This window comes from Streptomyces sp. NPDC091287 (assembly GCF_044768525.1).
In the GTDB taxonomy this organism is placed as follows: Bacteria; Actinomycetota; Actinomycetes; order Streptomycetales; family Streptomycetaceae; genus Streptomyces.
On record NZ_JBIVUV010000013.1, the window covers coordinates 168,263 to 224,899 of the forward strand.

Genomic DNA, 56,637 nt, shown 5'->3' on the forward strand with positions numbered 1-56,637 from the left:
GATACCGAGGGCTTCTGGTGGGACGTCGAGAAGGACGTCTTCGCCGGCCTCGGGCACCGGCTGGAGGAGTCCTGGCGGGATGTGGTCGTCGGCGGTCCGATGACCCGCAGCGCCGGCTACCTCATCGACGCCACCGGCGCCGACATCCGGCTGGACGAGCTGACCGTGCTGCTCAACGACGGATTCGAGAAGCGCATCGCCCACGGTGTGCCGCTGATGCCGGGCGCCGAGCGGCTGCTCGCCGAACTGGCCGCGTACGAGGTGCCCACCGCGCTCGTCTCCGCCTCCCACCGCCGGATCATCGACCGGGTGCTGGAATCGGTGGGCCGCCACCACTTCGCGCTCACCGTCGCCGGGGACGAGGTCGCCCGGACCAAGCCCGACCCCGAGCCCTACCTCACCGCGGCCGCGGGCTTCGGCGCCGATCCCTGGCGCTGCGCCGTCATCGAGGACACGGCGACCGGGGTGGCCGCCGCCGAGGCCGCCGGCTGCCGGGTCGTCGTCGTGCCGTCCGTCGCCCCGATCGCGCCCGCGGCCGGACGCGTGGTCGTCGGCTCCCTCGAAGAGGTGGACCTCGCCTTCCTGCGCAAGCTCATCACCCAAGCGGGCGGAACGGGCTGACCCGCACCGGGCGTGCACTCGCGCCGGTCACCCACTTGTGAACGAACAGCGGATTTTCTGGTCGTCCCCGTGTGCGTTCCGGCAACGTTTCGTGGATGTGGATCAGTTGCGGGGTGTATCTGTGAAGAGGCCCGACAGGTGACCTTCCTCACCTGTGGGCCTCCGGCGGGCCGCCGGGATCGGGTGAGCTGTCCGTAATGGTGAGCGTATGTCGCCCCAGCCGGTCGCCGGGGGAGCGGGAGCCGCCCGCGGGACGGTCGGCGGGGCCACCCGCGGCTACTAGCTTTGATTCCTCACCTGCCGGGATGAGGGAGAACGTCCAGATGAACCGCAAGACCCTGGTGCTGCCGGCCGTCGTCGGCCTGCTCGCCCCCGTGCTCGCCGCCTGCGGCAGCACGGACAGCGGCGCCGGTGGCAACGGAGCCATCGTCGTCGGCACCACGGACCAGCTCGTGGCCTCCAAGGAGAACCCCGCGCCGCTCGACCCGGCCATCGGCTACGAGGCGGGCGTCTGGAACGTCCTGCGGCAGACCGTGCAGACCTTGACCACGGTGCCGGGCGGAGGCGGCGAGCCGGTGCCCGAGGCCGCCCGCAGCTGCACCTTCACCGACACCGCGAACGAGAGCTACCGCTGCACCCTGCGGGCGGGCCTCACCTTCGCCGACGGGACGGCCGTCACCGCCGAGGACGTGAAGCACTCCATCCAGCGCGTCATCGACATCGACGCGGACAGCGGGCCGGTCGGACTGCTCGCCAACATCGACATGATCGAGACCAAGGGCGACGACCAGGTGATCTTCCACCTGAACACGCCCGACGCGACCTTCCCGTACAAGCTCGCCACTCCCGCCGCCGGCATCGTCCCGAAGGCGCAGTACCCGGCGAAGGAGGGGCGCACCGGCTTCCAGGTCAACGGCTCCGGTCCGTACACCATGAAGCCGCGGGTCGAGGACGGCCGGGTCGTCAAGATCGCCTTCACCAAGAACCCCTCGTACAAGGGCGAGCTCAAGGTCCTCAACGACAAGGTCGAGATGGACCTGTTCCCCGACGCCGAGGCCATGGGCAAGGCGCTCGACGAGGAGAAGATCCACATGATGACCCGGGCGATGTCGCCCCAGCAGGCCCGCGACATGCTCGTGGAGCCGGAGGAGGGCATCGAGCTCACCGAGCTGCCCGGCCTGGCCATCAGCTACGTCGGGTTCAACACCAAGGACCCCGTGGTCAGCAAGCCCGTCCGGCAGGCCATGGCGCAGATCGTCGACCGGGGCGCGATCGCGGGCAAGGTGTACGGCACCACCGCCGAACCGCTCTACTCGCTGATCCCGTCCAGCATCGCCGGGCACACCAACGCCTTCTTCAACAAGTACGGCGAGCCCAGCACCGCCAAGGCCCGGGCGATCCTCGACGACGCCGGGATCAAGACGCCGGTGAAGTTCACCCTGCACTACACCAGCGACCACTACGGCCCGGCCACCGCCAAGGAGTTCAAGGCGATCCAGCAGCAGCTGAACAGCTCGGGCCTCTTCGACGTCTCCGTCCAGGGCAAGGAGTGGTCGCAGTACCGCCCCGAGCAGAAGCGCGGCGACTACGCGGCCTACGGCATGGGCTGGTTCCCCGACTTCCCGGACCCGGACAACTACACCGCGCCCTTCCTGGACGAGAACAACTTCCTCAACTCGCCCTACCGGTCGCGCGAGGCGCAGAAGGTCCTCATCCCGGAGTCCCGCCGCGAGACCGACCGCACCGCCGCCGCCGCCACCTACGAGAAGCTCCAGGACATCGTCGCCACCGATGTGCCGGTGCTGCCGATCTGGCAGGGCAAGCAGTACGTGGCCTCCCGTGACGGGATCGCCGGGGTGGAGCGGTCCGTCAGCGCCACCTCCGAGCTACAGCTCTGGGAGCTCAACCGGCCCAACGTCTGAGACGTGACCGGAAAGCCGTCCGGCCCGTCCCCCCTCTTCCGATGAGGGGACGGGCCGGACGGCTTCGTCGTGTGCGTGTGTGCGGGGCCGCTACTGCGCGCCGGGACGCACCAGCCCGCTCTCGTACGCGTACACCGCGGCCTGCACCCGGTCCCGCAGGCCCAACTTCGTGAGCACATGGCCCACATGTGTCTTGACCGTCGTCTCGCTGACGAACAGATCCGCCGCGATCTCCGCGTTGGACAGACCCCGCGCCACCAGCTTCAGCACCTCGACCTCACGGTCCGTCAGCGTGTGCAGCGCGTCAGGCACCGGGTCCTCACCGGACGGCAGGTGATCGGCGTACTTGTCCAGCAGCCGGCGCGTGATGCTCGGCGCGAGCATCGCCTCGCCCGCCGCCACCACCCGGATCGCCTGGACCAGCTCCGCCGCCGGAGCGTCCTTCAGCAGGAACCCGCTCGCCCCGGCGCGCAGCGCCTCCACCACGTACTCGTCGAGATCGAAGGTGGTCAGCACCAGCACCTTCGCCGGGCCGTCCTTCCCGGGGCCGGTGATCTGACGCGTGGCCTCCACGCCGTCCATCCGCGGCATCCGGATGTCCATCAGCACCACATCGGGCTGCAGCGCCCGCACCTGATCGATGGCCTGCAGACCGTCACCGGCCTCACCGACCACCGCCAGATCGCCTTCGGCCTCCAGAATCATCCGGAAACCGGTGCGCAGCAGAGGCTGGTCATCGACCAGAAGGACGCGGATCGCCACAGGAACTCCTTAAGGGCCCTCAAGGGCCACGGCACGGCCGGCCTCGGCCTGGACCGGTCCCATTCTGCCCTGGCCATCCTCACCCGAATCCGCAGGGCGGACCGACAGCGGGTATACCGGGGGAGTCCCGCCGAATTCCGGACACACCGCCTGGTGGTCGCACCAGCCGCACAGCTTCGTCGGCCGGGGCCGCCAGTCACCGGTCTCCGTCGCCAGCGAGATCGCGTCCCACAGCGCCAGCAGCTTGCGCTCCACCCGCTCCAGGTCCGCCACCACCGGGTCGTACGTCAGCACGTCCCCGCTGCCCAGATAGACCAGCTGGAGGCGGCGCGGCACCACGCCCTTCAGCCGCCAGATCACCAGCGCGTAGAACGTCATCTGGAACAGCGGACCGTCGGAATACTCCGGCCGCGGCGCCTTCCCCGTCTTGTAGTCGACGATCCGGACCTCGCCGCTCGGGGCGACGTCCACCCGGTCGATCACCCCGCGCAGCCGCAGCCCCGACTCCAACTCCGTCTCGACGAACAGCTCACGCTCCGCCGGCTCCAGCCGCGTCGGGTCCTCCAGCGAGAACCACCGGTCCACCAACCGCTCCGCCTCACCCAGCCAGCGCGTCAGGCGCTCCCCCTCGGTGTCCCCGGCGAACAGCCCGGTCAGCTCCGGCTTCGACTCCAGCAGCCGGTCCCACTGGCCGGGAATCAGCGCCCGCGCCCGCGGCGCCGTCCGGTCGGCCGCCGGTGCGTCGAAGAGCCGCTCCAGCACCGCATGGACCAGCGTGCCGCGGGTAGCCGCCTCGCTGGGCTTCTCCGGCAGCTTGTCGATGACCCGGAAGCGGTAGAGCAAGGGACACTGCATGAAATCGCTCGCCCGCGACGGCGACAGGGACGAAGGCGGCTGGGGCGGCCGCGGCACGGAAGTCATGTCTGAAGACCCTACGGCCCGCCACTGACAGCGAGCGGCATACCATCGACGGCAGACCCTCGCACACTGCATGATCGTGGCAAACGCCACTCACCGAACCGAAGGGACCCCGTGGACGACAGCGGCGACAGCGGGCGGCCGCAGCCCGGCGCAGGGGGAACGGCCCCCGGCACCGATCCCGACAACGGCAAGCCGAAACGCCCCGCCGAGCCGGGCGGCGGCCTGCTCATGGGCCGGCCCTTCGGCGTGCCCGTCTACGTCGCCCCCAGCTGGTTCGTCGTCGCCGCGCTGATCACCTGGGTGTTCGGCGGCCAGCTCGACCGTGTGCTGCCCGAGCTGGGCGCCGCCCGCTACCTCGTCGCCCTGTTCTTCGCCATCGCCTTCTACGCCTCCGTGCTCGTCCACGAACTGGCCCACACGGTCGCCGCGCTGCGCTACAAGCTCCCGGTCCGCCGCATCCAGCTCCAGTTCTTCGGCGGCGTCTCGGAGATCGAGAAGGAGAGCGAGACACCCGGCCGCGAGTTCGTCCTGGCCTTCGTCGGACCGCTTCTGTCCCTGGTCCTCGGCGGCCTCTTCTACGGCGCGATGCAGTTCGTCGAGCCCGGCACGGTCCCCGGCGTCCTGGTCGCGGGCCTGATGATCTCCAACCTCATCGTGGCCGCCTTCAACCTGCTGCCCGGCCTGCCGCTGGACGGCGGCCGGATGCTCCGCGCCGTCGTCTGGAAGATCACCGGCAAGCCCATGAGCGGCACCATCGCCGCCGCCTGGGTCGGCCGCGGCCTCGCCGTCGTCGTCCTCGTCGGACTGCCGCTGCTCACCCACACCGGAGCACTCGGCGGCACCGCCCAGAACATCGGCGGCGTCGAGACCGTCATGGACGCGCTGCTCGCCGCGATCCTCGCGGGCATCATCTGGACCGGCGCCGGGAACAGCCTGCGCATGGCCCGCCTCCGCGAGCACCTGCCCGACCTCCGGGCCCGCACCCTGACCCGCCGCGCCGTTCCCGTCGAGTCCGCCACCCCGCTCTCCGAAGCGCTGCGCCGGGCCAACGAGGCGGGTGCCCGCGCCCTGGTCGTCGTCGACGGACAGGGCAACCCCAAGGGCGTCGTCCGCGAGGCCGCCATCGTCGGCGTCCCCGAACACCGCCGCCCCTGGGTCGCCGTCAGCGGCCTCGCCCAGGACCTCACCGACGGCCTGAAGGTCCCCGCGGAACTGGCCGGCGAAGCCCTCCTGGACCGGCTCAAGGCCACCCCCGCCACCGAATACCTGGTCGTCGAGGAGACCGGCGAGATCTACGGAGTCCTCTCCACCGCCGACGTGGAGCGCGCCTTCGTCAAGGCCATGGCCCGCCCCGGCACCTGACGGCCCTCCCGGGCGGTCGACGGCCGCGGCCCGGGCGGTCGGCGGCCGCGGCCCGGGCGGTCGGCGGCCCGGGAATCACCGGTAGGCTGGTCACATGTCTGAACCGACCGGTGCCGCCCGCCGACGTGGGCCCTTCAAGGTCGGGGACCAGGTACAGCTCACCGACCCCAAGGGCCGCCACTACACCTTCACGCTCGAAGCCGGAAAGAACTTCCACACCCACAAGGGTTCTTTCCCGCACGACGAGCTGATCGGTGCTCCCGAGGGCAGTGTTGTCCGCACCACGGGAAACGTCGCCTATCTCGCGCTGCGCCCCCTGCTCCCCGACTACGTCCTGTCCATGCCCCGCGGCGCCGCCGTGGTCTACCCCAAGGACGCCGGCCAGATCCTGGCCTTCGCCGACATCTTCCCCGGCGCCCGCGTCGTGGAGGCCGGGGTCGGATCCGGCTCGCTCAGCACCTTCCTGCTGCGCGCCATCGGTGAGCAGGGCATGCTGCACTCCTACGAGCGCCGCGAGGACTTCGCCGAGATCGCCCAGCAGAACGTCGAGCGCTACTTCGGCTCCCCGCACCCGGCCTGGCAGCTGACCGTCGGCGACCTCCAGGACAACCTCTCCGACACCGACGTCGACCGCGTCGTGCTGGACATGCTCGCCCCGTGGGAGTGCCTGGAGGCCGTCTCCAAGGCCTTGGTGCCCGGCGGCATCCTCTGCGCCTACGTCGCCACCACCACCCAGCTCTCGCGCACTGTCGAGTCCATCCGCGAGATCGGCTGCTTCGCCGAACCGCAGCCCTGGGAGTCGATGATTCGCAACTGGCACGTGGAGGGCCTCGCCGTCCGCCCCGACCACCGGATGATCGGCCACACCGGCTTCCTGGTCACCGCCCGCCGCCTCGCGGACGGCGTCGAGCCGCCGCTGCGCCGCCGCCGCCCGTCCAAGGGCGCCTACGGCGACGACTACGACGGACCCGGCAGCCAGAGCGGCTCCGCCGCCTCCCGCGGCTGATCTGTCCAACGCACCGGCGCCGCCGCGCAGTTCCCCGACCGACCGGGTAACCGCGCGGCGGCGCCTTTTCGTTGCCCCGCCGTTCCGCCCGGATGTGAGGTGTGGCACGATGCTGGCCACCCCTCAGGGTGTTCCCACCCCTCACCGGGCTTCCAGGAACCATCAGGAGACAGACCGCGTGCAGACCCCCGCGCTCCCGGACCTCGCCCACACCGCCGCCAAGCCGGTGCACTGGCTCGCCACGGCCGCGGCGATGGCCGGGGTCGTCGCGCTGGCCGGGCTGCTCCAGCCCCGTACGGCCACCGCGACCGCCACGGCCCCCGAGCAGCGGGCCACCACGCAGCACGGCGCCCCCGCGCCCGCTCCCGACCCGGCCGGCGTGGAGTTTCCGCTGGAGTGCGGCGGCGCCGGGACGACCGTCGCGAAGCAGGCCTCCGGAGACCTCGACGGCGACGGGCGGCCGGAAACCGTCGCCGTGGTGCACTGCGCGGCCGGATCGGGGACCCCGCCCGGCGGCATCTACGTCCTGACACGGAGCAGCGGGGCCGCACCCCGGGTCGTGGCGACCCTGGTGGACCCCGCTGACAGGAAGACCGTCGGGGACTTCGCCGTACGCGACGGCCTCGTCTCGGCGACCCTGCTCGGCTACTCCTCGCTCGACGTGCCCCGCTGCTGCCCCGACCAGGAGGAACAGGCCTCCTGGCGGTGGAAGGGGAAGGCGTTCGTCCGCACCTCCGGGGACCTCGCGCGCAGCGTCTGAGCGCGCACCGCGGGACTCGGCCGGCGCCGGGGCGCGAGCCCCCTGACCGGCTAGTCGGCGTCGGGTCCGTACACCTCGACGCTGTCCTTGACGCGCCGCACGTGGATGCAGTCCCCGGGGCACTCCTTGGCCGAATCGACGACGTCCTGGAGGAGCGGCAGCGGCACCGGCGTGGTCGCCCCCGGGCTCTGCAGGAGCTCGTCGTCGCCGCTCTTCACATAGGCCAGGCCGTCGATGTCCAGCTCGAAGACGTCGGGGGCGTACTGCACACAGATGCCGTCGCCCGTACAGAGGTCCTGGTCGATCCAGACCTCCAGGTCCTGCGTGTCACTGTCGCCCGGCGAGTCCTGCTGCACGGTCATGTGTCCTGCCGTTCCTGCGTATCTGAACCAATTGGAGCCAGCCCTGACGGGTGTTGAACAGTTCGACGATACAACCGGCGGCTTTCCGGTGCCGAAGGGTGGGTATTCCCTTGACGTGAGGGAGAGCGCAAGGGTGAAGATCGGACACGCCCCGCAGTCTTTGTGATCTAGGGGTTTCAATCACCACCCACCCAGGTAGGGTCAGGAAGCGTCCAGCTCCCCATGGAGGAGGTGAGGACCGTGGCAGCCCACGACGACGACATCAACCGCGGCATCCGGCCCGCGCGAGGGTCAGAGGACCCAGCCGGCCAGGTTGCCTATCTCGAGCAGGAAATCGCCGTCCTGCGACGTAAGCTCGCCGACTCTCCGCGTCACTCGAGGATTCTCGAAGAGCGGATCGTCGAGTTGCAGACGAACCTGGCAGGCGTGTCCGCACAGAACGAGCGGCTCGCCAACACGCTCCGTGAGGCGCGTGACCAGATCGTGGCCCTCAAGGAGGAGGTCGACCGGCTCGCGCAGCCGCCGGCCGGTTTCGGCGTCTTCCTTCAGGCCAACGAGGACGGCACCTGCGACATCTTCACCGGGGGCCGCAAGCTCCGGGTGAACGTCAGCCCCAGTGTCGAGCTCGAGGACCTCCGGCGTGGCCAGGAGGTCATGCTCAACGAAGCGCTCAACGTGGTCGAGGCCATGCAGTTCGAGCGCGCCGGGGACATCGTCACCCTCAAGGAGATCCTTGAGGACGGCGAGCGCGCCCTGGTGGTCGGGCACACCGACGAGGAGAGGGTGGTGCGGCTCGCCGAGCCGTTGCTGGACATCACCATCCGCTCCGGCGACGCCCTGCTCCTGGACTCCAGGTCGGGTTACGTCTACGAGGTGGTCCCCAAGAGCGAGGTCGAGGAGCTCGTCCTCGAAGAGGTCCCGGACATCGACTACGACAAGATCGGCGGCCTGGGCGACCAGATCGAGCTGATCCGCGACGCGGTCGAGCTTCCGTACCTGCACCCCGACCTCTTCAAGGAGCACGAGCTCCGCCCGCCGAAGGGCATCCTGCTCTACGGTCCGCCCGGCTGTGGCAAGACCCTCATCGCCAAGGCCGTCGCCAATTCGCTCGCCAAGAAGGTCGCCGAGGTCACCGGGCAGCCCACGGGGAAGAGCTACTTCCTCAATATCAAGGGCCCCGAGCTCCTCAACAAGTACGTCGGCGAGACCGAGCGGCACATCCGCCTGGTCTTCCAGCGTGCGAGGGAGAAGGCGAGCGAGGGCACCCCCGTCATCGTCTTCTTCGACGAGATGGAGTCCCTCTTCCGCACCCGCGGCAGCGGCGTCAGCTCGGACGTGGAGAACACCATCGTCCCGCAGCTGCTCGCCGAGATCGACGGTGTGGAGGGCCTGGAGAACGTCATCGTCATCGGCGCCTCCAACCGCGAGGACATGATCGACCCCGCCATCCTGCGACCCGGCCGTCTCGATGTGAAGATCAAGATCGAGCGTCCGGACGCCGAGGCGGCGAAGGACATCTTCGCGAAGTACCTGACCCCGGGGCTCCCGCTGCACGCGGACGATCTGGCCGAGCACACCGGCTCCCGGCCGGCCGCCGCCCACGCCATGATCCAGTCCGTCGTGGAGCGGATGTACACGGAGTCCGAGGAGAACCGCTTCCTCGAGGTCACCTACGCCAACGGCGACAAGGAAGTTCTGTACTTCAAGGACTTCAACTCCGGCGCGATGATTCAGAACATCGTCGACCGGGCAAAGAAAATGGCCATCAAGGCATTCCTGGAACAGGGCCAGAAGGGGCTGCGGGTCGCTCATCTCCTCCAGGCCTGCGTGGACGAGTTCAAGGAGAACGAGGACCTGCCGAACACGACCAACCCGGACGACTGGGCCAGGATTTCCGGCAAGAAGGGTGAGCGGATCGTCTTCATCCGCACACTCGTCACCGGAAAGCAGGGTGCGGACACCGGCCGTTCCATCGATACGGTGGCCAATACCGGCCAGTACCTGTAATACGCGGACCGGCTGCGGAAGCCCCCAGGGGCCTCCGCAGCCGGTTTCATTCCCCCGTTCCGGCCTTGCCGGAGCAATGTCGTAATTGATCTCCCCACCGGCGCAGAGGCGCTCTAGGCTCTGCGGTACCGCCGAGTCGCGCAGTGCGGTGACGGGCATCGCATACGCACCGGACTTAAGCAGCGGTACTTGAGCGTCGTTCCCGGAGGGGCCGACGCCGGGCAAGGAGGGCCGCATGACCGTACGGCGAGTAATGGGCATCGAGACGGAGTACGGGATCTCCGTCCCCGGCCACCCCAACGCCAATGCCATGCTCACCTCGTCCCAGATCGTCAACGCCTACGCGGCGGCGATGCACCGGGCGCGTCGCGCCCGCTGGGACTTCGAGGAGGAGAATCCGCTGCGTGACGCGCGAGGCTTCGACCTCGCCCGGGAGACCGCCGACTCCAGTCAGCTGACCGACGAGGACATCGGCCTGGCCAATGTCATCCTCACCAACGGCGCCCGGCTGTACGTCGACCACGCGCACCCCGAATACAGCTCTCCGGAGATCACCAATCCGCGCGACGCGGTGCTCTGGGACAAGGCCGGCGAACGGATCATGGCGGAGGCCGCGGAGCGGGCGGCCGCCATCCCGGGCGCACAGCCGATCCACCTCTACAAGAACAACACCGACAACAAGGGCGCCTCCTACGGCACGCACGAGAACTACCTCATGCAGCGGGAGACGCCGTTCTCGGACATCGTGCGCCATCTGACGCCGTTCTTCGTCTCCCGCCAGGTCGTCACGGGCGCGGGCCGGGTCGGCATCGGCCAGGACGGCAACGAGCACGGCTTCCAGATCAGTCAGCGCGCCGACTACTTCGAGGTCGAGGTCGGCCTGGAGACCACGCTCAAGCGCCCCATCATCAACACCCGGGACGAGCCGCACTCCGACGCCGAGAAGTACCGCCGGCTCCATGTGATCATCGGCGACGCCAACCTCTCGGAGATCTCCACCTATCTCAAGCTCGGCACCACGTCCCTGGTGCTGTCCATGATCGAGGACGCCTTCATCAACGTCGACCTCGCCGTCGACCAGCCCGTGCGCACCCTGCACCAGGTCTCCCACGACCCCGGCCTCCGGCAGCTGATCACGCTCCGCAGCGGCCGGACGCTCACCGCGGTCCAGCTCCAGATGGAGTACTTCGAACTGGCCCGCAAGTACGTCGACGAGCGGTACGGCGCGGACGCCGACGAGCAGACCAAGGACATCCTGACCCGGTGGGAGGACACCCTCAACCGGCTGGAGACCGATCCGATGAGCCTGGCGGGCGAGCTGGACTGGATCGCCAAGCGGGAGCTCATGGAGGGCTACCGCCGCCGCGACACGCTGGACTGGGACGCGCCCCGGCTGCATCTGGTGGATCTCCAGTACGCGGACGTACGGCCCGACAAGGGCCTCTACAACCGCCTGGCGGCCCGCGGGAAGATGAAGCGTCTCCTGGACGAGGACGAGGTCACCAGGGCCCGTACGAAGCCCCCGGAGGACACCAGGGCCTACTTCCGCGGGCGCTGCCTGGAGCAGTACGCCGACGACGTCGCGGCGGCCTCGTGGGATTCGGTGATCTTCGACCTGCCGGACCGCGACTCCCTCCAGCGGGTGCCCACCATGGAGCCGCTGCGCGGCACGAAGGAACACGTCAAGGACCTGCTGGACCGCTGCCGGACGGCGGAGGAGCTGGTCCGGGCGCTGTCGGGCGGCTGAAAGGCCTCCGGGCTGGGAATCAATCACCTGAGGCGCGGGCGTTGCATCAACTACCGGGTCAAATGTCGGACCCCGTGGGTAGGGTCTGATCAAGAGCTTCGATTGCTTCGAACCGAGCGGGGTGAGCTACATGGCGACCAAGGACACCGGCGGCGGACAGCAGAAGGCGACACGTTCCACCGAGGAGGTCGAGGAGCAGGCGCAGGACGCGCAGGCGTCCGAGGACCTCGCGGAGCGCCAGGAGAAGCTGAGCGACGACGTCGACTCGGTCCTGGACGAGATCGACGACGTCCTGGAAGAGAACGCCGAGGACTTCGTTCGGTCCTTCGTTCAAAAGGGTGGACAGTAGTTCATCAGTGTGAACGCCCGGATGTATTCCGGGTGTCTCACGCGGACATGCGCGCAGACAACGGGGGAGAAGGGGTGACGGCGTTCGCCACGGCGTGCGCCGTCACCCCGCCCGCCGATCCGGGGGCCGGTTCCCGGTCCCGCCGGATCGGTGCGGATAACCCCCTCCGAACATGTGGATCACTCCCGCCGGGCGGGTAGGGTCCGTGGCGTACGTACTTGCTTCAACTGCAATTCGGCCATCGGCAAGTTGGGGGATGATCCTGACTCTCTTGCGCAGGGCCATCGCATACCTGGAGGGAAACGCGTGGAAGCCAACACTCGTAGCACCGGGCGTCTACCAGCTGCCTTCCTGACGCCGGGTTCGTCCTCGTTCATGGACTTCCTGTCCGACCAGTCACCCGAGATGCTCCCGGGGAACCGGAGCCTGCCGCCGCTCCAGGGGGCCATCGAGGCGCCGCACGGGACGACCATCGTCTCGACGTCCTTCCCCGGTGGCGTGGTCCTGGCCGGCGACCGGCGCGCCACCATGGGCAACATGATCGCCTCGCGCGACATGCAGAAGGTCTTCCCGGCCGACGAGTACTCCGCGGTGGGCATCGCCGGTACCGCCGGACTGGCTGTGGAGATGGTCAAGCTGTTCCAGCTGGAGCTGGAGCACTTCGAGAAGGTCGAGGGCGCCCAGCTCTCCCTGGAGGGGAAGGCCAACCGCCTCTCCACCATGATCCGCAGCAATCTCGCCATGGCCATGCAGGGCCTCGCCGTGGTGCCCCTCTTCGCCGGCTACGACGTCGACCGCGAGAAGGGCCGCATCTTCTCCTACGACGTCACCGGCGGCCGTACCGAGGAGAGCGGCTACGCGGCCACCGGTTCCGGGTCGATCTTCGCCCGCAACGCGATGAAGAAGCTCTACCGCGAGGACCTGACGGAGGAGCAGGCCCTCACCCTGGTCGTGCAGGCGCTGTACGACGCAGCGGACGACGACTCGGCGACCGGCGGCCCCGACGTGGCTCGCCGCATCTACCCGATCGTCACCGTCATCACCGACGAAGGCTTCCGGAGGCTGACCGACCAGGAGTCCTCCGAGATCGCGCGCTCCATCCTGGAACGCCGACTCGAGCAGCCCGACGGCCCGCGCGCCGCGCTGCTCTGACCCCAGCCTCCCGACGCACTCGTCACTGACAGAAAGGGACGGATAGCCGGTGTCGACGCCGTTCTATGTCTCACCCCAGCAGGCCATGGCCGACCGGGCGGAATACGCTCGCAAGGGCATCGCCCGTGGTCGCAGCCTCGTTGTGCTGCAGTATGCCGACGGCATTGTGTTCGTCGGCGAGAACCCGTCCCGCGCACTGCACAAGTTCAGCGAGATCTATGACCGGATCGGCTTCGCGGCCGCCGGCAAGTACAACGAGTACGAGAACCTCCGCATCGGCGGCGTGCGCTACGCCGATCTGCGCGGATACACCTACGACCGGGACGATGTGACGGCCCGTGGGCTGGCCAACGTCTACGCCCAGACGCTCGGCACCATCTTCTCCAGCGCGGCCGAGAAGCCGTACGAGGTGGAGCTGGTGGTCGCCGAGGTCGGCAGCGCGGCCGAGGGCGACCAGATCTACCGGCTGCCGCACGACGGTTCGATCGTGGACGAGCACGGCTCGGTCGCGGTCGGCGGCAACTCCGAACAGATCAGCACCTTCCTCGACCAGCGCCACCGCGACGGCATGACCCTCGCCGAGGCGCTCAAGCTGGCCGTCCAGGCGCTCTCGCGGGAGCCGGGCGGCGGCGAGCGGGAGATCCCCGCGGAGCGCCTGGAGGTCGCGGTTCTGGACCGCACCCGCCCCCAGCAGCGCAAGTTCAAGCGGATCGTCGGCCGTCAGCTGGCCCGGCTGCTGGACACGGAGACCGCCGGCAGCACGCCGACGGACGCCCCGTCCGACACCGAGGACACCGACATCACGGACGGCACGGACAGCGCCGACAGCACTCCCGACTCCACGGAGGAGACGGACAAGTAGCGGACGAGCGGCGCCCCTCGGGGCGCGGTGCCCCCGGGCCCCGGCCCGGGGGCACCGTCACGTCCGGGCGGCGGGCGGCGGCGCCGTGGAGCCGCGTACGACGAGCCGGACCGGCAGACCGCCTCGCTCGACGGGGCGGCCGTCCAGCACCGCGAGCAGCGCCTCCATGCCCCGCTCCCCGACCTGCTCCGCCGGCAGCCGCACCGTGGTCAGCTCCGGCTCCAGCGCGGTGGCCAGGGCCAGGTCGTCGAATCCGGTGACCGACAGGTCGTCCGGCACCCGCAACCCGAGCCGGCGGGCCGCCTTGCAGGCCCCGGCGGCCAGAATGTCGTCGTCGCAGATGATCGCGGTGGGCCGGTCCCCGATGGCCGAAAGGGCCTGTTCGGCCGCCTCGCGCCCCGCCCCTACGTCCAGCGGGGCGCGCACCGTGCGCACCGTGGCGCCCCCCGCCGCTCCCAGCGCGTCGTGCAGCGCCCCGGCGCGTACCGCGAACGTCCAGGTGTCCACGGCGGACGCCAGATGCAGGAAGCGGCGGTGGCCGAGCCCCAGCAGATGGTCCGTCACCTGCCGCATCCCGTCGGCGATGTCGAGGTTCACATGGGCGGCGGGCCCGGTGTCCGAAGGGTCGCTGTCCAGCATCACCAGCGGCAGATCCGCCCCGTGCAGCGCGCCCAGCGCGTCGGCTGCCATCGAGGACGCGATGACCCCGTCGAGCGCGGCGCGGGCCGAGGCGAACGGGTCCCGGGCCGGGCCCGTGCCGTCGGGCGAGGGGTAGAGCACCACGCCGAAGCCGTGCTCGGCGGCGAGCTCCGCCGCCCCGGCGTACACCCGCGCGAAGAACTCGTTGGTGAGGGCGGGCACCACCAGCAGCGCGGTCCTGGTGCGGCCGAGCCGCAGACTGCGCGCCGCCAGATTGGGCCGGTAGCCGATCTCCGCCGCGGTGTCCCGGACCCGCTGGGCCGTGGTCTCCGACACCCTGCCCGGCCACTTCTCGCCGAGCACCAGGGAGACCGTCGCCTGGGAGACGCCAGCCGCACGGGCCACGTCGCGGCTGGTGGGCCGGGCGGGGACGGGCTGCTGCGCGCTGGTCACTCGTGCCTCCGTGCGGGATGTTTCCGTAACGCCGCGAGGTGGACCCGCGAACTGCGCACATGGTACGTATGAACCTCGACGTTATACGTAACACCTCGGGGGCGGCGCAGCCGGTCGGGGCGGAGAGGGGCGGACATGGCCGCGGGATATCTGGACATCCTCCGGGCGCGGCATGCCGCCCGGCTGCTGACGGGCACCCTGGTGGGGCGGCTGCCCAACGGCACCGCGCACATCGCGATCGTGCTGTTCACCCGGGCGGAGGGCGGCAGCTACACGCTGGCCGGCGTGCTCGCCGCCGCCTACGGACTGGCCACCGCCGTCGGGCAGCCGCTGCTCGGCCGGGCGGTCGACCTCTACGGGCAGCCCCGCGTCCAGCTCCCGGCCGCCGTGGTCTCCGCGCTCGGCATGTCGCTGCTGGCCGTCACCGGCCTCTCCTCGCTCCCGCTGGCCTACCTCGCCGTCATCGTCGCCGGAGTCGCCACACCGCCGCTGGAGGGCGGCCTGCGGGCCCTGTGGCCCAGCGTCCTCAAGGGCGAGGGCCAGGTGCACCGGGCCTACGCCATGGACGCCGTGGCGCAGGAGATCATGTTCACCGTCGGCCCGCTCCTGGTGACGGTGCTCGTCTCGCTCTGGTCGCCTGCCGCAGCGCTGCTCGTCATCAACGCCATCGGTGTCCTCGGCGCCCTCTCGGTCGTCCTGTCCGAGCCCTCGCGCACCTGGCGCTCCGCGCCCCGAGAGGCGCACTGGCTCGGCGCCCTGCGCTCGCCCGGACTTCTCGCCCTGCTCGGCGCGTTCTTCTTCGTCGGGCTCGCCCTCGGCTCCATCACGGTGGCCGGGGTGGCGTACGCGGACGACCACGGCCGGGAATCGGTGTACGGGTGGCTGATGGCCGCACTCGGGCTCGGCGCGCTGATCGGCGGCCTCGGCTACGGGGCGCGGCAGTGGGCCAGCGCCCCCGAGAAGCGGCTGCGGGTCATCGTCGGGCTGCTGGCACTGGGCTATCTGCCGTTGACGCTCACCCCCTCGGTGCCCGTCATGACCGCCCTCGCCGCCCTCGCCGGAGTGTTCCTCGCGCCGGCCATCGCCTGCTCCTTCATCGTGGTCGACCGACACGCCCCGCGCGGCACGGTGACCGAGGCGTTCTCCTGGCTCGTCACCACGTTCGGCGTGGGCGCGGCGGCCGGCACGGCAGTCGCGGGACCGGCCGTCGAACTCGGCTCGACCGCCTGGAGCTTCGCCGTCGCCGGGGCCGGGGGAGTGGCCGCCCTGGTGGTCCTCCTGGCCACCGGGAACGTCCTCGCGCCCCCCTCCCGTACGCCCGCCGTCGTGACGGGATCGGAAAATGATCGAAACGGAGCCGTCGAACCCGGTTTCAGCTCAGGCCATAAGGCGTAATGTTCAGTCATGGACCGCCGCATTTTCGGGCTGGAGAACGAGTACGGCGTCACGTGCACGTTCAGGGGACAGCGCCGACTGTCACCTGACGAAGTGGCGCGCTACCTCTTCCGCCGTGTTGTGTCATGGGGCCGCAGCAGCAATGTCTTTCTGCGGAACGGCGCCCGCCTCTACCTCGACGTGGGATCGCATCCGGAATATGCAACCCCCGAATGCGACAACGTGACCGAACTGGTCACGCACGACAAGGCGGGCGAGCGCATTCTCGAAGGCCTGCTCGTCGACGCCGAACGCCGCCTGCACGAGGAGGGAATCGCGGGCGACGTCTATCTCTTCAAGAACAACACCGACTCGGCGGGAAACTCCTACGGCTGCCACGAGAACTACCTCGTCGCCCGCCACGGAGAATTCTCGCGGCTCGCGGACATCCTCATTCCGTTCCTCGTCACCAGGCAGCTGATCTGCGGTGCGGGCAAGGTGCTCCAGACCCCGCGCGGCGCGGTCTACTGCGTCAGCCAGCGTGCCGAGCACATCTGGGAGGGCGTCAGCTCCGCGACCACCCGCTCCCGGCCGATCATCAACACCCGCGACGAACCCCACGCCGACGCCGAGCGGTACCGCCGCCTCCACGTCATCGTCGGTGACTCGAACATGTCCGAGACGACCATGCTGCTCAAGGTCGGCGCCACCGACCTGGTGCTCCGCATGATCGAGGCGGGCACGGTGATGCGCGACCTGACCCTGGAGAACCCGATCCGGGCCATCCGCGAGGTCAGCCACGACCTCACCGGGCAGCGCAAGGTGCGCCTGGCCAGCGGCCGGGAGGCCTCGGCCATCGAGGTCCAGCGGGAGTACTACGAGAAGGCCGTGGACTTCGTCGAGCGCCGGGGCATCCGCACCGGCACCGTCGATCAGGTCCTGGAGCTGTGGGGCCGCACCCTGGACGCGATCGAGGCCGAGGACCTCGACCGGATCGACACCGAGATCGACTGGGTCATGAAGTACAAGCTCATCGAGCGGTACCGGGCCAAGCACAACATGACCATGTCGAATCCGCGGGTCGCCCAGATAGACCTCGCCTACCACGACATCCACCGCCGCCGAGGCCTCTTCTACCTTCTGGAGCGCAAGGGGCAGACCGCCCGCATCTGCAACGACCTGAAGATCTTCGAGGGCAAGTCGGTGCCCCCGCAGACCACCCGGGCACGGCTGCGCGGCGACTTCATCCGCAGGGCCCAGGAGCAGCGGCGGGACTTCACCGTCGACTGGGTCCACCTCAAGCTCAACGACCAGGCGCAGCGCACCGTGTTGTGCAAGGACCCGTTCCGTTCCGTGGACGAACGGGTGGAGAAGCTGATCGCCGGCATGTGAGCCGACGTCACCGCGGCACGGCCCCGGCCCCCAGGAACCACCGGTCCTGGGGGCCGGGGCCGTCCGTGCGGGGTCCGGCCCCAACCGAATCAAAGGGCCTAGAGTGTTGCGGGACCGATTCACCGTGCCCCCTGAGATCTGAGGAACCAGTGCGCCGAATTGCCGGCCTTCTCGTCGCCCCCCTCCTGCTGCTGACAGCAGTGGCGTGCGGCAGCGACGACAAGGCCTCCGACTCCGCCTCGTCCAAGAACGGCGTCCCCGCGATCACCGCGGGCGCCAAGTTCGGCGAGAAGCCCACCCTCTCCAAGGGTGAGGGTGACCCGCCCAAGGAGCTGAAGACCGACGTCATCAGCGAGGGGGACGGCGCGAAGCTCAAGAACGGCGACGCGATCCAGGTCAACTACCTCGGCCAGGCATGGGACTCCACCAAGCCGTTCGACAACAGCTTCGACCGCAAGCAGCCCTTCGACCTCACGCTCGGCGCGGGCATGGTCATCCAGGGCTGGGACAAGGGCCTGGTCGGCCAGAAGGTCGGCAGCCGCGTCGAGCTGGTCATCCCGCCGGAGCTCGGCTACGGCGAGCAGGGCCAGGGCGACATCAAGCCCAACGCCACGCTCGTGTTCGTCGTCGACATCCTGAAGGCCACCCAGATCCCGGCCTCCGCCAAGGGCACCGAGGTCGCCCAGGACAACATCGACCTGCCCAAGGTCGGCGTCAAGGCCGACGGCAAGGCCCCGACGGTCACCATCCCCAAGGGCGACCCGCCGAAGAAGCTCGTCTCCAACTACGTCCTGGAGTCCGACGGCGAGGTCGTCAAGGAGTCCGACAGTGTCGTCGTGAACTACGTCGGCATGATCTGGAAGGGCGCCAAGGAGTTCGACAACACGTACACCACGGGCAAGACCCAGACCTTCCCGCTGTCCCAGGTCACCCTCAAGGGCCTGAAGAACGGCCTGATCGACAAGAAGGTCGGCAGCCGGGTGCTGCTCGTCATCCCGCCGGACCAGGCCTTCGGAGACCAGAAGCAGCAGGCCATCCCGAAGAACTCCACCCTGGTCTTCGCCGTGGACATCCTCGCCAAGGTGTAAGACTGTCCCGGTTGTCCAGTTCATCATTTAGAGGAGCAGTTTCAGTGAGCATCGAGAAGCCCGAGGTCGACTTCCCGGGTGGCGAGCCGCCGGCCGACCTGCAGATCAAGGACATCTGGGAGGGCGACGGCGCGGTGGCCCAGGCCGGCCAGACCGTCTCCGTCCACTACGTGGGCGTGGCCTTCTCCACCGGCGAGGAGTTCGACGCCTCCTGGAACCGCGGCACCCCGCTTCAGTTCCAGCTCGGTGCCGGTCAGGTCATCTCCGGCTGGGACCAGGGCGTGCAGGGCATGAGGGTCGGCGGTCGCCGCGAGCTGATCATCCCCGCGCACCTCGCCTACGGCGAGCGCGGCGCCGGTGGCGGCAAGATCGCCCCGGGCGAGACGCTGATCTTCGTCTGCGACCTTGTAGCGGTCTGATCCGTTCCGGTTGCGCGCATGAGGGCCCCCGCCACACGGCGGGGGCCCTCATCGCTCTCCGGCGGGTTCCGTCACCGCTCTCCGGTCGGCGGCCCGCCTTTTGGTCCCCACACCCCGGGGCGGTACGGTCGACGGTCGTAGAGCAACAAGAGAAAGGGCGTCGATGGCGATTGCCAAGGCCGAGCGGTTGATGAACCTCGCGCTGTGCCTGCTGGGGACCCGGCGCCCACTCAGCAAGCGCGAACTCCGCGGATCCATCGAGGCCTACCTCGAAGCGGGCTCCGACGACTCCTTCAACCGGATGTTCGAGCGCGACAAGGACGATCTGCGTGAGCTCGGCCTCGTCATCGAGACCGTCGAGAACCTCGACGGCGACACCGGATACCTGGCCCGCCGCGACAGCAACCGGCTGCCCCCCATCACCCTGGACGCCGAGGAGGCCGCGGCCCTGGGCCTCGCCGCCAAGGTCTGGCAGCAGGCCCGCCTCGCCGGAGCCGCCAGCGGAGCCCTTCAGAAGCTGCGGGCCGCCGGAATGCCGGAGGCCGAGGACGCCTACGAGGTCCACAGCGCCCTCGAACCCCGCATCCCCGTCCACGAGGCCGCCTTCGAGCCCCTGATGCTGGCCTGCCGCGACCGGCGCCCCGTCATCTTCGACTACCGCAAGGCCAACTCCGCCCGTCCCGAGCAGCGCCAGGTCGAACCCTGGACCCTCGAATGCTGGCGCGGCCACTGGTATCTGGCGGGCTGGGACCGCGAGCGCGGCGCCGAACGCGTCTTCCGGCTCTCCCGCATCACCGGCAAGGTCCGCTCCCGCGCCGGGGCCTTCAGCGCCGAGGTGCCCGACGTCGTCACCGTCCGCGAGACCGTCGAGAGCTGGGCCGGCGAGACCGCGACCCGTACCGCCCGGATCAGGCTGCGCGCCGGAGCCGGCTACCCGCTGCGGTCACGGGCGATAGCCGTGAGAGAACGCGGCGACGGCTGGGACGAGCTGGAGATCCCGTACGGGCACGGACTCGACGCCTGGCTCGTGGAGTTCGGCCCGGACGTCGTCGTGGAGGAACCCGCCGATCTGCGGGCCGATGTGGTGGACCGGCTCCGTGCCGTGGCCAAGGACTAGGGGCAGGGAAACGATGGCCACGAACGCGATCGACCAGACCCGCCGCATGCTGTCCCTGGTGACGTATCTCCGCGAGCGCCCCGGCGCCCACGTCCAGGACGTGGCACGGGCCTTCGGGATCACCGAGGACGAGCTGATCTCGGACCTCGACGTCCTGCCCATGTGCGGCACCAGCTTCCGCGGCGGCGACCTCCTCGACATCGACACCGACGGCGACCGGATCTGGTGGCACAACCCGGACGACGTCGCCGAGCCGCTCCGCCTCGCCGCCGACGAGGCCACCGCGCTGCTCGTCGCGGCCCGCGCCGTCGCCACGCTGCCCGGCCTGCGCGAGAGCGACCGGCTCGCCCTCGTCCGCGCCACCGCCAAGCTGGAGACGGCCGCCGGCGAGTCGGGCGCGGCCAGCTCCCGCCTCTCGGTGACCTTCGAGGCGGAGGGTGGCGTCTTCGCCGACGTCGACCGGGCCATCTCCGAGCGCCGCCGCCTCTGGCTGCGCTACTACTCGCCCGCCCGCGACGAACTCACCGAGCGCGAGGTCGACCCGATCCGGCTCTTCGCCATCGGCCACACCTATATGGAGGGCTGGTGCCGGCTCTCCGAGGCCCGCCGGACCTTCCGGCTGGACCGGGTCGCCGAGATCCGCCTTCTCGACGCCCCCGCCGCCCCGCCCGAGCTGGAGCTGCGCGACCTGTCCGCGGGGCTCGTCCAGCCCGCAGCCGAGGACCCGGAAGTCGTCATCGAGGTCGGCACCGGCGGCCGCTGGGTCGCCGAGTACTACCCGCACGACTCCGCCGAGGAACTCCCCGACGGCGGCCTGCGGATCACCCTGCGCACCCCGGACCCGGCCTCCCTGCGCCGGCTGGCCCTGCGCCTCGGCGGCGACGGCCGCATCGTCACCCCGCCGGAACTCGCGGACAGCGCCCGCGAGGCCGCCCGCGAGGCACTCGCCGCCTACGAGGACGCGGTCTGAGACCCGAGGAGGGGAGACAACGATGAACCGGACGCCCCTGTTCCCGGCCACCACCACCGGGATCCGCCCGGCGCCCCTGCCCGGCGCCGGACCCGTCCCGGTGCCCGTACCCGCCGCCGTACGCTTCCGGGCCGCCTGCCCCGACTGCCGCGGGCGCTTCGAGCTGGCGGCCGCGGCACTGCGCCTCGCGATCGGCGCCACCAGCCGCACCACCTTCTACACCTTCACCTGCCCCGAGTGCGGCGCCTCGGTCCGCAAGCCCGCCGGGGAGCGCATCATCGAACTGCTCACCGGCGGCGGCGTACGGACACTGCGCCTGCACACCGCCCTGTAGCGACCAGGCCGCCGCGCCCGTTGGAAGCACCATAGGAAGTCCTGTAGGAAGCCCTGTACGAAGCCCCGTAGGAAGAGGCACCGCCGTATGTTCTGGCCCATGCTCGCCATCGCCCTGGGATTCCTGGGCATCGCCGTGCTCGGCGTGCTCGGCGTCAAGGTCTTCGTCGAGGCCCAGCGTCTCGGCCGGCAGGTCACGGTCACCACGGAGCGGATCAACCGGGCGTCCGAGGACCTCGAACGGGCGGCCACCCGCCTCGCGACCACCGGCGAAGGCCTGCGATAACGGCCTCTGAGGCCTGATGCTCGACCGCACCGGGGGGTACGCTGCATGGGTCGGCCCAGGCAGGGAGGTGCGGGTCGCAAGCAGGAGTACGCACGGGCATTGCCTCGCGTTTACCCCTGCGGGTTACGATCGCTGCCAAGCGCAACGATCGGACGTATGCCCGGTCGAACGGGTAGCGAGCCCACCCTCCAGCCGCCTCAGTGAGAAGGAAGTCGCACATGATCGGCAATCTGAAGCCCCTCGAGATCGTTCTGATCATCGCTGTCATCCTGCTGCTCTTCGGTGCCAAGAAGCTTCCCGACATGGCGCGCTCGCTCGGCAAGTCGGCCCGCATCCTCAAGAGCGAGGCCAAGGCCATGAAGAAGGACGACGCGCCGACCGCGGCGCCCACGACGGAGACCGTCGAGGACCCGACGCCCCCGCAGTCCACCACCGCGCGCACCATCCAGGCCGCTCCGGGAGACGTCACCAGCTCCCGCCCGGTCAGCGAGGCCAAGCCCACCACCCAGAGCTGACAGCTGACGCGCTCCGCCGACAGCCGCCGCACGAGACGAGGGAAGTGGGTTGCTCAAGTCTGCCCGCAAGCAGGAGAAGGACGACGAGGGGCGGATGCCTCTCCTCGATCACCTGCGTGAGCTGCGTAACCGGCTGCTGAAGGCCGTGCTGGCGATCGTCGTGGTGATGATCGTGGCCGCGTTCTACCAGAAGGAGATCTACGAGTTCCTTCTGGCTCCCATCCAGGAGTCCGTCGGCTGCCAGAACGGCGTGGTCATCACCGTCGACGGCAAGTCCTGTGCACTGCTGAAGACCGACACCCTGATCGGGCCGTTCACCAACGCGCTCAAGGTCGCTCTGATGTCCGGTGTGCTGCTGGCGACCCCGGTCTGGCTCTACCAGCTGTGGGCCTTCGTCGCCCCCGGGCTGCACAAGGGCGAGAAGCGCTATGCCTACGCGTTCGCCGTCGTCGGCGCACCGCTCTTCCTCGCCGGCGGCTACCTGGCGTACGCGATCCTGCCGCAGACCGCCGAGATCATGCTCGGCTTCAGCCCCGACGACGTGCAGAACCAGATCGGGCTTGACAGCTATCTGGATCTCCTGGTCCGGATGGTGATCGTCTTCGGTCTCGCCTTCGAGCTGCCGCTGCTGCTCATCGCCCTGAACATGACGGGCATCGTCACCGGCAAGCGGATGCTCTCCTGGTGGCGCGGCATGGTCGTCGGTCTGACCGCGTTCGCCGCCATCGCGACCCCCGGCGGCGAGCCCATCTCGATGCTTCTGCTGGCCGGTCCCCTCGCGTTGCTGTACTTCATCGCCGTCGGCTTCTCCCTGCTGAACGACAAGCGGCGCAACCGCAAGAACCCCGACGCCGAGCTCAGCGACGACGAGGCATCGGATCTCGATCTGACGCCCGAGCCCGTCGGCAGCATCGAGAACGTCTCCGGCTCCCGTCCCGCACTTCCGGGGCAGGCGTCCGGCGAGGCGGACGCTCCCGGATCACGCCGGCTGAACGGTTACGACGACATCACCTGACCTTGTAGGGTCCGGAAGGGTGACCAGCGAGATCACCCTCTTCGTCAATCCCACCGCAGGACGCGGCCGGGGCGCGCACGCCGCGCAGCCGGCCGCTTCCGCGTTGCGGGACGCCGGATTCTCCGTCCGTACGGTGCTGGGCGAGGATGCCGACGACGCCCTGCGCCGGGCTCGCCTCGCCGTCGCGGCGGGGACCGGGGCACTGATAGCCGTGGGCGGGGACGGGCTGATGTCCCTCGCCCTCCAGGCCGTCGCCGGGACCGCCACCCCGCTCGGCGTCGTCGCCGTCGGCACCGGCAACGACTTCGCCCGGGCGCTGGGGCTGCCGATACGTGACCCGGCCGCCGCCGGACGGCTCGCCGCGCGGGCGCTCAAGGAAAGCGGTCACCGCGATATCGACCTCGGGCGGGTCGGGGACCGCTGGTTCGGCTCGGTCCTCGCCTCCGGATTCGACTCCCGGGTCAACGACCGGGGCAACCGGATGCGCTTCGTCGGCGGCCGGTTCAAGTACGACCTCGCGATCCTCTCCGAACTGGCCGCCTTCCGGCCGATCCCGTACCGGATCCGGCTCGACGGGGGAGAGGCCACCGAGATCGAGGCCACCCTCATCGCGGTGGGCAACGGAACCACATACGGCGGGGGCATGCGGATCTGCGCCGACGCCGAGATGGACGACGGGCTCTTCGACGTGACCGTGGTGGGACGGTGCAGCCGCACCACGCTCCTCAAGGTCTTCCCGAAGGTCTACCGGGGCACGCACCTGGGCCACCCCGCCGTCACCGTGCACCGGGTCTCCTCGATCGAGCTGGCGGCGGCCGGGGTCACGGCGTACGCGGACGGTGAACCGCTGGGCGCGCTGCCGCTCACCGCCACCTGCGTACCGGGTGCCGTGCGGGTGCTCACCGGGCGCTGAGCAGGCGCCGACCCGGCCCCGGGCGAGGGAACGGCCAAGGGCATTTAAAGATCGCGCTGAGTGTCAGAGGTGGCGGGTAGGCTCGTAGCCAAGATGACAGAGGACCTCTCACCAGCTGAGCGATACCAGGCTTCTCGGGACCGTGCGGCCGAGATGGCGACGGCCCTCGGGCCCTTCCGCGAGATGTACGAGTTCGGTCTGGACCCGTTCCAGATCGAGGCCTGCCAGGCCCTGGAGGCGGGCAAGGGGGTGCTGGTCGCGGCCCCCACCGGGTCGGGCAAGACGATCGTCGGCGAGTTCGCCGTGCATCTGGCCCTGGAGCAGGGCCGCAAGTGCTTCTACACCACACCGATCAAGGCGCTCTCCAACCAGAAGTTCGCCGATCTGGTCAAGCGCTACGGCGCCGACAAGGTCGGCCTGCTGACCGGTGACAACAGCGTCAACTCCGAGGCGCCGGTGGTCGTGATGACCACCGAAGTTCTGCGGAACATGCTGTACGCGGGCTCCCAGTCGCTGTCCGGCCTCGGCTATGTGGTCATGGACGAGGTGCACTACCTCTCCGACCGCTTCCGGGGCGCGGTGTGGGAGGAAGTGATCATTCACCTCCCCGAGTCGGTGACGCTGGTCTCCCTGTCGGCGACCGTCTCCAACGCGGAGGAGTTCGGCGACTGGCTGGACACCGTGCGCGGCGACACCGAGGTGATCGTCTCCGAGCACCGCCCGGTGCCGCTCTGGCAGCACGTGATGGCCGGACGCAAGATGTACGACCTCTTCGAGGAGGCGACCGACCACGGCGGCCGGGGCGCCGGACGGCGTGAGGTCAACCCCGACCTGGTCCGTCTCGCCCGGCAGGAGAGCCAGAACGTCTACAACCCCCGTGACCGCCGCCGGGGCAAGATGGTGCGCGAGGCCGACCGTGAGCGCGAGAGGCGTCAGCGCGGCCGGATCTGGACTCCCGGCCGGCCCGAGGTCATCGACCGGCTGGACAACGAGGGCCTGCTCCCCGCCATAACCTTCATCTTCAGCCGGGCCGGATGCGAGGCCGCCGTCCAGCAGTGCCTGTACGCCGGTCTGCGGCTCAATGACGAGGACAAGCGCCGTCTGGTCCGGGAGATCGTCGAGGAGCGGACCGCGTCCATCCCCGGCGAGGACCTGCACGTCCTGGGCTACTACGAGTGGCTCGAAGGCCTGGAGCGGGGCATCGCCGCGCACCACGCGGGCATGCTTCCGACCTTCAAGGAAGTCGTCGAGGAGCTGTTCGTCCGCGGTCTGGTGAAGGCCGTCTTCGCCACCGAGACGCTGGCGCTCGGCATCAACATGCCCGCGCGTTCCGTGGTGCTGGAGAAGCTCGTCAAGTGGAACGGCGAGCAGCACGCCGACATCACTCCCGGCGAGTACACCCAGCTCACCGGCCGGGCCGGACGCCGCGGCATCGACGTCGAGGGCCACGCGGTGGTCCTGTGGCAGCGTGGCATGGACCCGACGGCGCTGGCCGGCCTCGCGGGCACCCGTACGTATCCGCTGCGCTCCAGCTTCCGCCCCTCGTACAACATGGCGGTCAACCTGGTGCAGCAGTTCGGGCGGCACCGCTCGCGGGAGCTGCTGGAAACCTCGTTCGCCCAGTTCCAGGCGGACAAGTCCGTCGTGGGGATCTCGCGCCAGGTGCAGCGGAACGAGGAGGGCCTGGAGGGCTACCAGGAGGGCATGACCTGCCACCTCGGCGACTTCGAGGAGTACGCGCGCCTGCGGCGCGACCTCAAGGACCGCGAGACGGAGCTGGCCAAGCAGGGCGCGGCGCAACGGCGGGCGGCGGCGGCCTCCTCGCTGGAGAAGCTGAAGGCCGGGGACGTCATCCATGTGCCGACGGGGAAGTTCGCGGGGCTCGCCCTCGTGCTGGACCCGGGGCTTCCTGCCGGGCGGGCCAACGGGCACCGCGGGTTCGACCACCACGACGGGCCGCGCCCGCTCGTGCTGACCGCCGAGCGGCAGGTCAAGCGGCTGGCCTCGATGGACTTCCCGGTGCCGGTGGAGGTGCTGGACCGGATGCGGGTCCCGAAGTCGTTCAACCCGCGCGCGCCGCAGTCCCGGCGCGATCTGGCCTCCGCGCTGCGGACCAAGGCCGGGCACATCGTGCCCGACCGGCACCGCAAGGGGCGGGCGCCGGCCGCCGACGACCGCGAGATCGCCCGGCTGCGGACCGAGCTGCGCGCCCACCCGTGCCACGGGTGCGACGAGCGGGAGGACCACGCCCGGTGGGCCGAGCGCTACCACCGGTTGCAGCGGGACACCCGACAGCTGGAGAAGCGGATCGAGGGGCGGACGAACACGATCGCCCGGACCTTCGACCGGATCGTCGCGCTCCTGACCGAGCTGGACTACCTCCGGGGCAACGAGGTCACCGCGAACGGGCGGCGGCTGGCCCGGCTGTACGGGGAGCTGGATCTGCTCGCCAGCGAATGCCTGCGGGAGGGTGTGTGGGAGGGGCTCAACCCCGCCGAACTCGCCGCGTGCGTCTCGGCGCTGGTGTACGAGGCGCGGCAGGCCGATGACGCGGTCGCGCCGAAGCTGCCGTCCGGTCCCGCCAAGGTCGCCATGGGCGAGATGGTGCGGATCTGGGGGCGGCTGGACGCCCTGGAGGAGGACTTCAAGATCAACCAGACGGAAGGGGTCGGGCAGCGCGAGCCCGATCTCGGCTTCGCCTGGGCGGTCTACATGTGGGCCTCCGGCCGGACGCTGGACGAGGTGCTGCGCGAGGCGGAGATGCCGGCGGGGGACTTCGTACGGTGGTGCAAGCAGGTGATCGATGTGCTGGGGCAGGTGGCCGCGGCGGCTCCTCGGGATGCGGGGGAGGGGGCGAGTTCTGTGGCGAAGAATGCGCGTAAGGCGGTGGATGCGGTGTTGCGGGGGGTGGTGGCGTACAGCTCTGTCGGCTGACGCCGGTGCTGGGCGCTGGGCGCTGATGGGGGGTGGGGCAGGGGGTGCGGGTGCGCCTGCGGCGGGCTTGTTCCCCTACCCGCCCCTTCCCGAAACCGGGGCTCTGCCCCGGACCCCGCTCCTCAAGCGCCGGAGGGGCTGGGAAAGCCGGTCCTCAAGCGCTGGAGGGGCTGGGAGGCGCCCGGGCTCAACGAGGGGTGGGGCTGTCGGGGTGCTTCGGGGTCAGGTGTCGCGGGTTTTGGCCGCTGCTCCCGCGCAGACCATGCCCAGCAGTACGGTCAAGCCGCCGACGATGATGTTGTTGATCACGATGCCGGCGTCCGGGCTGCTGCCCACCACCCAGCTCGACACGATGATCCACGCACCCATGGCGCAGATCGCCCAGCTCAGGCCGTACATGCGCTCCGGCATCACGGTGAAGCCGAGAGCCAGTACCGCGATGGCGATGCCCATCACCAGGTTGTGCGTGACCAGGGCCGGCTGGCTGGCCGTGAAGTGGAGCACCCACGGGGAAACGGCGCAGTAGAGGCCGACGAGGAACACCGGCGCGTCCACCAGCGCCACATCGCGACCGCCCATCACCCGGTCGTACCGCGCACGCATTTCGGAGGCATCGGGGTGGCCCGATATATCACTCCTCGCGTGTGAGACGTTGCTCATGAGATTTCGTCTCCTTCGTCGCGCGGGCCCCGCCGCCGTGCGAAGGGATGCGGCAGGCACCCTCATCCCCATAGTGCTCTTATCCGGCGCTTATGTGTACTTTTCGGGCGATGTTGTTGGTGGGGAATCTCAGGTGCTCCGAGGCCCTTCGGAGTCCAGCCGGCCGGCCAGGCTGCGAAGGTCCCCCGTGGTCAGCCGGCGGTCCCCGTAGCCGGGCAGCGGTACGTGCAGGGGCTCGGTCCAGCGGGCGGGGATCGTTCCGATGCCGTACACCGCTCCCGCCAGGCCACCCGTCACGGCTGCCACCGTGTCGGTGTCCCCGCCCACGTCGACGGCGGCCGCCAGGGACCGCTCGAAGGTGTCCGTCGTGCGCAGCGCCCAGAGCGCCGTGCCCAGGCAGGGCCACACCGCGCCGTTGAACTCGGTCGCCAGGCCCGGGTGCCAGTCGGGGGCCAGCACCGTCGCCCAGCGGGCCCGGTGGTCGGCGTGGACCTCGGCCAGCGTCGCGGGGAGGGCGGCGAGCGGGTCCTCGCCCGCCAGTGCGACCCGGATCAGTTCGTGGAGGACCGCGGTGCCCTCCCAGGCCGCCCGGTCGCCGTGGGTCAGCGCCGCGATCCGGCGGGCCGCCTCCATCGTCCCCGGGCGGCCGGAACGCGCGAAGTACACCGCCGATGTGGTCGCCCGCATCAGCGAACCGTTGCCCGCGGCCCGCCCGTTGAGCTGGGAGTGCAGGGCCGCCGCCAGGTCCCACGGTTCGCCGTTGGTCAACACGTCCTCGGTCTGGAGGCCGATGTCCTTCGGCCCGCCCGCGGCCCACCTCCGGAACCGGTCGAACACGTCCGGCAGGTCCAGCCCGCCCCGCTCCAGCAGCGACTCCCCGACCAGCACGGCCATCTGCGTGTCGTCCGTCGCCTCGCCCGGGTCCCAGCCGCCGCCCCCGCACAGCGCCCCGACGCCGTCCGGGAAGCGGGCCGTGAACACGCCGGCGGGGCCGAACTCGAACGGGGCGCCGAGCGCGTCCCCGGCGGCGGACCCGACCACGGCTCCGGCCACGCGGTCGCCACGGCCCAGGGGTTCACGGTGTGCCATCCGGTCAGGCTAAGGCAGCGCCCGCACACGACGAGGGGCGGGGAGCCGCGGTACACCGCGGCTCCCCGCCCCTCGTCGTGGGGGTCGGTGGGGGCTACTTCGGGGGCATCAGGACCGAGTCGACGATGTAGACCGTCGCGTTGGCGGTCGGGACGTTGCCGCAGACGACCTTCGAGGAGTCGTTCACGGTGTACTCGACGCCCGAGCCGGCCGTGGTCAGCTTGCTCTTCTCCAGCGTGTCGAAGGAGCCCTTCTCCAGCTGCTGAGGCGTCAGCTTCTCGCCCACCACGTGGTAGGTGAGGACCTTGGTGAGCTCGGCCTTGTTCGCCAGCAGTGCGTCCAGGTCGGCCTTCGGGATCTTGGCGAAGGCGTCGTTGGTCGGGGCGAACACCGTGATGTTCTCCGCGTTGTTGAGCGTGTCGACCAGGCCTGCCTGCTTCACGGCGGCCACCAGCGTCGACAGCTCCTCGTTGTTCGAGGCGGCCGTGGCGACCGGGTCCTTCGCCATGCCGTCGAACGAGCCCGCGCCTTCCTTCGGCACCGACGAACAGGCCGGGCCGAACGGCTCGTCCATGGTCGCCGAGTCATCGGCAGAGGGGCTCGCCGGGGCGGACGAGCTGGGCGTCGAGCCTGCCGCCGAGTCCTTGGAGGAGTCGTCCGACGAGCAGGCGGTCAGGGCGAGCGGCAGCACGGCCGCTGCGGACACGGCGACGGCTGCGCGGCGGAAGAGGAGCGTGTTCATGGCGTTTCTCCTGGATCGAAGGTCTTGTGCGAAGAGAGAAAGAGAAAAGAAAGGGGGAGTGGGGCATGCGGCCGGCGGGACCGGCGGGGCGGAAGTGCCCCGGCCAACCGCGCGTCGTTCCGGCTCTGCTCTCACACAAGGGGTTCGACGCCGGTCGGCCGGCGGATTGGTCCCAGGCCCCCATTCACTCGTTCGGAGTAGATCCACCACTGATCGACCAATCCATCCGGCCCCCGGCCACGAACGCAGGGTGAGGAGCGCTCCAGCAGTGCTCCGACCTGTGTGGAAGGACCGGAGGGAGCCGGAATGGCAGGGGAACGACGGCGGACGGCCGTGGTCGGATCCGGAGTGGCGGGACTGACCGCCGCCCACGTTCTCCGGGACGCCCACGAGGTGACGCTGTACGAGGCGGAGGACCGCGTCGGAGGCCACGCCCACACGCATGACCTGACCGCGTCCGACGGCCGGGTGCACCGCGTCGACTCCGGGTTCATCGTGCACAACCGCCGGACCTACCCCCACCTGCTGCGGCTCTTCGACGAACTGGGCGTCGCCACCCAGGAGTCCGAGATGTCGATGTCCGTACGGTGCGAGGGATGCGGCCTCGAATACGCCGGGGCGCGCGGCCCGGCCGGGCTCTTCGCGCAGCCGCGCTCCGCCGTACGCGGCCCCTATCTGCGGATGCTCGCCGAGGTGCCGCGCTTCCACCGCGCGGCCCGGGCTCTCCTGGAACTGCCGGACAGCGGCAGGGATGGGACGGATGGGACGGGTGGGGCGAGCGGGATGACGCTGGGGGAGTTCGCCCGGCGCGGGCGCTTCTCGCCGTACTTCCACGCCCACTTCCTCACGCCCATGGTCTCCGCCGTCTGGTCCTGCGACCCGGTCACCGCCCTGCGCTACCCGGCCCGCTATCTCTTCCGCTTCCTCGCCCACCACGGCATGCTCGCCGTCGGCGGCTCCCCGGTCTGGCGCACCGTCACCGGCGGGTCGCGCAGTTACGTCGACCTCCTCGTCAAGCAGCTCACCACCGTGCACACCTCGACCCCGGTACGCGCGATCACCCGGCACGCGGACGGCGTCGACGTCACCACCGAGGACGGCACGAGAACCCCGTACGACTCCGTCGTCATCGCCACCCACCCCGACCAGGCGCTGCGGCTGCTCACCGACCCGACCGACGCCGAGCGCGGCACGCTCGGCGCGTTCCGGTACTCCCGCAACCCGACCCTGCTGCACACGGACACCGCGTTGCTGCCGCGCGCCCGGGGGGCCAGAGCCTCCTGGAACTACCTGATGCCCTCGTGCGCCGCCGACGCCGACCGCGTCACCGTCAGCTACGACATGAACCGGCTCCAAGGGCTCGACGCGCCCGAGACCTTCGTGGTCACGCTGAACGGCTCCGACCGCGTCGACCCCGCCTCCGTACGCGCCCGCATGGTCTACGAGCACCCCGTCTACACACCCGAGTCCGTCGAGGCCCAGGCAGGGCTGCCCGCCCTCTCCGGTCCGGTCACCGCCTACGCGGGGGCGTACCACGGCTGGGGTTTCCACGAGGACGGCTGCCGTTCGGGGGTCGAGGCCGCGGCGGCCCTGGGGGTGAGGTGGTGAACGCCCTCTATCCGTGCACCATCGCGCACGTACGGAACCGGCCGACGAGATACGCGTTCCGGCACCGTACGTATCTGTGGCTCATCGACCCCGACCGGCCGCCCCGGCTGCCACGCCTCCTGCGGCCGCTGGCCCGGTTCGACCCCCGCGACCACTTCGGCGGCACCGCCCCGACCATCCGGGCCGGCCTGGAGCGCTTCCTGCGGGCCCGGGGCGTCGAACTCGGCGACGGCACCGTCACCATGCTCACCCAGGCCCGGGTGTTCGGACACGTCTTCAACCCGATCACCGTCTACTGGTGCCACCGGGCCGACGGGGGCCCCCTCTGCGTCGTCGCCGAGGTGCACAACACGTACGGCGGACGGCACGGGTATCTCCTGCGCCCCGACGGAGACGACCGGGCCGTGACGGAGAAGAAGTTCTACGTCTCGCCGTTCTTCCCCGTGGACGGCGGCTACCGGATGCGGCTGCCCGAGCCCGGGCCCCGGCTCGATCTGAGTATCCACCTGGAGCGCGACGGGGCCCGCCCGTTCACCGCGACCGTACGGGGCAGCCGTCGACCGGCCCGCCCCCGGGAGCTGGTGCGGCTCGCCCTGCGCCACCCCCTCTCCACCGTCCTCGTCTCCGCCGCGATCCGCCTGCACGGCATCCGGCTCTACCTGCGCGGGCTCCCCGTGCAGCCCCGTCCCCCGCACCGCCCACAGGAAGGCATGCAGTGACCGCGCCCACCTCCGCGCTGCCGGCAGAACACACCCCCGGGACAGACCCGGAACGCTGGCCCGACATCATCGCGCTGCCCCGGGCCTCCCGCGCCCGGACCGCCGTCGCCGAACGCATCGTCCGCCACGCGCTCGCCCGGCTCCCTCTGCGCGCCCGGCTCGCGGGCAGGGACGACATAGGCCTCGGCGGGCCGCTCATGGACATCCGCGACCCCGACGCCTTCTTCCGGCGGATCGGCGCGAGCGGACTCATCGGCTTCGGCGAGTCCTACATGGCGGGGGAGTGGGACGCGCCCGACCTGGTCGGCGTGCTGACCGTGCTGGCCGACAACGCCGCCGACCTCGTCCCCCGGCCGCTGCAACGCCTGCGCGGCATCTGGGCGCTGCGCAGGCCCGCCGCGCAGCTGAACACCCCCGAAGGCTCCCGGGACAACATCAGCCACCACTACGACCTGTCCAACGAGCTGTTCGCTCTCTTTCTCGACGAGACGCTCTCCTACTCCTCCGCCGTCTTCCGCGGCTTTCCCGCCGAACACGACCTGCTGCCCGCCGCCCAGCACCGCAAGATCGACCGGCTGCTGGACGCCGCCGGGGTCACCGAGGGCACCCGCCTCCTGGAGATCGGCACCGGCTGGGGCGAACTGGCCATCCGCGCGGCCGCCCGCGGCGCCCGGGTCGTCACCGTCACCCTCTCCGCCGAACAGCGCGAACTGGCCCGCGCCCGGATCCGCGAGGCCGGGTACGCGGACCGCGTCGAGGTGCGGCTGAGCGACTACCGCCACGTCACCGGCGACTACGACGCCATCGTCAGCGTCGAGATGGTCGAGGCGGTCGGCGAGGAGTTCTGGCCGGTCTACTTCGCGACCCTGGACCGGCTGCTCGCCCCCGGCGGCCGCATCGCCCTCCAGGCCATCACCATGCCCGACGAGCGGCTGCGCGCCAGCCGCTCCACGTACACCTGGATCCAGAAGTACATCTTCCCCGGCGGACTCCTGCCCTCCACCGAAGCCATGGAGCGGATCACCACCGGCCACACCCGCCTGCGCACCACGCAGCGCATCCGCTTCGGCGCGCACTACGCCGAGACGCTCCGGCTGTGGCGGGAAAGGTTCACCGAGCGGGCGGCCGAGGTCGACGCCCTCGGCTTCGACGCCGTCTTCCGCCGGATGTGGACCTTCTACCTCGCCTACTCCGAAGCGGGCTTCCGCTCCGGCTATCTCGATGTGCAGCAACTGCTTCTGACCCGCGAGGAGACCGCGTGACCACGACCGCACCCAAGCCCCCCGCCCGGCGCACCCCGACCGGGGCCGCCCAGCGCGTCGAACCGCTGATCGAGCGGTTCCTCGGCGGCCCGCCGCCGGTCCGGGTACGGATGTGGGACGGCAGCGAGACCGGGCCCAGGGACGCCCCCACCGTCCACGTGCGCACCCGCAGAGCGCTGCGCCGCCTGCTGTGGGAGCCGGGCGAACTCGGCCTCGCCGAGGCCTACATCACCGGTGACATCGACCTCGACACCGACCTCGGCGACGGGCTGCGCGCCATGCGCCGCGCCGCGCGCGACCGCGGCCTCACCCCGCCCACGCCCGCCCTCGTGGACCGGGTCAGGGCGGCGGGCCTCGCCCTGCGCCTCGGCGCGGTCGGCCCCCGGCCGCCGGTCCCCGCCGCCCGTGCCGGACTCCGTGGGACCCTGCACAGCAAGGCCCGGGACCGGGCGGCGATCAGCCACCACTACGACCTGTCCAACGCCTTCTACACGCTGCTCCTCGACGAGACGATGGCGTACTCCTGCGGCTACTGGACCAGCGAGGCACCCGGCTACGGCGCGGCCGACGCGCAGCGCGACAAGCTGGAGCTGATCTGCCGCAAGCTCGGACTGCGGGCCGGCGCACGGCTGCTGGACATCGGCTGCGGCTGGGGTTCGCTGACCCTGTACGCGGCCGAGCGCCACGGCGTCCGCGTCACCGCCGTCACCCTCGCCGCCGAACAGGCCGCGTACGTACGGGAGCAGGTCACCGCACGCGGCCTCGACGATCGCGTCGAGGTGCTGAACATCGACTACCGGGACATCGCGGGGCGGCCGGAGACCCGGGGCGCGTACGACGCCGTGTCCACCATCGAGATGGGCGAGCACGTCGGGGACGCCGAGTACCCGGCGTTCACCGCGATCCTGCACGACGCGCTGCGGCCGCGGGGCCGGGCCCTGGTCCAGCAGATGTCCCGGGGGACGACCGCGCCGGGCGGCGGCGCGTTCATCGAGTCGTACATCGCCCCCGACATGCACATGCGGCCGCTCGGCGAGACCGTCGCCCTGCTGGAGGGCGCGGGTCTCGAGGTGCGTGACGTCGAATCGCTGCGCGAGCACTACGTGTGGACGGTGGAGGCCTGGCGGCGCACCCTGGAGGAGCGCTGGGCGGAGTTCGTCGCGCTGGTGGGGGAGGAGACCGCGCGGGTGTGGCGGCTCTACCTCGTCGGCGGCGCACTCGCGTTCGAGGAACGCCGGATGGGCGTCGACCAGATCCTCTCCGTACGGCCCGATCCGGTCGGCTCCGCGGCGATGCCCGCCACCCGGCGGGACTGGTACGCACCGGGCGACCCGGGAGCCGACCGGTGAGCGGCTTCGTCTGGCCCGCGTTCGCGAGCGGGCTCGCGGGCGCGGCCGTCGCCGCGCTCGGCGTCATGCTCGTCACCTTCGCCGTCGCCCTGAGGAAGGGCATGCACCGGATCGTCGACGTCGCCTGGGGCATCGGGTTCGCCGCCGTCGCCCTGGTCTCCTACGGCCTGTCGGCGGGCGACGGCGACGACGGCCGCCGGCTCCTGGTCACCGCGCTGACCGTGATCTGGGGGCTGCGCCTCGCCCTCCACATCGGCCTGCGCGGCCGGGGCCACGGAGAGGACCCGCGCTACGCGAAGATGCTGGCCAAGGCCCCCGGCAACCCGAACCTTTACGCCCTGCGCAAGGTGTATCTCCTCCAGGGGGCGCTGGTCTGGCTGGTCTCGCTCCCGGTGCAGGCCGCGCAGTACCTCACCGCGCCGCTCGCCTGGTGGGCCTGGGCGGGGGCGCTCCTGTGGGCGGTCGGCCTCGCCTTCGAGGCGATCGGTGACGCGCAGCTCGCCCGGTTCAAGGCCGACCCCGCCAACAAGGGGAAGATCATGGACCGGGGGCTGTGGTCCTGGACCCGCCACCCGAACTACTTCGGCGACTTCTGCGTCTGGTGGGGACTCTTCCTCTTCGTCTGCCAGGCCCCCGCCGCCGCTGCCGCCACCGTCGTCGCCCCGCTGGTGATGAGCTTCCTGCTGACCAAGGGCAGCGGCGCGGCCCTGCTGGAGCGTCATATGGCCGACCGGCCCGGGTTCGACGCCTACGTGGCGCGGACGAGCGGCTTCTTCCCCAGGCCGCCGCGCCGGGTCTGACAGCCGAGGAGGCCCCCTCCGCGTCTCCGCGCGCCGGGTCTGACAGCCGAGGAGGCCCGTCCCGCGTCTCCGCGGGGCGGGCCTCCTCGCGTCGTGGCCGTCGTCCGGTCAGTCCAGGCCGCGGGCGCGTTCGAAGCGGGCCCGGGCCTCGGCCAGGTCCACCACCGGGTCCGGGTAGTCCAGGCCCGCCCGGTCCAGGCCCTCAAGCTTCCAGGGCTCGTGGATCGCGGCGCCCTCCAGCTCCGCCAGCTCCGGCACCCAGCGCCGTACGTAGGCACCGCGCGGATCGAAGCGCTTGCCCTGGATCACCGGGTTGAGCACGCGGTTGGGCCGGGTGTCCGTGCCGGTGCCCGCCACCCACTGCCAGTTGAGCTGGTTGTTCGCCAGGTCGCCGTCGACCAGCAGGTCCAGGAAGTGCCGGGCGCCCACCCGCCAGTCCACGTACAGCGTCTTGGCGAGGAAGCTCGCGGCCAGCATCCGGCCCCGGTTGTGCATCCAGCCCTCGTGCGCGAGCTGCCGCATCGCCGCGTCCACCAGCGGATAGCCCGTACGCCCGGACTTCCAGGCGTCGATCTCGTCCTCGTCGGAGCGCCAGCGGTCGTGGCGCGGCCGGTAGTCGGACCAGGAGGCGTCCGGCCGGTCCGCGAGGACCTGGTGGTGGAAGTCGCGCCAGGCCAGTTGCCGCACGAACGCCTCGCCGCCCGGCCCGCCCTTCTCCCGGGCACGGTGGACCAGTTCGGCGGCGGAGACCGTACCGAAGTGGAGATGCGGGGAGAGCCGGGACGTCGCGTCGCCGGCCAGGTCGTCGTGGCCGTCCTCGTAGTCGGCCATCGGCCCGTTCAGCCAGGTCGTCACCAGCTTGCGGCCCGCCTCCTCGCCGCCCCGGGCGAGGCCGGGGGAGAGGTTCTCGACGCTGTCCCGGTCCGGGAGCGGATCGCTTGCCACGCCGTCCGGCACCCGCACCGTGCGGGGAGCGGTCAGTGTGCCCCGTACTCCCTCCGCCTCCCAACGGCGGAAGTACGGGGTGAACACCGCGAAGTGGTCCTTGCCGCCCGTCGGGACCACCTGGCCCGGAGCGAGCGCGGTGACCACCGCGTCATGGACGCGCAGCTCGCTGCCGGTGCCCGCCAGGGCCTCCCGGATCCGTTGCTCGCGCCGCGTCGCGTACCGGCTGACCCCGGCGGCGACGTGCACGGAGGCCGCCCCGCTCTCCTTGGCCACCCGCCTTACCGCCTCGGCCACCTCGCCCCGGCGGACGACCAGCCGGCCGCCCCGGTGGCGGAGTCCGGCGTCCAGGGCGGCCAGGCAGTCGGCGAGGAAGGCCAGCCGGTTGGGCGCGTCGAACCCGGCGCGGTGGACGGCGTCGTCCCGGACGAACAACGGGACGACCTCGTCCGCGTCCCGCAGGGCGGCGCACAGCACCGGGTTGTCGTGCAGCCGCAGATCGGAGGTGAACAGCACCACCGCGACACTCATGGAACGGGTGCTCCTTGCATGGTTCGTGGGTGAGGGGGCAGGCGGCATGGTTCGTTGGTGAGGGGTCAGGCGGTCGGGAAGTTCATCAGCGCCACCGGGGACGAGGTCGGTTCGTCGGAGCCTCCGGCGGGTTCGACCGTGATGCCCATCCCGGACGCCCGGTCCACCGGCCCGTCCAGCAGGACCGCGTCGTCGCTCGCCTTCGGATCCATCAGACCGGCCGAGCGCATCGTGCCCTCGTCGTTGAACCAGAGCTGGTAGACCTTGCCGCTCGGCGGCCGGTCCATCCCCGAGGCCAGGAACACCGCACGGTTCTGGCTCCGCGAGACGACGACGGTGCCGTGCGCGTCGCCGGTCAGCTCACTCGACGTGGTCTTCGCGTCCGGGGCCGAGAGCACCTGGGCCAGCTGCTCGTTCTGCCGCTGCGCCTGGTTCGCCTCCTGCCGCGCGTCCTGCGCCACCTGGTTCTGCCAGACCGCGACCCCGCCGAACGCGGCAGTCGCGGCGACGCAGGCGGCGAGCGCGTACGCGTACCACCGGCCGGTGCGTCCGCCCCCGCCGGTCCGTGCCCGTCTGCCGGGCACCGGAGCCTCCTGGCGTACGGTCGTGATCTCCCACAGCACCCGGTCGCGCAGCTCGCGCGGCGGGGTCTCGGCGACGGCGAGGCCGAGCCGGGCGGCGGTGGCCGACAGCTCCCGCACCTCCTGGGTGCAGGCCTCGCAGTCCTCCAGATGCCGCTCGAACGCCTGCCGTTCGGAATCCGGCAGTGCGTGCAGGGCATAGGCACCGGTCAGCGTGTGCAGTTCGGCCGTGCTCATGCGCTCACCCCCAGGCAGTCGCGCAGGCGGATGAGGCCGTCGCGGAGTCGTGTCTTGATGGTGCCCAGCGGCACGGCGAGCAGCTCGGAGACCTCACGGTAGGTCAGGCCCCGGTAGTAGGCCAGGGTCACCGACTCCCGTTGCAGCTCGGACAGGGTGCGCATGCAGCGCCGTACCTGTTCTCTCTCCAACCGGGTCTCGACCTGTTCGGACACCTCGTCGAAGGCGGGTGTCCGGTCCAGCAGCGCCGCCTTGTGCTCCCGGGCGGCGGAGGCCTCGGCCGAGCGGACCCGGTCGACGGCCCGGTGGTGGGCCACGGTCAGCACCCAGTTCATCGCGCTGCCCCGGGAGGCCCGGAAACGGGGCGCGGTGCGCCACACCTCCACCAGCACCTCCTGCGCCACCTCCTCCGACTGGGCCGGATCGCGGAGCACGCTGCGCACCAGGCCGAGCACGGGCCCGCTCACCGCGTCGTACACCGAGGCGAACGCGTCCTGGTCGCCCCGCGCGACCCGCACCAGGAGCTCCTGGAGGTCGGGGCCGGGCGAGGGCACCCCACTGATGTGTACGGCTTCCTTCACGCGGGTTTCCTCCCGGGGCGATCGTCGCTTCCGGCAGTGATTCGGAGCCGACGACCGTACGGATTGGTCGGACGCCCGCGATCTTTCCAGACCGGGCCCCGGGAGGACGCGACTCAGCCGGTGAGCGTTTCGCGCCGTCGCAGGCGGACGGCGCGGACGGCGAGGAAGATCAGCAGCCCGAACGGGGACAGCAGGATCGTCAGGACCAGCAGCGGCCCCATCAGCAGCGGCGACAGCCCCAGCTTCCGGCTCTGGAGGTACATCCACTGCCCGAGCAGCAGGTCCCAGGCGATCACCTGCGCCCACATGGCCCCCGCACCCCCGGCCAGCGCCGTCAGATCACGGAACGTGTCGATGTCCGGACTGCTCACCGCCGTCCAGAGCTCAGGGAACACCGGGACGGCCATGACGACGTAGACGACGAGCACGGGCAGCACGGTCAGCGGCGAGGCGACGACGCGGGCGGTGCCGGACCAGGTGGGGGCGAAGATCATCAGCAGCCAGAACGGGGCGGCCAGATAGAACGTGATCTCGAACAGTGCGCCGGTCATGCCACGGGCTCCTTGTGGTCGGCGGTGCGGGAGGACGGGCGGCCGGGGGCGGCCGTGCGCAGCGCGCTCCACGTTCCGCACGCCACCGCCGCGAGGACGGTTCCGGCGGCGGCCAGCGTGGCCGCGTCCGGGTGGATCAGCGGCTGGCCGCGGAGCGCCTGCCAGGTGATGAGGGCGAAGAACGCCGCGTAACCGCCGACGGCGACCCGCACGAGACGCAGCCGCACTCCGGCGTCGCGCAGCGGGGCGAAGCGGGGCGCGAGGAGCAGCAGGGCGATCAGGAGGAGTGGGAGGAGCTGGAGGGCGTGCATGCCCACGAAGTGCGGGGCCCGCAGATCGCCGCCGGTCGTCGACCAGCCGGTCAGCGGCATGGCCGGGCCGCCGTCCGGTACGCCCACGGAGTGCGCGCCGATGATATCGGCGGTGTCGAGGTTCCCCGCAGCCCGCTGGCCCTTGCTCGGCCCCGTCATCAGGAAGCCGAGGGCCGCACCGGCCAGGGCGATCAGCAGACCGCCCCGGATGGCCAGGGCGGTCACCCGGTCGGAGATACGGCTGCGCAGCAGCAGGACGGCTATCACCAGGGTGGCCGCCCACAGGACGGCGACGGTCTGCCCCATCGCGTTCCACAGTGCCGCGTCGAAGGGGGTCGCGGAGTTGAAGTGGCTGCGCCGGCCACGGACGACCTGCACCGTGATCAGCGCCATCTCGGTCAGGCTCGTCAGCACGACGACGTGCCCCGCCCATCGGCCGGTGCGCTGACCCCGGGTGAGCTGGGTCAGCATCCAGGCCAGGGTCATGCAGTACGCGACGAAGGACACGGCGAACTTGAACGGCTTCGCCCAGATCGGCGCGCCCACCAGGACCCGGTCGTCGACCACGAGTCCCACGGCGGAAACGAGGGCCATAACGGCCATCGCGGCGGAGAAGAGGACTAATGGGCGGTGCCAGGAACGCCAGGACGACATGGGGACCCCCTGTGATGATGTGATCAATATGGATAGCCGCACTGTCCACTATCCGATAGAGGGACTATCTATGATGAGGGCGGTTTCTGGCAAGGGTGAAAGGGCGAACACGCGGTGCGCATCGGTGAATTGAGTCGCAGGTCCGGGGTCCCGGTGCCGACGATCAAGTACTACCTACGGGAAGGGCTGCTGCCCGCAGGGGAGCTGACCAGCCCGAATCAGGCCCACTACGGCCCGGGGCACGAGCGCCGGCTGCGCCTGATCCGGGCGCTGCTGGATGTCGGCGGCCTGTCGCTCGCCAGCATCGGCGAGGTCCTGGAGGTCATGGACGACCCGGAACAGCCGGTGCACAAGGTGCTCGGCATCGCGGCGGACGGGGTCATCCCGCCGGGCGAGGAGGAGGCGGGGCGGGACCTGGAGGAGGCGCGGGACGAGGTGGCCGAGCTGGTGCTGCGGCGGGGCTGGCACGTCGACGAGCGGGGCCCCGCCGCCGAATCACTGGCGGGGGTGCTGGCCGCGCTTCGCAGGGCCGGGCACGGCGGATACATCGGCCTGCTGGACGTCTACGCGGACGCCGCCGAGCCGGTCGCCCGCGCCGACCTCGACTATGTACAGCGGCGGGTGGCCCGCGAGGACCTGGTCGAGAGCGTCGTCGTGGGCACTGTCCTCGGCGAGGCGATGCTCGGCGCGCTGCGGAGACTGGCACACATCGATGTGTCCTTCCGGCGCTTCGAGTCCCCGCAGAACCTCTCGGGGCCGGTCGAGCCGGAGGGCTCCCAGGCCGTGGAAGAGGGTGCGGGGGGAGGCGGGGCGCGGGATGCCGGGGTTGGTGGCGGGGCGGAGGTGGTAGCGGAGGCGAGCCCTCCGGGCGCCTGAAGCCGGGCGCCTGAAGCCGGGCGCGGAACCGGCGGACGGACCCGTGGACGGACCCGTGGACGGACCCGCGGGCTGACCCGGTGCGCGGCCCGGCGGGTGGGCCGGCGGGTGGGCGTGGCGGCCCCGGCCCGGCGGCCCCACCCCTCGCGTCCCCCGACGCGCGGACCCCGCCCGCCGCGAGTGCGGCGGACGGGGTCCGGTGGTCAGCTCGCCGGGCGACCCGGGCGACCCGGGCGACCCGGGTCGGAGCCCGGCCCCGGCCCGGCGGACGGCTCCGGACGGCTCCGGGCGGCGGGGCCGTCCGCCGGGGCCGGCGTCGAGGCGGCGTCTAGGCGGCGGTCGTGCCGCTCTCCTGCTCGCGCTCCACCTGCTCGTTCCACTCGCGCTTGACGGCGCGCCAGGCGTCGTCGTTCTGGCCGAGACGCCAGTAACCCGAGATCGAGAGCCGCGGCAGCGGGATCTGCCGCTCCACGCGCAGATACCGGCGGATCTCCTTCACGAAGCCCGCCTCCCCGTGCACGAAGGCCTGGATCTCGCCCTCCGGGAAGTCCAGCCCCTTCACGGCGGCGGTCAGCAGCTCGCCGACGGGCCGGTCGCCGCGGTGCAGCCAGGTCACGGCCACCCCGTCGGGCGTCACGATCTTCTGCTCCTCGGAGGCGTCCGACACCTCCACGAAGGCGTGCACCAGCGCACCCGACGGCATCTGCTCCAGCGCCGCCGCGATCGCCGGCAGCGCGCTCTCGTCGCCGACCAGCAGGTGCCAGTCCGCCGACGCCTCGGGACCGTAACCGCCGCCGGGGCCGAGGAGGGTCACCTGCTCGCCCACCCGGGCCCGCTGCGCCCACGGTCCCGCGAGTCCCGCGTCGCCGTGCACGACGAAGTCGACGGCCATCTCCCGGGCGACCGGGTCCCACGAGCGCACCGTGTACGTACGGGTGGTGGGCCACAGCTCGCGCGGGTACCGCTCCCGGATCGCGGCCATGTCGAACGGGTGCGCGTAGTCCGCGCCCTCGGGCGCGAAGCACAGCTTGATGTAGTGGTCGGTGAAGCCGGAGAGGGTGAAGTCCGCGAGCCCCTCGCCGCCGAGGACCACCCGGACCATGTGCGGGGTGATCTGCTCGGTGCGCACGACCTGCGCCCCCTGAGCCGTGGGTCCCTGCCGGGCCGGCCGCTCTGCCACGAGGTACTCCCTGGTTCGAAAACTTGAGCTTAGGTATGCCTAAGTTAACACCTCAGTGCTGAAGGGTGGTCAGGAGCCGCTGAAGCGCTCCGCCCAGCCCCCACTGCTCCGCCAGCGCCTCCAGGGCGGCCGGGTCGCGCGGCTCGCGGGGCAGCGCCGGGTCGAAGTCGGGCAGGGGGACGTCCCCGGCCACCCGGACCACCTTCGGCGCGACGGCCACATAGGCGCGCGACTCGTCCAGCCGCTTACGCTGCGAGGGCGTCAGCTTCGCCTTCGGATCGTCCACCGCCGCCATGATCCCGTCGAGATCGCCGTACGCGTCCAGCAGCTTCGCCGCCGTCTTCTCGCCGATGCCGGGGACGCCCGGGAGCCCGTCGCTCGGGTCGCCGCGGAGCAGCGCCAGGTCGACGTAGCCCGCGCCGTCCACGCCGTACTTCTCGCGGAGCCAGGCCTCGTCGGTCACCTGAAGGGTGCCGACGCCCTTGAGCGGGTAGAGCACGCGCACCTGGCGGGCGTCGTCGACCAGCTGATACAGGTCGCGGTCGCCGGTGACGATGTCCACCGGCCCGGTCGCCCGCCCCGTGAGGGTGCCGATGACGTCGTCCGCCTCGTACGGCGTGACGCCGACCCGGGCGATCCCGAGTGCCGCCAGCACGTCCTCGATGATCGGGACCTGTGGGGACAGCGTGTCGGGGATCTCCTCCTCGTCCGTCTGTCCGGCGGGCGTCTCCTCGGCGACCCGGTGCGCCTTGTAAGTCGGGATCAGGTCGACCCGCCACTGCGGGCGCCAGTCGTTGTCCCAGCAGGCGACCAGATCGTCCGGCCGGTGGTCCTGCACCAGGCGGCCGATGAAGTCGAGGAGTCCGCGCACGGCGTTCACCGGTGTGCCGTCCGGCGCGCGCACCGAATCGGGCACACCGAAGTAGGCGCGGAAGTAGAGGGAAGCGGTGTCGAGGAGCATCAGGCGTCGCGTCACAGACCCGATGATGCCCCACCGTGCCCACAGTCGCTCCGAGTAACCGCTTACCGTCGCTCCGTCGCAGGTCAGTGACCTGGATCACTGTTGTGTTTGGGCTGTGTAAGCGAGGGCAGGCGCGCCATCGGAGCGAACCACGTCGCATTTTCAACTAGTGCATGTGCCACGCGGACAGAACCCGCACCGCTCCACGGTCTGCCGGAGGGGGTGGCAGACCGTTTTTCGGTTCAACGCGTGAGGTGTATGTGTCCAGGCTGCAAGCCGAACACTTGTACAAAGTCTTCGGAAGACGACCCGATGAAGCCGTGCGGAAGCTCGAAAGCGGCTCCGACCGCGACGAGTTGCGCGCCGAGGGGACGACCGCAGCGGTGATCGACGCCTCGTTCACCGTGGAGCCGGGTCAGATCTTCGTCGTCATGGGGTTGTCCGGCTCGGGCAAGTCCACCCTGTTGCGGATGCTCAACGGTCTGCTCGACCCCACGGCGGGCCGGGTGCTCTTCGACGGTCAGGACCTGACCGCCCTGAGCCCCCGCGACCTGCGGCACGTCCGCTCCACCAAGATCAGCATGGTCTTCCAGCACTTCGCGCTCTTCCCCCACCGGAGCGTCCTGGAGAACGCCGCGTACGGCCTGGAGGTCCAGGGTGTGTCGCGCGAGGAGCGCGAGGTGCGCGCCACCGAGGCGCTGCGTCTGACCGGCCTCGAAGGCTGGGAGAAGTCCTGGCCCGACGAGCTGTCCGGCGGTATGCAGCAGCGTGTGGGCCTCGCCCGCGCGCTGGCAACCGACGCCGACCTGCTGCTCATGGACGAGTCCTTCAGCGCGCTCGACCCGCTGATCCGCCGTGACATGCAGGACCAGCTGCTGGAGCTCCAGAAGCGCCTGAAGAAGACCATCGTCTTCATCACCCACGACCTCAACGAGGCCATGCGCCTGGGCGACCGGATCGCCGTCATGCGCGACGGGGAGATCGTCCAGCTCGGCACCGCCGAGGACATCCTCGTCACCCCGGCCAACGACTACGTCGCCTCCTTCACCCAGGACGTCGACCGCTCCCGGGTGCTCACCGCGGGCGCGATCATGGCCGAGGCGCACACCGTGATGGGCACCAGGACGGCGGACGGCAAGGAACTGCGCACCCCGCAGGACGTGCTGGCCGCGGCACCCGCCACGGTCCCGGAGTCCACGCCGATCATCGACCTGTTCACGCCCTGCTCGCAGAGCTCGAACCCGGTCGCCGTGACCGACGCCAAGGGCAAGCTCGTCGGCGTCGTCCCCAGCTCCCGGCTGCTCGCCGTCCTCGGTGAGCCGATGACCCCGGCCGAGGCCCCCCGCGACACCGAACCCGCGGCAGCGGACGGCGTGAAGAAGGTGGCCAGTGTTTAGGCTCCCCCTCGGCGAATGGGTCGACTCCGCGGTCGACTGGCTGCAGACCCACCTCGCCTGGCTCTTCGACGCCATCAGCTCCATCGTCAGCGGCATGTTCGACGGCATAGCCGCCGTCCTGTCCGCCCCCGCGCCGCTGATCTTCGCGGGCATCGTCGCCGTCATCGCCTGGTGGCTGCGCGGCCTGCCCGCGGCGCTGCTCACCTTCGTCGGGTTCGCCCTCATCGACTCCGTCGAGCTGTGGGACGAAGCGATGGACACCCTCACCCTGGTGCTCGTCGCGACCCTGGTCACCCTGGTCATCGCCGTGCCGCTGGGCATCTGGGCCTCCCGGTCCAAGACGGTCAGCGCGATCACCCGGCCGGTCCTGGACTTCATGCAGACCATGCCCGCCATGGTCTACCTGATCCCCGGCGTCATCTTCTTCGGCGTCGGCGTGGTCCCCGGCATCATCGCCACCATCATCTTCGCGCTGCCCCCGGGCGTCCGTATGACCGAACTCGGCATCCGCCAGGTCGACGGCGACCTCGTCGAGGCGGCCGAGGCCTTCGGCACCACCTCGCGCAACACCCTGCTGCGCGTCCAGCTGCCGCTCGCCCTGCCCACGATCATGGCCGGAATCAACCAGGTCATCATGCTCGGCCTGTCCATGGTCGTCATCGCGGGCATGGTCGGCGGCGGCGGCCTCGGCGGCTCCGTCTACCGCGCCATCGGCAACGTCGACGTCGGCCTCGGTTTCGAGGCGGGCATCTCCATCGTCATCCTCGCCATGTACCTGGACCGGATGACCGGCGCCCTGGGCACCGAGGTCTCCCCGCTGGGCCGCCGCGCGGTCGCCAAGGCCCAGGCCATGGCCGAGGGCTGGAAGATCTGGACCTACCGTCCGCAGCCCCGCCTCGCGGCCGTCGGCATCGTCGTCCTCGCGCTCGTCGCGGGCAGCATGAGCGTCTTCGGCGGCTCCAAGGACGACACCGCAGGCCAGGCCGCGCGGATCGGCGACGGCAAGAAGGTCAGCATCGGCTACATCCCGTGGGACGAGGGCATCGCCTCCACGTTCCTCTGGAAGGAGATGCTGGAGCAGCGCGGCTTCGAGGTCGACGTCAAGCAGTACGAGGCCGGCGCGCTGTACACCGGTATGGCCAACGGCCAGATCGACTTCCAGACCGACTCGTGGCTGCCGGTCACCCACGCCAGCTACTGGGCGAAGTACAAGGACCGCCTGGAGGACCTCGGCGCGTGGTACGCCCCGACCTCGCTGGAGCTCGCCGTCCCCGCGTACATGAAGGACGTCCAGTCGATGGACGACCTGAAGGGCCGGGCGTCCGAGTTCAAGGGCCGCATCGTCGGCATCGAGCCGAGCGCCGGCGAGATGGGCCTGCTCAAGGACAAGCTGCTGCCGGGCTACGGCCTGGACAAGGAGTACAAGCTCATCGACGGCTCGACGCCGTCCATGCTGGCCGAGCTCAAGCGCGCGTACGCCAAGAAGGAGCCGATCGTCGTTCCGCTCTGGTCGCCGCACTGGGCGTACAACGAGTACGACCTCACCAAGCTGAAGGACCCCAAGGGTCTCTGGGGCAAGGGCGACGGCGTCCACACCCTGGCGCGCAAGGGCTTCTCCGCCGAGAACCCCGTGGTCAGCAAGTGGCTCAAGGACTTCAAGATGAGCGAGAAGCAGCTCACCAGCCTTGAGGCCGAGATCCAGAAGTCCGGTTCCGGCAAGGAGCAGGAAGCCGTCCGCACCTGGCTGAAGGACAACCCGGGCGTCGCCGACAAGTGGTCCCCGGTCCCCGAGGACGCCAAGGCCGACGGCGGCAAGGACGAGCGTGACCGTGCCGTCGAGGTCGCCTGGTTCCCCTGGGAGGAGGACATCGCCGCCACGTACCTGTGGAAGGCGGTCCTGGAGGAGCGCGGCTACAAGATCAACCTCAAGCAGTTCGAGGTCGGCCCGATGTACGCCGCGATGTCACGCGGCCAGATCGACGTGCAGTTCGACGGCTGGCTGCCGTACACCCAGAAGAATTACTGGGACAAGTACGGCGACAAGCTGACCGACATCGGCTCCTGGTACGGGCCGACCTCCATCGAGGTCGCCGTCCCCGACTACGTCAAGGACGTCAAGACCCTCGACGACCTCAAGGGCAAGGGGTCCGACTTCAAGGGCCGGATCGTCGGCATCGAGCCCGGCACCGCCACCATGGAGAACCTCAAGAAGAACGTCCTGCCGGGTTACGGCCTGGACAAGGAGTACGAGGTCCTCGACTCCTCCACGCCCGGCATGCTGGCCGAGCTGAAGCGCGCGTACGCCAAGAAGGAGCCCATCGCGGTTCTGCTGTGGACCCCGCACTGGGCGTACAACGAGTACGGCATGACCAAGCTGAAGGACCCGAAGAAGGCGTTCGGTGAGGGCGACCGCCTGCACACCATCGCCTCCAAGGAGTTCCCGAAGCAGTACCCGCAGCTGACGAAGTGGTTCAAGGACTTCAAGCTCACCGAGAAGCAGCTCGGCGGCCTGGAGAACGAGATCCAGAAGCGTGGCGTGGGTCACGAGGAGGAAGCCGTGAAGGCCTGGATGGACGACAACCCGGGCATCGCGGACACCATGGCGCCCCAGTAAGGGCCCACGGGCACGAAAGCAGCAGGTCGTGAGGGGTGGCCCCGCCTTCGGGCGGGGCCACCCCTTCCGGCTGCCCGGGGGCGTTTACCGGACGTCGTGCGCAACCATGTGCGTAAGGTGCTGGCAACCGGGAGGATGGCGGAGGCGGGAGGGAGCCGGGACATGGACGACAAGGACACACCGCGGGTGGGCGCCGCCGTCCGCCGACGGCGCAGAACCCTGGGACTCACACTGGCCGCGGTCGCGTCGCGCAGCGGCCTCTCCGTGCCCTTCCTCAGCCAGATCGAGAACGAGCGCGCCCGCCCCAGCGCCCGTTCCCTCGACCGGGTCGCCGAAGCGCTGGAGACCACCACCAAGAAGCTTCACGCCGCCGCCGACTCCGCGCGCGCCGTGGACGTCGTCCGGGCCGAGGAGGGCGAGGGCGTACGCCGCCTGGTGCGCGGCCGGCATCAGCTCAGCGCCCTGGAGTTCACCGGCGAACCGGACCTCGGCCGCGAGTTCCAGCACCGCAACGACGAACTGATGTACGTCGTCGAGGGCGCCGTCGACGTCGAGGCGGAGGGCCAGGTCCACCGTCTGGAGCGCGGCGACACCCTGTTCCTCTCCGGCGGGGTCCGCCACCGCTGGCGCGCCACCGTGCCCGGCACCCGGCTGCTGGTCGTCGCGGTGGCCGAACACATCGACGCCACGTTCGACTCGCGCCGCTGACCCCGTACGCCGTCCGTACGGTGCCGAGTCCGTACGGGGCGAGTCCGTACGGTGCCGAGTCCGTGCGGGGCGAGTCCGTGCGGGGGCGGTCCCGCCCCTCCACCCGCGAAAGGCCCGTCCGTGCGCGTCGTCTCCCTGGTCCCCTCGCTCACCGAGGCCGTCGCCCACACCGCACCCGGGCTGCTCGTCGGGGTCACCGACTGGTGCACCCACCCCGCGGATCTCACCGCCGCCCGCATCGGCGGCACGAAGAACCCGGACGTGGCCGCGATCGCCGCCCTCGCCCCCGACCTCGTGATCGCCAACGAGGAGGAGAACCGTGCCCCCGACCTCGACGCGCTCCGGGCGGCCGGGCTCGACGTCCTGGTCACCGAGGTCCGCACCCTGGACCAGGCCCTCGCCGAACTGCACCGCGTCCTCGTCGACGGCTGCGGGCTGGCCCGGCCCCGCTGGCTGGACACGGCCGAGGCCGCCTGGGCCGGGCTGCCCGCGCCCTCCGGGAGCCCGCGCCCCGCCGCCGTACCGATCTGGCGGAGGCCCTGGATGGTGCTGGGCCACGACACCTTCGCCGGCGACCTCCTCGCCCGTCTCGGCATCCGCAACGTGTACGCCGACCACGCCGAGCGCTACCCGCGCATCCCGCTCGACGAGCTGAACGCCTCCGGGGCCGAGCTGATCGTGCTGCCGGACGAGCCCTACCGCTTCACCGCGGACGACGGGCCCGAGGCCTTCCCGGCCCTGCCCGCCGCACTCGTCGACGGGCGGCTGCTCACGTGGTACGGGCCGTCGCTGGCCGAGGCGGCACGGGCGCTGCCGTCAGCGCTCCGCTGAGCACCCCGAGCGCCGTCCGCGTCCCGGCCGCCGCCCAGGCCGCCACCAGGAGGACGTACAGCCCCACCGCCAGCCAGGTCAGCGCGTCGAGCCCGGTGTGCCGCGCCAGACCGGCCGCGCCCGTCACACACGTACCGACGGGGAAGGTGAACGCCCACCACGTCATCGCGAAGCCCATGCCGTTCCGGGCGGCCCGCACCACCATCGCGGTCGCCAGGGCCAGCCACAGCAGCGCGAAGCCCATCACCGGCACCCCGTACAGCACGGCGAACGCGCCGAACGCGGAGGCGTAGGGGGCCCCGACCGCCCCCGGGGCGGCGTCGGCGAGCTGATTGACGGCGGTCGTCGACTGCCCGAGCGGGCCCAGCACCAGAAAGAGCGTCGGCGTCAGCGCGAGCGGCAGCGGACCGTGGTGGACCAGCCGGGAGAAGACCAGAGGCAGCACGACCAGCGTGGCCAGCAGCGACAGGCCGAACATCGCGTAGCAGGCCAGCAGCAGCGCCTCGCGTCCCTGTCCGGCGGCGACGTGGGGCACCAGCAGCGCGCCCTGCGAGGCCGACACCATCGGGGCGACCAGCGGCAGCAGCCACACCGGGGACGCGGTCCCGGGCGCGGGACGGTGGCGTACGACCATCAGATACGGCACCACGACAGCGGCCACCAGACCGATCGCCGTACCCGCCACGAACAGCACCACGTCCACCGCGAGCGCCGCCCGCGCGCCCACCACGTCCTGGCCCACCGTCAGCGTGGCCCCGCCGACGGCCAGCAGCGCCATCGCCAGACAGCCGTAGAACGGGGCGACGGCCGGGTCCAGGAGATGGGCCCGCGCCTGGTCACGGTGGCAGAGCCAGTGCCCGGTACGGGCGGCGAGGACGGCCGACAGCAGCACGGCCGACAGCGCCCACACCACGGTGCACGCGGCCCGCAGCCCGGGAACGTCCCCCGGGAGCATCGCGCCGGCGCTCGCGACGATCGCGGTGCCCATGACGCTCGCGTACCAGTTGGGGCCGATGTTTCGCAGGGAAGGCAGCCGCGTCGCGTCGCCGGATGCCTCCGCCGGGCGGGTCGGAAGCGCGGCGGGGGGCGAGGGAACGGCGGTCCGGGTCTGCGGAAAGATGGCCATGCCACGATTCTTCGCGGCCGGCCCCCTGCCCACCAGGCATCCCGTTCCTATGAGGTCATAAGCTGGCTTTATGACCGGCGACGACGCACACGCACCCCACGTTTCCCTCTCCCACCGGGTCCCCGACCTCGGGGCGCTGGAACTGCTGCTCGCCGTCGCCCGGCACGGCAGCCTCGGGCGGGCCGCCCGGGACGTCGGCATCACCCAGCCCGCCGCCTCCAGCCGCGTCCGGTCCATGGAGCGCCAGCTCGGCGTCGCCCTCCTGGACCGCTCCCCGCGCGGCTCCCGGCTCACCGACGCGGGCGCGCTGGTCACCGACTGGGCGCGCCGGGTCGTCGAGGCGGCGGAGGCCTTCGACGCCGGTGCCCAGGCGCTGCGCGACCGCCGCGACTCCCGGCTGCGGGTCGCCGCCAGCATGACGATCGCCGAGTACCTGCTGCCGGGCTGGCTGATCGCGCTGCGCGGCGAGCGGCCGGACACCGCGGTCTCGCTCCTCGTCGGCAACTCCGCGGCCGTCGCCCGCCGCCTGGTCACCGGCGAGGCCGACCTCGGCTTCGTCGAGGGCCTGTCGATACCGGAGGGGCTCGACGGCACCGTCATCGCCCACGACCGCCTCGTCGTCGTGGTCGCCCCCAGCCACCCCTGGGCCCGCCGCCGCACCCCGCTGCTGCCCGGCGAACTCGCCGCCACCCCGCTGATCCTGCGCGAACACGGCTCCGGCACCCGCCAGGTCCTGGACGCGGCGCTCGCCGTGCACGGCGGACTGGCCCAGCCCCTGCTGGAACTCTCCTCGACCACGGCGGTCAAGGGCGCGGCGGAGAGCGGCGCGGGCCCCTGCGTCCTGAGCGAACTGGCCCTCGGCGAGGAGCTGTCGTCCCGCCGCCTCGTCAAGGTCCCCATCGCGGGCGTACGGCTGCGCCGCCAACTGCGCGCGGTCTGGCCCGGGGGCCACCGCCCCACCGGCCCCGCCCGCGATCTGCTGTCCCTGACCGGCCGCGACGCCTGACCCCGCGAACCCCGGCCGCCGTGTCGGAGCCGGACCCTAGAGTGGGGGCATGAGCTACGCGACGCCGCCCGGCTGGTACCCGGACACGGGCGCACCCGGCCTTGAGCGCTGGTGGGACGGCACGGCCTGGACCGCGCACACCCGCCGGCCCGACGCTGCCCACGCCGCACCGGAACAGCCGCCCGCACCCGCGGCGTTCGGCCCGCCGTCGCTTCCGCTCCCGCACCAGCGCGGCCCCCGGGACGAGGCCGGCGGCGGCAGCCGGACGAAGGTCCTGGCGATCACGCTCTCCGGGGTGCTGGTCCTGGGCGCGGCCGTCGCCGGGTCCGTACTGCTCGGCCGCGACGAGGGCGGTACGCCCGCGGCTCCGACGACGACCGCCTCGCCCCCGGCCCCCGTCACCGCCCCCACGGCCACCGCCTCCTCCGCCGAGCCCGACCAGGACGAGGACCCCGCCGTCCTCGTCGACCAGCTCAACGGGGTCACCCTGCCGGTGCCCGAGGGCTGGGAGAAGCCGGAGAGCACCTCCGACGACGCCCCCACCATCCGCACCGAGCAGTCCTACGACTGCCCCGGAGGCGCGTCGTTCTGCTACCACGGCACGGTCACCACCCGCACCGCCCGGGGCGGCGAGACCGATGTCAGAACCCTGGCCGAGGCCGACATCGTCACCGCGGCCGACAAGGCCTACGAGGAGGACAACCTCGGCCGGCGCACGCACGGCGGCATCACGTCCCACAAGGTGCTCAAGACCCAGGAGCTGACCGTCGCCGGCCGCACCGGCTACCTGGTGCGCTGGCAGGTCACCACCGGCAAGGGGCCCGGCGGGTACGTGCAGTCCCTGGTCTTCCCCTCCTCGGTGGGCGCCGGGACACCGGTGATCGTCCGGTTCGCCTTCGACGCCGGGGCACCCGGCCTGCCGCTGTCCCTGATGGACACCATCACCCGGGGCATCCGCCCGCTCGGCGACAGCGCGACGAGCGGTGGAGTGGGCGCGTCCATCGGCCCCTGAAGCCCACATCGCCCGCGGGACCGACGTCAGAGGAAGGTCTGCCCCTCGCCCCGGTACGTCGGAACGCTCGCCGTGACCCGGTCGCCCTCGATCAGGTGCAGCGCGTCGAAGCGCTCGCACAGTTCCCCGGCCTTGGCGTGCCGGAACCACACCTTGTCGCCGATCAGCAGGTCGTCGGCGGGGGAGCCCAGCAGCGGCGTCTGTACCTCGCCCGCGCCCTCCTGCGCGTCGTAGCGCAGCCCCTCCGGCAGATACGGCACCGGCGAGCGGTCGGCGCCGGCCGCGCCGGACGCCGGATAGCCGCCCCCGAGCACTGTCACCACGCCCACGCCCGGCCGGCGCACCACGGGCTGCGCGAACAGGGCCGCCGGACGGCCGGTGAACGACGTGTAGTTGTCGAACAGCCGGGGCACGTACAGCCCCGAACCGGCCGCGATCTCCGTCACCGCGGCCTCGGCCGCCGTGTGCTGCACACTGCCGGTTCCGCCGCCGTTGACGAACTCCAGCTCCGGCGCGACGGCGCGGACCGCCCGCACCACCTCGGCCCGGCGCACCGCCAGCTCCTTGCGGGCGGCCGACTGCATCAGCCGGATCGCCCGGGACCGCAGCGGCCGCCCCGCCAGCGCGTCGCCGACCCCGGCGACATGCCCCTCGTACGCCATCACCCCCACCAGGCGGAAGCCCGGCCTGCGGGCCACCGAGCGGGCCAGCTCGGCGAGTTGCGCGGGGGAGCGCAGGGGTGAGCGCAGCGCCCCGATCCGGACCCGGCCACCGAGCATCCGCAGCGAGGTGTCCAGCTCCAGGCAGACCCGGATCTCCTCCCGGCCGCCCGCCCGGGAGGCGTCGATCAGCTCCAGCTGGGCGTGGTCGTCGACCATCACGGTCACGGCCCCGGCGAGCTTGGGATCGGCCGCCAGCTCGGCGAACGCGGACCGGTCGGCCGACGGGTAGGCCAGCAGGACGTCGTCGAACCCGGCCCGCGCCAGCCACAGCGACTCCGCCAGCGTGTACGACATGATCCCGGCGAACCCGGGACGCGCGAGCACCCGTTCCAGCAGGGCCCGGCACCGCACCGACTTGCTCGCCACCCGGACCGGTTTCCCGGCCGCCCGCCGCACCAGATCGTCGGCGTTGGCGTCGAACGCCTCAAGATCGACGATCGCGATCGGGGCGTCGAGATGGGCGGTGGCCCGGTTGTAGCGGGTCCGGTCAGCGGCGCGGGCAGTCATGGCCGCAGCTTGCCAGAGAGCCGCTACGGCTGGGTAGGGGGACGATCGGGACAGATCGTCCGCCGACCGGGGCGTCCCGTTCCCCGCCGCCCGCCCGCAGCCCGTAGAGTGACGTGCACGCGAGCACCAACGGGCCTGTCAGCGGCGGTGATCCGTGGTCGGTACGAGGACGTGTATGCGGGGGGCCGGATGAGTACCGAAGCGCAGCGCGCCCCTGTGCCGCCCCGCCCGACCACCCCTCCCACGGCCCCGGCTCCCGCTTCCACGCCTCCGCCCGCATCAGGGACCGCGCCGCCTCAGCAGGTTCGGCCGGCGGTCGCTCCGCAGGCGGCGCAGCCCGCACCGACCCGCCCGCCGGCTTCGGCCCCGCAGGAAGCGTCTCAGGCCCCGGCCCAGCAGCCCTCCCCGCCACGCCCGGTCGCACCGGCCCCACAGGCCCCGCCGATGCGTTCGGCTGCGCCTGCCGCGCCTGCCGCGCCTGCCGCGCCTGCCGCGCCTGCCGCGCCGGCCCCGCTGGACCCGCTGGACCCGAAGGCCCCGCCGACCCGCTTCACCCTGGCCGCCCGTGCCGTCCCACCAGCCCGTCCGGCCCCACCGGCAGCCCCCGCCCCGGCCCCTTCCGCCCGGGTGACCCCGCAGGCCCCACCGGGCCCGCAGTCCCGACCGGGGACTCCGGCCCCACCGGCAGCTCGCGCTCCGCAGGCCGCACCGGCCCCGCAGGTCCCACCGGCAGCCCCCGCCCCGCAGACCGCACCGGCCCAGCGGCCCACGCCCCCCACGGCGCCCGCGCCGCCCTCCACGAGCCCTACGCACCCCGGCCCGCCCCCCGCGGGTTCCGCGAGCCCGACGCTTCCCGGTCCGCCCGTCACTCGGCGCAGGCCCGTCGGGGCCGTCGATCTGACGCCCGCGCCGGGAGCCGTTCCGCCGCCCCCCGGCGGCTACCGGACGCCGGTCCGCTACGGCTACCCGGAGACACCTGCCGAGACCACCACCCGGCTGCGCCCGGTCCGCCCCCGGCAGCGGTGGCGTACCGCGGCGGCCGCCGCCTGCGTCGTGCTCGGCCTCGGGCTGATCGGCGGGGCGGTCACCGGGGCCTGGCTGACCGGCGACTCCTCGGCCGAGACCACCGGGAACCCGTACACCGCCGCACGCGGCGCCTGGCACAGCGTCCCCGTCGACACGCTGTTCCCGCGCGCCGTCCAGGGCAAGGGCGCGGGCCCCGGCGGCACCCACCGCACCTGGACGCGGATCGCCGTCGCCGCCGACAGCACGTGCAGGAGCGGGCTCGACCCGCTGCTCCTGACCACGCTCCGCTCCGTGGGCTGCGAACGGCTGGTGCGCGCCACCTACACCGACGCCACCCGATCCGCCGTCACCACCGTCGGCCTGGTCTTCACCGAGGCCGATGCCCCGGGCATGCGGGCCCTGCACACCCGGTTCACCGAGCAGAAGCTCGGCGCGCGCAAGGACCTCATGCCCCGTACGTACGCTCCCGAGGGCACGCTCGCGGCCTCCTTCGGCGACGGGCAGCGCGCCAGCTGGACGGTCAACCCGCTCACCGAGATCCCGGTCGTCGTCCTCGCCGTCTCCGGCTTCGCGGACGGCCGCACCGTCGCCGACCCGCAGCCCGCCCCCGCCGCCATGGCCTCGGGTGCCACGACGGACATCGCCCAGGCCGGGCTCGGCCACGAGGCGAAGGGCCTCGCGGACCGGGTGGAGCGCGGGCTGCGCACGCACGTCGCCGAACTCACGGAGCAGCCCGGATGACCCGACGACCCCACCGCGTCCTCGCCGCGGTCTGCGCCGCCGCCGTCCTCGCGCTCACCCCCGCCGCGCCCGCCCACGCGGACGCCATCCGGGACCAGCAGTGGGCCCTGGACGCCCTGCACACCGACCGGTCCTGGGAGACCACCCGGGGCCAGGGCGTCACCGTCGCCGTCCTGGACACCGGGGTCGACGACGCCCACCCCGACCTGACGGGCCAGGTGCTCCCCGGCAAGGATCTCGTCGGCTTCGGCGCCGCCCGCGGCGACTCCTCCTGGGCCCTGCACGGCACCGCGATGGCCGGCATCATCGCCGGACGCGGCAACGGCCCCGGGCGCTCCGACGGCATCCTCGGCATAGCCCCCGAGGCCCGGATCCTGCCGGTCCGGGTCATTCTGGAGTCCAAGGACCCCGCCCGGGCCAAGGCCCGCAAGTCCCGCGGCACCGCCCTCGCCGACGGCATCCGCTGGGCCGCGGACAACGGCGCCGACGTCATCAACCTCTCCCTGGGCGACGACAGCGAGTCCGCCCACCCCGACCCCGGAGAGGACGCGGCCATCCAGTACGCCCTCTCCAAGGGCGTCCCCGTCGTCGCGTCGGCGGGCAACGGCGGCGAGAAGGGGGACCGGATCTCCTACCCCGCCGCCTACCCCGGGGTGATCGCGGTCGCCGCGGTCGACGAGTACGGCACGCACGCCTCGTTCTCCACCCGCCGCTGGTACGCCACCGTCAGCGCGCCCGGCGTCGACATCGTGGTCGCCAACCCGGACGGGCACTACTACATCGAGTGGGGCACATCGGCCGCCGCCGCGTTCGTCTCCGGCGCGGTCGCCCTGGTCCGGGCCGCCCACCCCGGCCTGGACCCGGCCCAGATCAAGAAGCTGCTGGCCGACACCGCCCGCGACGCCCCCGCCGAGGGCCGTGACGACGCCCGGGGGTACGGGATCGTCGACCCGGCGGAGGCCATCGAGGCGGGCTCCCGGCTGCGTCCGGCCGACCTGGACGCCAAGGCCGCCCCGGCGGGGCACCGGGGGCGGTACTTCGGCGATGGCCCGGCCCCGGCCCGTACCGCCGACGCGACGGCCAACTGGGCCGCCCCGCTCGCCGGCGGGCTCGGTGCGGCGCTGCTGGCCGCGGCCGTCGTCCTCTGGCGCGGTCGGAACGCCCCCGGCCGCCGCTGAGCGCACCGCGCCCGGACCTGCCCGCGCCGATGATTCACCTGCTCGCCCCGGGCACCGCGTCCGACCGGTCGCGCGCGGCCGCCTTCCGAGCCTGATCACCGGTGTGCCGGTCGCCGCGCGGGGCGGCCCCGCGGTGCACCACGACCACCGCCACCAGCCCCAGCGCCAGGCCGAGCACGGTCCGGGGGCCGAACGGCTCTCCGAACATCAGGGCTCCCCACACCGCCGTGACCGGGGCCATCAGGAACATGAGCGTGTTGACCGCCGTGACGCCCGAGCGCCTCAGGATCAGCCAGTACAGCCCGTACCCGCCGAAGGTGGACAGCACCACCAGCCAGCCGACCGCGCCCCAGAACGCGAGCTCGGCGGGCGGCAGCGCGGTCCCCGTGCCGACGGCGAGCGCGGTGAAGATCACGGTGCTGGCGGCGCAGTGGACCGTCAGCGACACCGAAGGGGCCACCCGGGTGGCGGAACGGCTCTCCAGGAAGGTGGCCGCCACCAGCGACAGCATGCCGACGAACGGCAGGGCGTAGGCCCACCCGGTCACCCCGGCGGCGGCCGAGGCGTCGGCCGTCGTGACCACGACGACCCCGGCCACCCCCAGACACAGGCCGAGCCACTGCCGGGCGGTCACGTAACTCCGCAGCAGCGGTCCGGCCAGCGCCCCCGCCACCAGGGGCTGGACCCCGTCGATCAGGGCCGTGGTGCCCGTGGAGACCCCGAGCTGGATCGCGTAATAGACGGTCAGCAGATAGCCGCTCTGCGACAAGGCGCCGATCACGGCCTGCCGGACCACGTCCCGTACGCCGAGGCCCCGCCAGGAGGCGCGCGCGACGGTCACGGCGACCACG

At 71.6% G+C, this 56,637-nt stretch carries 53 protein-coding genes and 1 pseudogene (2 of these 54 only partly in view); 37 read left to right on the forward strand and 17 right to left on the reverse strand.

The features are described from left to right. On the forward strand, positions 1-621 hold the 3' portion of the coding sequence (locus tag ACIQRW_RS23000) for an HAD family hydrolase (protein ID WP_403763357.1). 90 nt of this gene lie to the left of the window's left edge; only the last 621 of its 711 coding nucleotides appear in the window; the start codon falls outside the window, past its left edge; it ends in the stop codon at positions 619-621. A gap of 323 nt (positions 622-944) precedes the next feature. Continuing rightward, on the forward strand, positions 945-2,543 hold the full coding sequence (locus ACIQRW_RS23005; protein ID WP_403763360.1) for an ABC transporter substrate-binding protein: 1,599 nt from the start codon (positions 945-947) through the stop codon (positions 2,541-2,543). A gap of 90 nt (positions 2,544-2,633) precedes the next feature. Here ACIQRW_RS23005 and ACIQRW_RS23010 read toward each other — a convergent pair whose 3' ends face one another. Both ACIQRW_RS23010 and ACIQRW_RS23015 read right to left on the reverse strand, forming a co-directional pair. Beyond that, entirely contained in the window at positions 2,634-3,305 is a 672-nt protein-coding gene (locus ACIQRW_RS23010) for a response regulator transcription factor (protein ID WP_003970158.1), read from the reverse strand. A gap of 9 nt (positions 3,306-3,314) precedes the next feature. Beyond that, positions 3,315-4,160, reverse strand: coding sequence for a PD-(D/E)XK nuclease family protein (locus ACIQRW_RS23015; protein WP_322784846.1), 846 nt, complete (start codon positions 4,158-4,160; stop codon positions 3,315-3,317). Between the two features lie 177 nt (positions 4,161-4,337). Between ACIQRW_RS23015 and ACIQRW_RS23020 the strand changes: the two genes are divergently transcribed. The 3 genes from ACIQRW_RS23020 to ACIQRW_RS23030 all read left to right on the forward strand — a co-directional run bounded on the left by ACIQRW_RS23020 (position 4,338) and on the right by ACIQRW_RS23030 (position 7,354). Beyond that, a complete protein-coding gene (locus ACIQRW_RS23020; RefSeq protein WP_403763363.1) occupies positions 4,338-5,588 on the forward strand; it encodes a site-2 protease family protein in 1,251 nt (416 codons plus the stop codon). A 94-nt stretch (positions 5,589-5,682) separates the two neighbouring features. Beyond that, on the forward strand, positions 5,683-6,594 hold the full coding sequence (locus ACIQRW_RS23025; RefSeq protein WP_097866996.1) for a tRNA (adenine-N1)-methyltransferase: 912 nt from the start codon (positions 5,683-5,685) through the stop codon (positions 6,592-6,594). Between the two features lie 178 nt (positions 6,595-6,772). Next, a complete protein-coding gene (locus tag ACIQRW_RS23030) occupies positions 6,773-7,354 on the forward strand; it encodes a hypothetical protein (RefSeq protein WP_403763366.1) in 582 nt (193 codons plus the stop codon). Between the two features lie 50 nt (positions 7,355-7,404). Here the strand turns inward: ACIQRW_RS23030 and ACIQRW_RS23035 are convergent, their stop codons facing one another. After that, positions 7,405-7,716: a ferredoxin gene (locus tag ACIQRW_RS23035; RefSeq protein WP_018959528.1), complete on the reverse strand. Its 312-nt coding sequence runs from the start codon at positions 7,714-7,716 to the stop codon at positions 7,405-7,407. Between the two features lie 240 nt (positions 7,717-7,956). Between ACIQRW_RS23035 and arc the strand changes: the two genes are divergently transcribed. From arc to prcA, 6 genes and pseudogenes are all read left to right on the forward strand, one after another. Beyond that, positions 7,957-9,723 (forward strand): proteasome ATPase, encoded by a 1,767-nt coding sequence (arc, locus tag ACIQRW_RS23040; RefSeq protein ID WP_265602517.1) that lies wholly within the window; start codon positions 7,957-7,959, stop codon positions 9,721-9,723. A gap of 235 nt (positions 9,724-9,958) precedes the next feature. Continuing rightward, positions 9,959-11,470, forward strand: a complete 1,512-nt coding sequence (dop, locus tag ACIQRW_RS23045; protein ID WP_403763370.1) for a depupylase/deamidase Dop — start codon at positions 9,959-9,961, stop codon at positions 11,468-11,470. Positions 11,471-11,600: 130 nt separating this feature from the next. Next, on the forward strand, positions 11,601-11,819 hold the full coding sequence (locus ACIQRW_RS23050; RefSeq protein ID WP_003970166.1) for a ubiquitin-like protein Pup: 219 nt from the start codon (positions 11,601-11,603) through the stop codon (positions 11,817-11,819). 162 nt (positions 11,820-11,981) lie between these two features. Next, positions 11,982-12,174 (forward strand): annotated as a pseudogene (locus tag ACIQRW_RS23055) (endonuclease domain-containing protein); the annotation flags it as partial. Next, entirely contained in the window at positions 12,126-12,971 is an 846-nt protein-coding gene (gene prcB / locus ACIQRW_RS23060) for a proteasome subunit beta (protein ID WP_403763373.1), read from the forward strand. The pseudogene ACIQRW_RS23055 and the gene prcB, both read left to right, overlap by 49 nt. 49 nt (positions 12,972-13,020) lie before the next feature. Next, on the forward strand, positions 13,021-13,833 hold the full coding sequence (gene prcA, locus ACIQRW_RS23065; protein WP_361869056.1) for a proteasome subunit alpha: 813 nt from the start codon (positions 13,021-13,023) through the stop codon (positions 13,831-13,833). A 57-nt stretch (positions 13,834-13,890) separates the two neighbouring features. Here prcA and ACIQRW_RS23070 read toward each other — a convergent pair whose 3' ends face one another. Next, entirely contained in the window at positions 13,891-14,925 is a 1,035-nt protein-coding gene (locus ACIQRW_RS23070) for a LacI family DNA-binding transcriptional regulator (RefSeq protein ID WP_403763376.1), read from the reverse strand. A gap of 135 nt (positions 14,926-15,060) precedes the next feature. Between ACIQRW_RS23070 and ACIQRW_RS23075 the strand changes: the two genes are divergently transcribed. From ACIQRW_RS23075 to ACIQRW_RS23130, 12 genes are all read left to right on the forward strand, one after another. Continuing rightward, positions 15,061-16,320 carry an MFS transporter gene (locus ACIQRW_RS23075; protein ID WP_403763379.1) on the forward strand — a complete coding sequence of 420 codons (1,260 nt, stop codon included), beginning with the start codon at positions 15,061-15,063 and terminating at the stop codon, positions 16,318-16,320. A 9-nt stretch (positions 16,321-16,329) separates the two neighbouring features. Next, positions 16,330-17,691, forward strand: a complete 1,362-nt coding sequence (pafA, locus tag ACIQRW_RS23080) for a Pup--protein ligase (RefSeq protein ID WP_026290808.1) — start codon at positions 16,330-16,332, stop codon at positions 17,689-17,691. Positions 17,692-17,840: 149 nt separating this feature from the next. Further along, on the forward strand, positions 17,841-18,779 hold the full coding sequence (locus tag ACIQRW_RS23085) for an FKBP-type peptidyl-prolyl cis-trans isomerase (RefSeq protein WP_403763383.1): 939 nt from the start codon (positions 17,841-17,843) through the stop codon (positions 18,777-18,779). A gap of 44 nt (positions 18,780-18,823) precedes the next feature. Further along, positions 18,824-19,198 (forward strand): FKBP-type peptidyl-prolyl cis-trans isomerase, encoded by a 375-nt coding sequence (locus tag ACIQRW_RS23090; protein WP_403763386.1) that lies wholly within the window; start codon positions 18,824-18,826, stop codon positions 19,196-19,198. Positions 19,199-19,361: 163 nt separating this feature from the next. Further along, on the forward strand, positions 19,362-20,315 hold the full coding sequence (locus tag ACIQRW_RS23095) for a helix-turn-helix transcriptional regulator (RefSeq protein ID WP_403763389.1): 954 nt from the start codon (positions 19,362-19,364) through the stop codon (positions 20,313-20,315). A gap of 13 nt (positions 20,316-20,328) precedes the next feature. Continuing rightward, on the forward strand, positions 20,329-21,285 hold the full coding sequence (locus ACIQRW_RS23100) for a helix-turn-helix transcriptional regulator (RefSeq protein WP_403763392.1): 957 nt from the start codon (positions 20,329-20,331) through the stop codon (positions 21,283-21,285). Between the two features lie 22 nt (positions 21,286-21,307). Next, positions 21,308-21,619, forward strand: a complete 312-nt coding sequence (locus ACIQRW_RS23105; protein ID WP_403763395.1) for a hypothetical protein — start codon at positions 21,308-21,310, stop codon at positions 21,617-21,619. An 87-nt stretch (positions 21,620-21,706) separates the two neighbouring features. After that, positions 21,707-21,904, forward strand: coding sequence for a hypothetical protein (locus ACIQRW_RS23110; RefSeq protein WP_018959516.1), 198 nt, complete (start codon positions 21,707-21,709; stop codon positions 21,902-21,904). A 218-nt stretch (positions 21,905-22,122) separates the two neighbouring features. Then, positions 22,123-22,419 carry a Sec-independent protein translocase subunit TatA gene (gene tatA, locus ACIQRW_RS23115; protein WP_403763397.1) on the forward strand — a complete coding sequence of 99 codons (297 nt, stop codon included), beginning with the start codon at positions 22,123-22,125 and terminating at the stop codon, positions 22,417-22,419. A gap of 49 nt (positions 22,420-22,468) precedes the next feature. After that, the gene (gene tatC / locus ACIQRW_RS23120; RefSeq protein WP_403763400.1) at positions 22,469-23,434 is read left to right on the forward strand and encodes a twin-arginine translocase subunit TatC; all 966 of its coding nucleotides are present in this window, start codon (positions 22,469-22,471) and stop codon (positions 23,432-23,434) included. 19 nt (positions 23,435-23,453) lie between these two features. Further along, the gene (locus ACIQRW_RS23125; protein ID WP_403763403.1) at positions 23,454-24,347 is read left to right on the forward strand and encodes a diacylglycerol kinase; all 894 of its coding nucleotides are present in this window, start codon (positions 23,454-23,456) and stop codon (positions 24,345-24,347) included. A gap of 93 nt (positions 24,348-24,440) precedes the next feature. Further along, the gene (locus ACIQRW_RS23130) at positions 24,441-27,281 is read left to right on the forward strand and encodes a DEAD/DEAH box helicase (RefSeq protein ID WP_403763406.1); all 2,841 of its coding nucleotides are present in this window, start codon (positions 24,441-24,443) and stop codon (positions 27,279-27,281) included. A 222-nt stretch (positions 27,282-27,503) separates the two neighbouring features. Here the strand turns inward: ACIQRW_RS23130 and ACIQRW_RS23135 are convergent, their stop codons facing one another. The 3 genes from ACIQRW_RS23135 to ACIQRW_RS23145 all read right to left on the reverse strand — a co-directional run bounded on the left by ACIQRW_RS23135 (position 27,504) and on the right by ACIQRW_RS23145 (position 29,772). Beyond that, a complete protein-coding gene (locus tag ACIQRW_RS23135) occupies positions 27,504-27,941 on the reverse strand; it encodes an SPW repeat protein (protein WP_403763409.1) in 438 nt (145 codons plus the stop codon). A gap of 129 nt (positions 27,942-28,070) precedes the next feature. Further along, a complete protein-coding gene (locus tag ACIQRW_RS23140) occupies positions 28,071-29,030 on the reverse strand; it encodes an ADP-ribosylglycohydrolase family protein (RefSeq protein WP_403763412.1) in 960 nt (319 codons plus the stop codon). A 94-nt stretch (positions 29,031-29,124) separates the two neighbouring features. Next, positions 29,125-29,772, reverse strand: a complete 648-nt coding sequence (locus ACIQRW_RS23145) for a fasciclin domain-containing protein (RefSeq protein WP_371622560.1) — start codon at positions 29,770-29,772, stop codon at positions 29,125-29,127. A gap of 306 nt (positions 29,773-30,078) precedes the next feature. Here ACIQRW_RS23145 and ACIQRW_RS23150 point away from each other — a divergent pair, with 306 nt between their 5' ends. The 5 genes from ACIQRW_RS23150 to ACIQRW_RS23170 are packed head-to-tail and all read left to right on the forward strand — an operon-like array spanning position 30,079 to position 35,510. Beyond that, complete coding sequence (locus tag ACIQRW_RS23150; protein ID WP_403763415.1) at positions 30,079-31,380, forward strand: NAD(P)/FAD-dependent oxidoreductase; 1,302 nt, start codon at positions 30,079-30,081, stop codon at positions 31,378-31,380. Next, positions 31,374-32,099 carry a DUF1365 domain-containing protein gene (locus ACIQRW_RS23155; protein ID WP_403763418.1) on the forward strand — a complete coding sequence of 242 codons (726 nt, stop codon included), beginning with the start codon at positions 31,374-31,376 and terminating at the stop codon, positions 32,097-32,099. Before ACIQRW_RS23150 ends, ACIQRW_RS23155 begins: the two co-directional genes overlap by 7 nt. Continuing rightward, positions 32,096-33,361 carry a class I SAM-dependent methyltransferase gene (locus ACIQRW_RS23160; protein ID WP_403763421.1) on the forward strand — a complete coding sequence of 422 codons (1,266 nt, stop codon included), beginning with the start codon at positions 32,096-32,098 and terminating at the stop codon, positions 33,359-33,361. The genes ACIQRW_RS23155 and ACIQRW_RS23160 overlap by 4 nt, the downstream gene beginning before the upstream one ends. Next, complete coding sequence (locus ACIQRW_RS23165; RefSeq protein ID WP_403763424.1) at positions 33,358-34,710, forward strand: class I SAM-dependent methyltransferase; 1,353 nt, start codon at positions 33,358-33,360, stop codon at positions 34,708-34,710. The genes ACIQRW_RS23160 and ACIQRW_RS23165 overlap by 4 nt, the downstream gene beginning before the upstream one ends. Next, positions 34,707-35,510, forward strand: coding sequence for a DUF1295 domain-containing protein (locus ACIQRW_RS23170; RefSeq protein WP_403763427.1), 804 nt, complete (start codon positions 34,707-34,709; stop codon positions 35,508-35,510). The genes ACIQRW_RS23165 and ACIQRW_RS23170 overlap by 4 nt, the downstream gene beginning before the upstream one ends. A gap of 108 nt (positions 35,511-35,618) precedes the next feature. Here the strand turns inward: ACIQRW_RS23170 and ACIQRW_RS23175 are convergent, their stop codons facing one another. The 5 genes from ACIQRW_RS23175 to ACIQRW_RS23195 all read right to left on the reverse strand — a co-directional run bounded on the left by ACIQRW_RS23175 (position 35,619) and on the right by ACIQRW_RS23195 (position 39,850). Further along, positions 35,619-36,986, reverse strand: coding sequence for a cryptochrome/photolyase family protein (locus ACIQRW_RS23175; protein ID WP_403763430.1), 1,368 nt, complete (start codon positions 36,984-36,986; stop codon positions 35,619-35,621). Between the two features lie 65 nt (positions 36,987-37,051). Next, positions 37,052-37,804, reverse strand: a complete 753-nt coding sequence (locus tag ACIQRW_RS23180; protein ID WP_403763433.1) for an anti-sigma factor domain-containing protein — start codon at positions 37,802-37,804, stop codon at positions 37,052-37,054. Further along, complete coding sequence (locus ACIQRW_RS23185) at positions 37,801-38,385, reverse strand: sigma-70 family RNA polymerase sigma factor (protein WP_403763436.1); 585 nt, start codon at positions 38,383-38,385, stop codon at positions 37,801-37,803. Before ACIQRW_RS23185 ends, ACIQRW_RS23180 begins: the two co-directional genes overlap by 4 nt. A 113-nt stretch (positions 38,386-38,498) precedes the next feature. Then, positions 38,499-38,936, reverse strand: coding sequence for an ABA4-like family protein (locus tag ACIQRW_RS23190; protein ID WP_403763439.1), 438 nt, complete (start codon positions 38,934-38,936; stop codon positions 38,499-38,501). After that, positions 38,933-39,850, reverse strand: coding sequence for a hypothetical protein (locus ACIQRW_RS23195; protein WP_403763442.1), 918 nt, complete (start codon positions 39,848-39,850; stop codon positions 38,933-38,935). The genes ACIQRW_RS23190 and ACIQRW_RS23195 overlap by 4 nt, the downstream gene beginning before the upstream one ends. A gap of 204 nt (positions 39,851-40,054) precedes the next feature. Here ACIQRW_RS23195 and ACIQRW_RS23200 point away from each other — a divergent pair, with 204 nt between their 5' ends. Beyond that, complete coding sequence (locus ACIQRW_RS23200; RefSeq protein WP_403763445.1) at positions 40,055-40,777, forward strand: MerR family transcriptional regulator; 723 nt, start codon at positions 40,055-40,057, stop codon at positions 40,775-40,777. A 328-nt stretch (positions 40,778-41,105) separates the two neighbouring features. Here the strand turns inward: ACIQRW_RS23200 and ACIQRW_RS23205 are convergent, their stop codons facing one another. Together ACIQRW_RS23205 and ACIQRW_RS23210 are read right to left on the reverse strand one after the other, a co-directional pair. Next, complete coding sequence (locus ACIQRW_RS23205) at positions 41,106-41,957, reverse strand: siderophore-interacting protein (protein WP_403763447.1); 852 nt, start codon at positions 41,955-41,957, stop codon at positions 41,106-41,108. Between the two features lie 52 nt (positions 41,958-42,009). Beyond that, entirely contained in the window at positions 42,010-42,918 is a 909-nt protein-coding gene (locus ACIQRW_RS23210) for a 5'-3' exonuclease (RefSeq protein ID WP_265604049.1), read from the reverse strand. Between the two features lie 320 nt (positions 42,919-43,238). Here ACIQRW_RS23210 and ACIQRW_RS23215 point away from each other — a divergent pair, with 320 nt between their 5' ends. The 4 genes from ACIQRW_RS23215 to ACIQRW_RS23230 all read left to right on the forward strand — a co-directional run bounded on the left by ACIQRW_RS23215 (position 43,239) and on the right by ACIQRW_RS23230 (position 48,468). Beyond that, positions 43,239-44,315, forward strand: coding sequence for a glycine betaine/L-proline ABC transporter ATP-binding protein (locus tag ACIQRW_RS23215; RefSeq protein ID WP_403763450.1), 1,077 nt, complete (start codon positions 43,239-43,241; stop codon positions 44,313-44,315). After that, positions 44,308-46,929, forward strand: a complete 2,622-nt coding sequence (locus tag ACIQRW_RS23220) for an ABC transporter permease/substrate binding protein (protein WP_403763453.1) — start codon at positions 44,308-44,310, stop codon at positions 46,927-46,929. Before ACIQRW_RS23215 ends, ACIQRW_RS23220 begins: the two co-directional genes overlap by 8 nt. A gap of 162 nt (positions 46,930-47,091) precedes the next feature. Continuing rightward, on the forward strand, positions 47,092-47,637 hold the full coding sequence (locus ACIQRW_RS23225; protein WP_403763456.1) for a helix-turn-helix domain-containing protein: 546 nt from the start codon (positions 47,092-47,094) through the stop codon (positions 47,635-47,637). A gap of 120 nt (positions 47,638-47,757) precedes the next feature. Beyond that, a complete protein-coding gene (locus ACIQRW_RS23230) occupies positions 47,758-48,468 on the forward strand; it encodes a helical backbone metal receptor (RefSeq protein ID WP_403763458.1) in 711 nt (236 codons plus the stop codon). Here the strand turns inward: ACIQRW_RS23230 and ACIQRW_RS23235 are convergent. After that, complete coding sequence (locus tag ACIQRW_RS23235) at positions 48,407-49,594, reverse strand: TDT family transporter (RefSeq protein ID WP_403763461.1); 1,188 nt, start codon at positions 49,592-49,594, stop codon at positions 48,407-48,409. The two genes, ACIQRW_RS23230 and ACIQRW_RS23235, sit on opposite strands and share 62 nt — an antisense overlap. Before the next feature lie 70 nt (positions 49,595-49,664). On the opposite strand from ACIQRW_RS23235, the gene ACIQRW_RS23240 reads away from it, so the two are divergent. Together ACIQRW_RS23240 and ACIQRW_RS23245 are read left to right on the forward strand one after the other, a co-directional pair. Next, a complete protein-coding gene (locus ACIQRW_RS23240) occupies positions 49,665-50,600 on the forward strand; it encodes a LysR family transcriptional regulator (protein ID WP_274345740.1) in 936 nt (311 codons plus the stop codon). Positions 50,601-50,649: 49 nt separating this feature from the next. Further along, positions 50,650-51,612, forward strand: a complete 963-nt coding sequence (locus tag ACIQRW_RS23245; RefSeq protein ID WP_403763464.1) for a DUF2510 domain-containing protein — start codon at positions 50,650-50,652, stop codon at positions 51,610-51,612. Between the two features lie 26 nt (positions 51,613-51,638). Here the strand turns inward: ACIQRW_RS23245 and ACIQRW_RS23250 are convergent, their stop codons facing one another. After that, on the reverse strand, positions 51,639-52,841 hold the full coding sequence (locus ACIQRW_RS23250) for an amino acid deaminase/aldolase (RefSeq protein ID WP_403763466.1): 1,203 nt from the start codon (positions 52,839-52,841) through the stop codon (positions 51,639-51,641). Positions 52,842-53,738: 897 nt separating this feature from the next. On the opposite strand from ACIQRW_RS23250, the gene ACIQRW_RS23255 reads away from it, so the two are divergent. After that, the gene (locus tag ACIQRW_RS23255; protein ID WP_403763614.1) at positions 53,739-54,608 is read left to right on the forward strand and encodes a hypothetical protein; all 870 of its coding nucleotides are present in this window, start codon (positions 53,739-53,741) and stop codon (positions 54,606-54,608) included. Further along, entirely contained in the window at positions 54,605-55,786 is a 1,182-nt protein-coding gene (mycP, locus tag ACIQRW_RS23260) for a type VII secretion-associated serine protease mycosin (RefSeq protein WP_403763469.1), read from the forward strand. Before ACIQRW_RS23255 ends, mycP begins: the two co-directional genes overlap by 4 nt. 34 nt (positions 55,787-55,820) lie before the next feature. Here mycP and ACIQRW_RS23265 read toward each other — a convergent pair whose 3' ends face one another. Continuing rightward, positions 55,821-56,637 carry the 3' portion of a DMT family transporter gene (locus ACIQRW_RS23265; protein ID WP_403763472.1) on the reverse strand. It continues 134 nt past the right edge of the window, so only the last 817 of its 951 coding nucleotides appear in the window; its start codon lies beyond the right edge, outside the window; its stop codon occupies positions 55,821-55,823.

Bases quoted from the DNA above. Each gene is read 5' to 3' on its own strand.
- ACIQRW_RS23005 (WP_403763360.1), top strand. From the start codon at position 945: ATGAACCGCAAGACCCTGGTGCTGCCGGCCGTCGTCGGCCTGCTCGCC.
- ACIQRW_RS23015 (WP_322784846.1), bottom strand. From the start codon at position 4,160: ATGCAGTGTCCCTTGCTCTACCGCTTCCGGGTCATCGACAAGCTGCCG.
- ACIQRW_RS23025 (WP_097866996.1), top strand. From the start codon at position 5,683: ATGTCTGAACCGACCGGTGCCGCCCGCCGACGTGGGCCCTTCAAGGTC.
- ACIQRW_RS23035 (WP_018959528.1), bottom strand. From the start codon at position 7,716: ATGACCGTGCAGCAGGACTCGCCGGGCGACAGTGACACGCAGGACCTG.
- dop (WP_403763370.1), top strand. From the start codon at position 9,959: ATGACCGTACGGCGAGTAATGGGCATCGAGACGGAGTACGGGATCTCC.
- ACIQRW_RS23050 (WP_003970166.1), top strand. From the start codon at position 11,601: ATGGCGACCAAGGACACCGGCGGCGGACAGCAGAAGGCGACACGTTCC.
- ACIQRW_RS23075 (WP_403763379.1), top strand. From the start codon at position 15,061: ATGGCCGCGGGATATCTGGACATCCTCCGGGCGCGGCATGCCGCCCGG.
- pafA (WP_026290808.1), top strand. From the start codon at position 16,330: ATGGACCGCCGCATTTTCGGGCTGGAGAACGAGTACGGCGTCACGTGC.
- ACIQRW_RS23095 (WP_403763389.1), top strand. From the start codon at position 19,362: ATGGCGATTGCCAAGGCCGAGCGGTTGATGAACCTCGCGCTGTGCCTG.
- ACIQRW_RS23100 (WP_403763392.1), top strand. From the start codon at position 20,329: ATGGCCACGAACGCGATCGACCAGACCCGCCGCATGCTGTCCCTGGTG.
- ACIQRW_RS23105 (WP_403763395.1), top strand. From the start codon at position 21,308: ATGAACCGGACGCCCCTGTTCCCGGCCACCACCACCGGGATCCGCCCG.
- ACIQRW_RS23110 (WP_018959516.1), top strand. From the start codon at position 21,707: ATGTTCTGGCCCATGCTCGCCATCGCCCTGGGATTCCTGGGCATCGCC.
- tatA (WP_403763397.1), top strand. From the start codon at position 22,123: ATGATCGGCAATCTGAAGCCCCTCGAGATCGTTCTGATCATCGCTGTC.
- ACIQRW_RS23130 (WP_403763406.1), top strand. From the start codon at position 24,441: ATGACAGAGGACCTCTCACCAGCTGAGCGATACCAGGCTTCTCGGGAC.
- ACIQRW_RS23135 (WP_403763409.1), bottom strand. From the start codon at position 27,941: ATGAGCAACGTCTCACACGCGAGGAGTGATATATCGGGCCACCCCGAT.
- ACIQRW_RS23140 (WP_403763412.1), bottom strand. From the start codon at position 29,030: ATGGCACACCGTGAACCCCTGGGCCGTGGCGACCGCGTGGCCGGAGCC.
- ACIQRW_RS23145 (WP_371622560.1), bottom strand. From the start codon at position 29,772: ATGAACACGCTCCTCTTCCGCCGCGCAGCCGTCGCCGTGTCCGCAGCG.
- ACIQRW_RS23150 (WP_403763415.1), top strand. From the start codon at position 30,079: ATGGCAGGGGAACGACGGCGGACGGCCGTGGTCGGATCCGGAGTGGCG.
- ACIQRW_RS23175 (WP_403763430.1), bottom strand. From the start codon at position 36,986: ATGAGTGTCGCGGTGGTGCTGTTCACCTCCGATCTGCGGCTGCACGAC.
- ACIQRW_RS23180 (WP_403763433.1), bottom strand. From the start codon at position 37,804: ATGAGCACGGCCGAACTGCACACGCTGACCGGTGCCTATGCCCTGCAC.
- ACIQRW_RS23190 (WP_403763439.1), bottom strand. From the start codon at position 38,936: ATGACCGGCGCACTGTTCGAGATCACGTTCTATCTGGCCGCCCCGTTC.
- ACIQRW_RS23195 (WP_403763442.1), bottom strand. From the start codon at position 39,850: ATGGCCGTTATGGCCCTCGTTTCCGCCGTGGGACTCGTGGTCGACGAC.
- ACIQRW_RS23210 (WP_265604049.1), bottom strand. From the start codon at position 42,918: ATGCTCCTCGACACCGCTTCCCTCTACTTCCGCGCCTACTTCGGTGTG.
- ACIQRW_RS23225 (WP_403763456.1), top strand. From the start codon at position 47,092: ATGGACGACAAGGACACACCGCGGGTGGGCGCCGCCGTCCGCCGACGG.
- ACIQRW_RS23235 (WP_403763461.1), bottom strand. From the start codon at position 49,594: ATGGCCATCTTTCCGCAGACCCGGACCGCCGTTCCCTCGCCCCCCGCC.
- ACIQRW_RS23240 (WP_274345740.1), top strand. From the start codon at position 49,665: ATGACCGGCGACGACGCACACGCACCCCACGTTTCCCTCTCCCACCGG.
- ACIQRW_RS23245 (WP_403763464.1), top strand. From the start codon at position 50,650: ATGAGCTACGCGACGCCGCCCGGCTGGTACCCGGACACGGGCGCACCC.
- ACIQRW_RS23250 (WP_403763466.1), bottom strand. From the start codon at position 52,841: ATGACTGCCCGCGCCGCTGACCGGACCCGCTACAACCGGGCCACCGCC.
- mycP (WP_403763469.1), top strand. From the start codon at position 54,605: ATGACCCGACGACCCCACCGCGTCCTCGCCGCGGTCTGCGCCGCCGCC.